Origin of the sequence: Streptomyces sp. NPDC058662 (assembly GCF_042716255.1) — a bacterium.
In the GTDB taxonomy this organism is placed as follows: domain Bacteria; phylum Actinomycetota; class Actinomycetes; order Streptomycetales; family Streptomycetaceae; genus Streptomyces.
On the sequence record NZ_JBHXRU010000017.1, the window covers coordinates 8690 to 64513 of the forward strand.

The window sequence follows — 55824 nt, forward strand, 5'->3', positions numbered from 1 at the left end:
CCGGGCCGCAACGGACCCGGGGTCCCGCGAGGCCGTGCCTGCCCCGGGGCATGGGGCCGCGCCGGACCAGGGACGGTTCGCCGAGGCGGCGCCCGCGCGGGCCGCAGCGGACCCGAGGTTCCACGAGGCCGCGCCCGCCTCGCGGTACGCGGCGGCCGGAGCGGACCAGGGGCTGGCCGAGTCGGCGCCCGCCCGGGCCGCCACGGACCCGCGTTCCCGCGAGGCCGCGCCCGCCTCGGGGCACGCGACGGCCGGACCGGACCCGAGGTCCGGCGAAGTCGCGCCCGTCCCTGCGTACGCGACGGCCGGTGCGGACCGGGGACTGGCCGAGTCGGCGCCCGTGCCGGTCGCAGCGGACCCGCGTTCCCGCGAGGCCGCGCCCGCCGCTGCGTACGCGGCGGCCGGAGCGGACCGGGGACGGTCCGACGAGTCGGGGCACGCGCGGGGCGGAACCGGCCGGGGGGTCGATGCGGCTCCCGGGCCGGTGGTCCCGGAGACGGGGCGCGCCGGGGTCGGAACCGCGCATGCACGCGTCGCGGCCGACGGTAGTGACCCCGTCGGGCCGGCGATCCCGCACCCGCAGGACGAGGCCGGCCACGCCGACGCGGCCGCCCTCCGCCTGAGCGCCCCCGGGGCCCTGCACTCCGGCGTACCCGGCCCGGGGGTGGCCGAGGTCGTCGCCCAGGCGGTGTCCCGAGGGATGGACCACCGGGAGGTGAGGGAAGAGGACGACACCCAGGACATCCCCCGTGTCCAGCCGCACCACCTCACCCCCGAGCTCCCGCGGGACCTTTCGCGGGGTCCCGCGCAAGTTCCCGCGCACGCTTTCCCGCAGGGACCCCGGCAGTCCGCCGCGCGAGGCACCGGCCAGGACCCCGCGCAGACCCTCCCGACGGACACGGGCCGAAACCCCGCACCCGAATCCCCCGAAGGACAGCAGCTCAGCCACCCCCAGGACCCCGCGCCGACCCTCCGGCAGGAGACCCCGCAGGGCCCCGGCCCCAGCCTGCGGCAGGAAGCCCGACAGAACCCTGCGTCAACCCTCCGGCAGGAGACCCCGCAGGACCCCACGCCGAGCCTCCGTCAGGAAGCCGCGCAGGGTCCCGGCCCGGACCCGCGGCACGAAGCCCCGCAGGGCTCCACGCCGACCCCGCGGCACGAAGCCCCCCAGGGCTCCGCGCCGACCCCCCGGCAGGAGACGCCACCGAGCCACCCGCAGGGGCCCCGGCAGGAGATTCCGCCGGTTCCCGTGCCGACCCTCCGTCAGGAGACCCCGCGTGGGGGTGCCGCCACCGATGTGCCGGTGCACCTTCCGTTCCGGGGGGCGACCGCGCAACCGGCCCGGCCCGCCCCCACCCCGGCGCAGCGCCAAGCCCACCGGCAGGCACCCGCGCCGGCGAGCCGCCGCGTCCCCGGTCGCCGCGTCCCGCGCGGGGACGACCGGCTCCGGGAGCACCGCGGCCCGGTGCTCCCGGGCTGGGTCGGCGTCGGCGTCGGCGGGCTCGCCCTCGCCGGCTGCGCCGCCGTGCTGTGGCGCGCCGGGGTCGTCCCGGCCGCCCTCGTCGCGGCCTTCGGCGCTACCCCCCGCGCGTACCAGGGGCTGCGCGCCACCCACTGGCCCCCGCTCGCCTTCCTCGGCGTCGTCGCCCTCCTCGCCCTCGGCGGACTCGGCCGCTCCCGTACCGGCCACGCCTGGGTGTTGACCCTCTTCGGCCGGTACCGCGGCACGGTCCGGCGTACCGGCCTGACCTGGATCAGCCCCCTCCTGCTGCGCCGGCGGGTCGACGTCCGGCTGCGGCACTGGCGCAGCGAGCCGATGCCCGCCGTGGACTCCGGGGGCCTCGCCCTCCAGGTCGTCGTCCAGGTGGTCTGGCAGGTCAAGGACACGGCCCGGGCCACCCTGGCCGTCGAGGACCACACGGAGTACCTCGCGGAGCAGGTCGAGTCGGCCATGGCCCGGGTCCTGTCCCAGCTCCCCGCCGACGCCTTCCACGAGGATGCCCCGACCCTGCGCGACGCGGAGGCCGTGGGCGACGCGCTGACCCGGATGCTGGCGGCGGAGACCGAGGCCGTCGGGATCGAGGTGTTCTCGGCCCAGCCGATCCGGATCGAGTACGCCGCCGAGGTGGCCGAGGCGATGCGCCGCCGCCGGGTCGCGGCGATCGACGCCAAGCACCGCGACACCGTGCTGAGTTCGGTCGTGGACGCGGTCGACGACACCGTGCACCGGCTGACCTCGCGCGGGCTCGTCGAGCTCGACGACTACGAGCGCAAGGCCCTGGTGAAGGACCTCACGGTGGCCTTCTACACGGGGCGCTCCGAGTAGCGCGACCGGTCCGAGGACGGACCGCGACCGGTCCGCGACCGGTCAGCAAGCGGTCGCGGGGCTCCGGGATCGGACGCCGCGGTCACCGCCTGGCGGCGGCGGGGCGCCGGCACGTGGGCGTGACAGGGGAACGGGTGGCCGGAATTGACCGGACCACCCGTTCTTCCGTTGGTATGGACATGGCCAACTCTCGTCAATAACCTGGTACTTGGTCTAGACCTACGTCGATGCCCCGCGTCGGCGTTCCATCCCCGCGTGCACGCCTCCCGCCGGAGCCCCCCCCACATCCAAGGAGCATCATGCGTCACTTCAGCCTCCCCAGCATCCGCCTGCCCGGACGGTCCGAAGGGCGGTCCGGGCGGCCCGGACGCGCCGGAGCCGTCACGCTCGGCCTCGGTCTCGTCGCCGGAATGACCCTGCTCGGCGCCCCCAACGCCAGCAGCCACGGCTACACCGACACCCCCATCAGCCGCGCGAAGCTCTGTGCCAACAAGACCGTCGCCAACTGCGGGGCGATCCAGTGGGAGCCGCAGAGCGTCGAGGGCCGCAAGGGCTTCCCGGCCCTCGGCCCGTCCGACGGCACGATATGCGCGGGCGGCCTCCCCCAGTTCGCCGAGCTCGACAACCAGCGCGGCGGCACCTGGCCGGCCACGTCGGTGGCCGGCGGCCAGAGCTACACCTTCCGCTGGCAGTTCACCGCCAACCACGCCACCACCGACTTCAAGTACTACGTCACCAAGAACGGCTGGGACCCCACCCGCCCCCTGACCCGTTCCGCGCTCGAATCCCAGCCCTTCCTCACCGTCGCCTACAACGGCGCCCGCCCCTCCATGACCACCAGCCACCAGGGCGCCATGCCGAGCGGCAAGTCGGGCCGCCACATGATCCTCGCGGTGTGGACCGTCCATGACACCCCCATGGCGTTCTACTCCTGCTCCGACGTTCAGTTCTGACACTACGTCAGCTACCCTCCGGCGGCATGCGGACGACGACTGGACCCGTGACCGTCGCGGAGCTCGTGGCACGCCAGTGGGGCGACCACCGGCCCGGGCTGATGTACCGGGACAGCGGGCGGGCCGAGGGCGCCGACGGGCGCGGGGCGGACGCGGCGATGCGTGCCGCGCCCGCCTCACCCGCCGCGCCCGCCGTCCTGACCCTCAGCCGCCACCGGACCGCCCAGGAAGCGGCCGCGCGCGCCGCGCTGCTCGTCGACCTCATGCCGCCGGGGGCCGAGCCGCACCTCGGGGTGCTGCTCGACAACACCCCCGAGTTCCCGTTCTGGCTCGGCGCGGCGGCCCTCTCCGGGGCCGCCGTCGCCGGCATCAACCCCACGCGGCGCGGCCCCGAGCTCGCCCGGGACATCCTGCACACCGAGTGCCGGATCCTGGTGACCGAGCGCGCCCACCTGCCCCTGCTCGACGGGATCGAGCTGCCCGGTGTCCGCGTCCTCGTGACCGACACCGAGGAGTACGCGGACCTCCTCGCCCCCTACGCGGCCGCCGCACCGGGCGAGGCGGTCCTGCGCCCGCCCGGACCGGCCGACCGGCTGCTCCTCTACTTCACCTCCGGCTCCACCGGCGCCCCGAAGGCCGCGATCTGCACCCAGGGCCGGCTCGCCGCCGCCGGAAGCTCCCTGGCGCGCCACTTCTCGGTCACCCCGGCCGACGTCCACTACATCTGCATGCCCCTCTTCCACGGCAACGCCGTCATCGCCGACTGGCTCCCGGCGCTCGCCGCCCACGCCCCCGTGGCGCTGCGCCGCCGATTCTCGGCCTCCGGGTTCCTGGACGACGTACGGGCGTACGGGGCCACGTACTTCACCTACGTCGGGCGGGCGGTCCAGTACCTGCTGGCCACACCGCCGCGTCCGGACGACCGGGAGCACACCCTGCGCCTCGGCTTCGGCACCGAGGCCGGGGCGGTGGACTCGGCCCGCTTCGGCGAGCGGTTCGGAGTCCGACTGGTGGAGGGGTACGGGGCCACCGAGGGCGGCGCCTCCGTCCAGCGGACCCCCGACACCCCGCCGGGCGCCCTCGGCCGGGCCGGCGCCGGGGACGACCTCGCCGTCATCGACCCCGGTACGGGCCGGGAGTGCCCCCCGGCCGCTTTGGACGGCAGCGGGCGGCTGCTGAACGGCGCCGCGGCGATCGGCGAGCTCGTCAACCGGGGCCGCAGCCTGTTCGAGGGCTACTGGCGCAACCCCGACGCGGAGGCCGCCCGCACCCGGGACGGCTTCTTCTGGACGGGGGACCTCTTCTTCCGGGACACGGCCGGCTTCCTCTACTTCGCGGGACGTACGGACGACCGGCTGCGGGTCGACAGCGAGAACCTGGCCGCCGCGGTGATCGAGAACATCCTGGCCCGCTGGGCGCCGGCGGCGGCGGTCGCGGTGTACGCGGTGCCGGACGAGGTGGCGGGGGACCAGGTGATGGCAGCCGTGGCCCTGCGGGAGGGCGCGGCGTTCGACGCGGAGGCGTTCGCGGCGTTCCTCGCCGACCAGCCCGACCTGGGCACGAAGATGGCCCCGCGCTATGTGCGGGTGGTGCCGTCGATGCCGGTCACCGCCACCAACAAGGTCCACCGGGCCGCCCTGCGCCGGGCCGGCTTCCGGTGCCCGGACCCGGTGTGGCACCGGCCGCCCGCCGCCGCCGCGTACGAGCCGCTGACTCCCGCCGCCCTCACCCGGCTGCTCGCCTCCTACGCGGACCGGTCCCGCACCCACCTCCTGGAGATGTAGGCGTCCGCGGCCGCATCCGGGCCCGCCGGGCGCACGGGGCGCGGGGCGTCGGTAATGGTTTTGAGCACCCCGGAGGAGCAGGTAGTATTTTCGATGTCAGCAGGCGCCGCTAGCTCAGTTGGTTAGAGCAGCTGACTCTTAATCAGCGGGTCCGGGGTTCGAGTCCCTGGCGGCGCACCTGTCCTTCGGGCGGTTTCCGGTTCACACCGGGAACCGCCCGAAGTGTTGTGGCGGGCCCCCCGCCGCCGCCGTCGCTCAGAGTGTGAGCGACAGCAGCAGCGGTGCGGCCTTGCGGTTCAGCGTGTCCGCCGCGGCCCGCAGCCGGTGCGCGTGCTCGACCGGCATAGACAGGGCCAGGCAGCCGACCGATGCCCCGGCCGTGATCGGGACCGCCGCGCAGACCGTGCCCACCGCGTACTCCTGGAGGTCCAGGACCGGCACGGTGGCCGGCTGGGAGTCCAGCTTGGAGAAGAGGATCCGTTCGTTCACGATCGTCTTCGACGTGAGCCGGGCGATCTTGTGCCGGGCGAGGTGGTCGCGCCGCCCGTTGAGGTCGAGCTGGGTGAGCAGGCACTTGCCGACCGCGCTGGCGTGCGCGGCCGAGCGGAAGTCGACCCACTCGTGCACCTTCGGGGTGCGCGGACTGTCCGCGAACTGCGTGATCCGCACTTCGCCGTCCACGTACCGGCTGATGTAGACCGCCGCGCCGACCGAGTCCCGCAGCCGGTCGAGGGTCTCCTGGAGCTTGTCCGTCAGGGCCTGCTGCCGGTTGATACCGGAACCGAGCAGGACCAGGGAGTCCCCTATGGCATAGGCGCCGTCCGACACCTGTAGTACATATCCCTCCCGGCGCAGCATGAGCAGCATCGGAGCGAGATGGACCGCGGGCAGGCCGGTCTCACGCGCGATCTGGATGTCGGTCACACCTCCCGTGTGCCGTGCGATCGTTTCGAGTACGCGTAGTGCGTACTGCACCGAGTGGAACGGCGCGGTCGGCTCGGGCTTCAGCGCCACGGTCTCCCCCTAGCAGGTTGTTACCGCTTGCCCTACCACGATAGCCATCAAGGGGCCCATGTGGAGCGCCTGTTGAGGAGATTGATGGCTCAATCATGTCGCTCTGCCTGGATCTACCCCGGTGGCATATGCCAAGGTCATGAACCGTGTCCCGGCCGCCGGGAATGACCCGACGCCGCCGGAGGTTCGAGACCTTCGTACCGACGCCGTGCGGATGTCGTACGGCGCGGAGCGAGACGGGAGCGACGATGAGTGACAGCGGGGACGCGAATCGGCACCACGACGGCTCGGACGGCGGAACCGGCGGTACCGGCGGCAGGGACGGCGGCCCGGCCGCAGGCCCCGGCGCTCCCACTTCCCCCGGCGGCGGCAACGGGATCCGCGGCGCCGTCCTGGGCCGCGCGCCCGCGGTGCTCTCGGTCCTGGACCTGGTCACCGTGGGAAGCGGCAACACCGCGAGCGACGCCCTCGCCACCAGCGTGGCCATAGCCCGTCTCGCCGAGGCCCGCGGCTTCCACCGGCACTGGGTCGCCGAGCACCACTCGATGCCCGCGGTCGTCAGCTCCTCCCCGGCCGTGATCCTCGCCTACCTGGCCGCGCACACCTCGCGCATCCGGCTCGGCTCGGGCGGGGTCATGCTGCCCAACCACGCCCCGCTCGTCGTCGCCGAGCAGTTCGGCATCCTGGAGGCCGCCGCCCCGGGGCGTGTCGACCTCGGCCTCGGCCGGGCTCCCGGCACCGACGGACGCACGGCCGCCGCCCTGCGCGGTCCCGGACGGCTCGACGAGGGCGCGGACGATTTCCCGCGGCGCCTCGCGGAGCTCACCGCCTTCCTCGACGACGACTTCCCCGACGGGCACCCGTACGCGCGGGTGCACGCCGTACCGGGCCCCGTCCAGGGCCCGACGGCCCGGCCCTCGCTGTGGCTGCTCGGCTCCTCCGGCTACAGCGCCCAGATGGCCGGCGAGCTGGGGCTGCCCTTCGCCTACGCCCACCACTTCTCGGCCGCCGGCACCGTGCCCGCCCTCGACCTCTACCGGCGCAGCTTCCGGCCCTCGGCCGTCCTGGACGCCCCGTACAGCATCATCGGGGTCGCCGCGGTGGCCGCCGACACGCACGAGGAGGCCCGTACCCAGGTCCTCACGGGCGCGCTCTACATGATGATGGTGCAGACCGGCCGGGCCGGGCTGGTCCCGACGCCCGCGGAGGCCCGCGCGTTCCCGTTCTCGGGTCCGGGACAGCGCGAGTTCGTCGAGAGCCGGCTCGCGGACACCGTGTACGGCACGCCCGACGAGGTGACCAAGGGCCTCGACGCGCTGGCCGGGCTGACGGGCGCGGACGAGCTGATGCTGACCGCCAACATCCACGGCAACGCGGCCCGGTTGCGCTCGTACGAGCTCGTAGCAGATGCGTACGGTCTGCCCGGGCCGGCCCCGGCGGCCGGTTGACCGCACCAGAACGCAGTTCGGCTGGTTTGTTGCCAAAACCTTGCGAGAGGGTGTCTCAAGGCAGCCTTAAACCGCTCGTCACCCGGGGTGGCGGGCGGTTTCTGATGTGCACTCAAGTCTCTGACTAGGGGATTTACCCCGTTGGTGGTCTAGTCCTTCTTTGGTCCAAACCATTGACTCGGGCGTGTGGTGATCGCTATCTCTTTCACCACCTGATCGGTTGTTCTCCCCTCCCACCCCCACGGAGACGGTTCATGCACATCCGTAAACCCCTCATCGCGGCAGCCGCCACGGCCGCGCTGGCAGCCGGAGCGCTGGCTTCCTTCGCGGGACTCGGCACGGCCCAGGCCGCCGACGCCTCGGCGACCGCGGCCGCCGGCGGCGTCCGCATCGCCTACTACGACCAGTGGAGCGTGTACGGGAACGCCTTCTATCCCAAGCACCTCGACACCCGCGGCATCGCGGGCAAGCTGGACGTCATCAACTACTCGTTCGGCAACATCCACCCCACCGACCTCACCTGCTTCGAGGCGAACAAGGCGGCGGGCGACGACAACAACCCCAACGCCGGTGACGGCGCGGGCGACTCGTACGCCGACTACCAGAAGTCCTTCAGCGCGGCGGACAGCGTGGACGGCGTCGCCGACAAGTGGGACCAGCCGATCGTGGGCGTCTTCAACCAGTTCAAGGAACTGAAGGCGAAGTACCCGCACCTGAAGATCAACATCTCGCTGGGCGGCTGGACGTACTCCAAGTTCTTCCACGACGCGGCCAAGACCGACGCCTCCCGCAAGAAGCTCGTCGCCTCCTGCATCAAGCAGTACATCAAGGGCGACCTCCCGGTGGAGGGCGGCTTCGGCGGCCCCGGCACCGCGGCCGGCATCTTCGACGGCATCGACATCGACTGGGAGTACCCCGGCTCCGCCGGCGGCCACCTGGGCAACCACTACGGCCCCGAGGACAAGCAGAACTTCACCCTGCTGCTCGCGGAGTTCCGCAAGCAGCTCGATGCCGAGGGCGCGGCCAACGGCGGCAAGAAGTACCTGCTGACCGCGGCGCTCCCGGCGGGCCAGGACAAGATCAAGTACATCGAGACGGACAAGATCGGCGCGTACCTCGACTACGCGAACATCATGACGTACGACATGCACGGCGCCTGGGACGGCGACGGGCCGACGTACCACCAGTCCCCGCTGTACCCGTCGGCGGCCGACCCGACCGACCCGATCGCGCCGGGCACCCAGAAGTACAGCATCGACAACGCGATCGACTCCTGGATCGACGGCAACCCGGCCTACGGGATCGCGGGCGGCTTCCCCGCCAACAAGCTGACCCTGGGCTACGAGTTCTACTACCGCGGCTGGAAGGGCGTGCCGGCCGGCAGCGCCAACGGCCTCGCGCAGAGCGCGACCGGCGGCTCCGGCGCCCGCCCCCTCAGTCAGCAGGCGGGCATCGCGCACTACAAGGAGCTCGGCGGGATCGTCGACAACCCGTCGACCACCTTCTGGGACGACCAGTCGAAGTCCTCGTACTTCTACAAGGACGGCGAGTTCTTCACCGGCCTGAACCAGAAGTCCATCCAGGCCCGGGTCGACTACGGCAAGCAGCGCGGCCTGGCCGGCGCGATGATGTACTCCCTGCTCGGCCTGGACAACAACACCACGCTGCTGAACCAGATCTCGACGGCCCTCGGCAGCACCACGCAGCCGCCGGTCACCACGCCTCCGACGACCACTCCGCCGACCACGACCCCGCCCACCACGACCCCGCCGACCACGCAGCCCCCGACCGGCTGCGGCTCGCTCCCGGCGTACGTCGCGGGCACGGTCTACAACGGCGGCAACGAGGTCTCCCACAACGGCCGCAAGTACAAGGCCCAGTGGTGGACGCAGAACGAGACGCCGGGCACCACCGGTGAATGGGGTGTCTGGAAGGACCTCGGCGCCTGCTGATCTCCCCCCACCCCGCGCCGAGCGGTACCTCCGCCCCGCACCCCGCATCCCGGGTGCGGGGCGGAGGTGTGTCACATGGTTGCCGGATTTCCCGCACCGATGCGTATCTGCATCGCTACGCTCGGCCACAGGTTGATTCCGGCTCCGCATCGCTCGGGGGTATCCCATGGTCCAAGCCCGCGACATCGATCCCAGCGCCTCGCCTCTGGACTACTACAGCTACGAACTGCGCAGGCTCAGGGAGGACGCGGGGCTGAAACAGGCCCAGTTGGGATCCATCATCTTCTGCACGGGTTCCCTGATCGGCATGATCGAGAACGGCAAGAGGGTCCCCACCCGCGACTTCTCGGAACGGGTGGACGCGGCGCTGGGTACCGGTGGGGTGTTCTCCCGACTGGTGGGGCTGGTGCTACGAAGCCAGTTGCCGAGCTGGTTCCAAGCGTTTGCCGAGATGGAAGCCAGGGCCACGCACATCTCCTCGTTCCAGCCGCAGTTGGTGTACGGCCTATTGCAGACGGAGGACTACGCCCGAGCGGTGCTTCGGGCAGGGTGGGGCGAGAAGCTCGAAGAGGCGGTCGCCGCGAGGCTGGAGCAGCAGCGGATCCTCAGCAGGGAGGGCCCGCCTCTCAGCTGGGTGGTCCTGGACGAGGCGGTGCTGCACCGGCCCTTTGGTGGGAGGGAAATAATGCGGGCTCAAATGAACCGGTTGCTGGAGTTTCAGGACCGTCGCGAGTTGCGCATCCAGATCCTGCCGTTCAGTGCCGGGCAACATCCCGCCACAGTAGGGGCGTTCACGGTCCTCCGGTTCGAGGGGGACCCGGACATCGTCTACGCCGAGAGCTACGGTTCGGCACATGTGACAGCGAATCCTGAGACGGCGAGTGACTGCGCGCATCGCTACGATCATCTTCAGGCCGCGGCACTCTCCGTGGAGGAATCGGCGGCGTTGATCGCCCGCGTACGAGAGGAACGTTATGGGGACCATTGACAACCTGACGGGCGCGCTGTGGCGTAAGTCCAGCTACAGCGGCGGGACCGGCGGCGAGTGCGTCGAGTGCGCCCCCCTCGGCGGTGCCACCTGGCAGAAGTCCTCGTACAGCGGCTCCAATGGCGGCGAGTGCGTCGAAGTAGCCACCCGGCCCCACCTCGTCGCCGTCCGGGACTCCAAGCGGCCCGACGCCCCCGCCTTCGCGGTGGCGCCGGAGGCGTTCACGGCCTTCGTGCGCAGTCTCTGACCGGATGCCGGAGCGGCAGCCCCCGGCGGGGCTGCCGCACGGCCTACGCCGAACCGCCGACCCCCGGGCGGGCGCCGATCATCTCCGCGATGCGTTCCGGGGCCACCGCCCGGGAGTAGAGCCAGCCCTGCCCCGTGTCGCAGCCGACGCGCTGCAGCCGGGCCGCCTGCCCGGCGGTCTCCACGCACTCCGCGGTCACCGTCAGGCCGAGCCGGTGCGCGAGTTGGACCAGGGCCTCGACGATGGTCTCGTCCGCCGGGTTCGGGTGGGCCCCCTCCTCGTAGCGGAAGCCGCGGACGAAGGACCCGTCCAGCTTGAGGACCGAGACCGGCAGCCGGCTCAGGTAGGCGAGGTTCGAGTAGCCGGTGCCGAAGTCGTCGATCGCGATCCGCACCCCCATGTCGCTCAAGGCCTGGAGGGCCTGGAGCGGGCGGCCCGCCGAGCCCATCACCGCCGACTCCGTCAGCTCCAGCTGGAGCAGCTGGGGCGCGAGGCCCGTCTCGGCGAGGATCTCCGCGACGTCGCCCACCAGATCGGAGTCCCATACCTGGCGCACCGCGACGTTCACCGAGACGAAGACCGGGGAGTCGCTCGGCTGCTCGATCTGCCAGCGCCGCGCCTGCCGGCACGCGGTCCGCAGGACCCACCGCCCCAACTGGACGATGGAGCCGTCCTCCTCCGCGATTCCGATGAACCGATTCGGCGCCAAGGTGCCGAACTGCGGGTGGTTCCAGCGCACCAGGGCCTCCACCCCGCGCAGCGCGCCGCTCCCCAGGTCCACCAGCGGCTGGTACTCCAGCTCGAACTCGCCGCGCTCCACCGCCGGTCGCAAGGTGGAGGACAGGGCCTGCCGGGTCATGCGGTGCGCGTTGCGCTCCGGGTCGAAGAGCGTCCAGCGGGCCTTGCCGTCGGCCTTCGCCCAGTACAGGGTCGTGTCGGCGGCCTGCATCAGCCCCGTCGCCGAGGTCCCTTCCGTCGCCCGTTCCACGACGCCGATCGACGCGGAGACCGACAGCCGCTGCCCGGCCAGGTCGAACGGCTCCTGCACGGCGGCCAGGACGCTCCGCGCCAGGTCCACGAGCTGCTCCGTACCGGTGGAGTCCTCGACGAGCACGGCGAACTCGTCCCCGCCGAGGCGCGCCACGAGATGCCCGCCCGTACGCCCGTAGCCCGACTGGTCGGCGCACTGGGTCAGCCGGGCCGCGACGGCCGCCAGCAACCGGTCGCCGACCCGGTGGCCGAGGGTGTCGTTGACCGCCTTGAAGCCGTCCAGGTCCAGGTAGCAGAGTCCGATCCGGCCGGTGCCGCCGCCGTGGTCGTACGAGGAGGCCTCCAGCGCGGTCGAGAGCCGCTCGAAGAACAGGGCCCGGTTGGGGAGCCGGGTGACGGGGTCGTGCATCTGCAGGTGGCGCAGCCGGGCCTGGAGGTCGCGCCGGTCGCTGATGTCGGCCACGGACAGCAGGACGTCCCCGGACCCGGGCACCGGTCCCAGCGTGACCTCGGTCCACAGCGAGTGCCCGTCGGGGTGCTTGAGGCGGCGGGTGCAGCGCAGCCGGGCCTGGCGGCCGCGCAGCACCTCCTGGTACGCGGCCCAGGTGCGGGCCTCGGCCGCCAGGTCGACCAGGTCGGCCGCGCACCGGTGGGTGAGCGCGTGCGGCTCGGTGCCCAGCAGTCCGGCGAAGGCCTGGTTGGCGGCGACGACGTAGCCGTCGCGGTCGACGACGGCCATGGCGAGGTGGGCCGCGTTGAAGGCGGCCCGGTAGTCGCGCGCTTCGGATGCGGACGCGGAGCGGGGCAGGGGCCCCGGTACGGCCCGCGCCGACGCCGCCGCAGGCACCGCCGGGTGACGCTCCGTGAGGGCCGAGCGGATGCTGTCGGCCGCCGAACCGGTTCCTTCTGGGGTTCCGCTCACCGTTGGCTCCCGCAGTGTTCGTGAGTGTCCGTGCAGGAAAGTGTGCCGATCATAGAGGCTGCCGGGAGGCCCTATCCAGCGGCGTCGCCGTGCGGGGCCGGGGAGTTCGGCGTGATGACGCTTCGGGGGCCGCAGCCCGGTCGATCGTTTCTGCGCGGCTATGAGCACGCTGAGTCATCTGCTGATCTGGCGTGATCGGATGTGACGTTCTGTAGAGAGGGGCGTGAAGTCCGAGGGTCACCGGCTTGCGCTATTGCTCACTCGTGTGGGGCAGCGGAACAGGGCGTTAGTAAGACAATCGCCTCAAGGTGGACGAGAGGGTACGAATCCACCACCGGAGGTCCATGTGCCGCGACAGCAGACACCCGGGGGAGTGGACCTCTCCCGCGCCCGGAGCACGGCAGCGGCGGTCACGTCCCTGACGGCGCTCGCCGCCATGTCGCTCGTCGCCGGTCCCGCCGTGGCCGACTCCGGAGCCGGACCCTGCGCGCTGACCCGGACGGCGGCGCACCACTCCCTGGGGCTGGACAGCTGGAACCGCGCGTACCCCAAACCCGAGCGCACCCTCGACGCGGTCATGGTCTTCCTCTCCTTCCCCGACCACCGGCCGGCCTTCGGGACGGAGGAGATCGCCGCCGACTACTTCCCCGCGACCAGCGAGTTCTTCGAGCGGGCCTCCTACGGGCGGTTCCACCTGGTCCCGCACCCGCAGCAGCGCTGGGTCCCGATGCCCCGCCCGTCCACCGCGTACGGGATACAGCGCGACTGGGCGCCCGAGGACCGCGCGGCCTACCTGCGGGACGCGGTCGCGGCCGCCGACGCCGAGGTGGACTTCGGCGCGTACGACGTCGTCTACTTCGTCGCCGACCCGGACGCGCCCGGCGTGGACTCCGACGCCACGAAGGTCGTCAACTTCGACCGCCCGATCCGCGCGGACGGCGGCCAGCTGCGGCGGATCGTGACGGTCTTCGAACGGCATCCGCCGGACCGGAACGTGCTGGCGCACGAGACCGGACACGTCTTCGACCTGCCCGACCTCTACCACCGGCCGACGGACGGCAAGGGGGACTGGGACACGCACGTCGGGGACTGGGACGTCATGGGCAGTCAGTTCGGGATGGCGCCGGACCTGTTCGCCTGGCACAAGTGGAAGCTGGGCTGGCTGGACGCCTCCCAGGTGGACTGCGTGCAGTCGGGTTCCTCGCTGCACACCCTCCAGCCCCTGGCCGAGGCTCCCCCGCGGGGCGGTACGGGGGGCACCCGGCTCGCGGTGGTCCGTACCGGGCCGGGCAGCGCGATCGCGGTGGAGGCCCGGGGGTCGGCGGGCAACGACGGGGACACCTGCACGGAAGGGGTGCTGGTCTACCGGGTGCGCAACGAGGCGGCGTCGGGCGGGGGCCCGATCGAGGTGCTGGACGGGCATCCGCAGACGGAGGCGTGCTGGGACCGCTCGGTGTACCCGCCGCTGGCGGACGCACCGCTGGAGGTCGGCGAGACGTTCACCGTGCCGGGGGAGCGGATCACGATCGAGGTGGCGGACCGGACCAGGTCCGGCGCGTACACGGTGAAGATCACCACCTAGTGCCGCGGGCGCGGCCCGCGGCCGTGGCCGTGGCCGTGGCCGGAGCACGAAGAAGGCCCCCACTCGCGTGGGGGCCTTCTTCCGTCGGTGCGCCGCCAGGGACTCGAACCCCGGACCCGCTGATTAAGAGTCAGCTGCTCTAACCAACTGAGCTAGCGGCGCGTGCTGACGTCGTAGACATTAGCACCCGGATCGGCGGAAGGAAAAATCGATATCCCCAGGTCCGTGGTGGGGGGCGTCGGCGGCGCGGGCGGCGCGGACGAAGGCCCAGAGCAGCGCCTCGGGCCCGGGCAGCCAGGGCGTACGGGTGTCGGGGGCCACGAGCCAGCGGGAGGGGCCGGGGGTGGCGGCGAGGGGCGGCACGGTGACGGCGTCGCCGCGGCCGTGGCACAGCGGCGCCGGGGCGACGCCGGAGCCGCCCCACTCCTCCCAGGCCAGCAGTACGGGGAGCCGCTGGGCGGTGCCCCGGGCGACGAAGAGGAGCATGCGGCCGCGATGGACGGCCACCGGGCCGCAGCCGGGGCCCTCGGCCCAGAGCAGGTCCATGACGCGGCGGCCGAGGACGAGCGGGACATTGACGACGTCGAAGGCGGTCCCGCAGGGCAGCACGGCGGGCGCGCCCGGCCGGGCCTCCCACAGCGCGAGGGTGGTCCCCGGCCGCGCGGAGGCCGAGGCGAGCCAGGCGGCGCCCTGCGCGGTGACGTGGGTGGCGGGCGCGGTCCGCTGATCGGGGGCGTGGCAGCCGGGAACCGTCGTCAGGGTCGTCATGCACCCAGGTGTACCGCCCGTGACGGAACGGCTGCCCGGAGTTACGGGAAACGGGGACAGGGCGGCGGATGCTGGGGTATCTTGCGCCGCGCATATGCCACCCCGCCGCGCTCGGCCCCCTCGCCCCACCCCCGCGGGCCGCGCCCGAGGGGGTGGGGCGGGGCGGGGGCTACGGGGCGTCGTTGAGGGGGAGGGTCTGGCCGAACTCGATCATTTTCACGGCGTAGTCCTCGGTCCAGTCCGCCTCGGCGGCGATCGCGGCCGGCGAGAGTCGGTCGAAGCGGCGGCGGTCCGCCAGCTGGGCCGCCGCCAGGGCCTGGAACTCCACCGCCCGCTCCTGCGCCGCCCGGAACGCCAAAGTCAGTTCCGTCGCCCGCGCCAGCAGCTCGCGCGGGTCCTCGATCGACTCCAGGTCGAAGAAGTGCTCCGGGTCCGTGGCGGCCTCCGAGGGCTCGAAGAGCAGCGGCGCCGGCCGCAGCCTCCGCTCGGTCCGCTCGGGGTCTGCCATCCGTGTCCTCCTGCTGCGTGCGAAATCCTTCCGGGCCACCGTCCATTGTCCAACCTCGCGCAAGCCCGCACCGGGCCACGGGGAACGCCCGTACGGATGGCGGGGCCTGCGGGGACGGCGGGAAGGACGGGGCGGGGGAGTCGGACAGGCGAGCGGGCGGCGCCCCCCCCGGCGGGTCACGGGCGCCAGGGCACCCGGTGTTCCGCCAGGTGCGCGAGGACCGAGTGGTTGGCCTCCCAGCCGTCCGGGAACTTCACCGTCACGCCCAGCTGCACCGGTTCCGTCGAGGGGTGCTCGTCCAGCAGCTCCGCAATGCCCGCCCGGGCCACCACCACGCACGCGTGCCGGTGCCGGGAGGCCAGCACGCACAGCCGGCCCGTCTCCAGGTGGAAGGCCGTGGCGTCGGGACGCCCCGACAGCGGGTGCAGCACCACCGTGAGGTCGTACTCGCGGCCCTGGAGGCGGTTCGCGGTGTCCACCGTGACCCCTGTGACACCGAGGGCGGCCAGGGCCGCGCGCACCGCCGCCGCCTGGTCGCGGTGCGCCGTGCCGACGGCGATCCGGTCCGCCGTGAGCGGGGCCGGCGCCTCGGAGCGCTCGTCGGAGGTCACCGCGCCCCGGTCCAGGGCGCGCCGGACCACCAGGGCCACCGCCCGGACCGCCTCCGGATCGGTGCGCGGGGTGTGCCGGGCGGGCAGCTCCAGCAGGCCCCAGCCCGAGAGGGCGGCCTCGTCCAGCACCCGGTCCGGGCCCGACCCGTCCGAGGCGACCCCGTACGAGAGCCGCCGCTCGCCCGGGCCGGTGCCGCTGCGGAACTGCGTGTACGGGTAGAAGGCCCGGGACACCAGCGGCGCGGCGGTGGCCGGCAGGCGCCAGGACACGGGCAGCCGGTGCTGCGGCAGCCGCGGGTTGTGCGCGAGCAGGGTGCTCACCGCCGAGGCGGAGGGGTCGTAGGACAGGCCCGCCCACTGCTCCGCGCCCACCACGCTGAACGGGTCCAGCTGTCCCGGGTCGCCGACGAACAGCGCCCGGTCGAAGAGCCCGGCCACGGCCAGCAGCGCGTCCGAGCGCATCTGGTACGCCTCGTCGACGATGGCGTGCTCCCAGGGCTCCACGTCCTTGACGAAGGCCCACTTGGCGGCCGTGGAGATGGTGATCGGCAGCTCGGCGAGATCCCCCGGCTTGGCCGAGAGGGTGACCGAGGGCAGCTCGCGCAGCGCCGGGTCGTAGGCGTCCCCGTCGCTGCTGTGCAGGCGGCCCACGCGGAGCTGCGGATCCTTGTCGGCCAGCCGCAGCACCAGGTCGTCGACCTGCGCGTTCGTCTGCGCCACCACCATCAGGCGGCGCCCGGCCGCGGCCAGCTCCCGGGCGGCGCGGACCACGAGCGTGGACTTGCCGGCTCCGGGCGGGGAGTCGACGACCACACCCCGCTCGGTCCCGTGCAGGGTGTCGTGGAGGATGGCGGCGGTCGCCCGGGCGGCCGCCGTGCCCGGGTCGAAGGGCGCGGTCGCGGTCACAGCAGGTCCTCGTCGGTCACGGCGTCGGGTCGCGGGGCGGTGGCGGCGGCCGACGAGCCGGGCGGGCCGCCGTGCGTCCAAGGGGTCTGCTCCGGGTCGGGCAGCTTGGGGCCGCCGCGCGCGTCGTGCTCGAAGAGCGTCCAGCACACCCGGTCGCCCTTCACCGGCACCGAGCCCGGCTCCGGGTCCCGGCTCCGGCCCATCTTGTCCAGCAGCCGCAGCACGAGCCGCCCGTCCTCGTCCCACCGTACGAACTTCGCCGACTGCGGGCGCCCGTCCAGCGAGCGGTACACCTTCCCGGCGCCGTCCGCGAGCTGGGGCCGGTCCTCCGTCGCCACCGTCACCAGCGGGCGGGGACTGGGCCGCTTGGAGTCGGTCCACTCCATCACGACCTCGGTGACCTCGCCGGCGAAGGCCTCACCCGCGAGCCGCCGGCCCGCCATGACGAGCGGGTCGTCCAGCGCCTCCTGCGCGTCCAGGCGCACCTGCTCCGTCTCCCGCGTCGCCAGCTTCTGCGCCGCCGTGACCGCGTCGTCGCGGCGCGGCTGCGGCGGCTCGCCCGCCCGGACCCGGTCGCGGTGGCCCGTGTAGGACCAGCGGTCGCGGGTCCAGCGCTCCTCCGCCCGCTCGCCCGGCGGCAGGGCGCGCAGCAGGTCGACCGCCTCCCACGTCTGCCGCCAGGCGGTCTCCATCTGGGTCACGACCAGCCGGTGGACATCGCGTTCCGCCTGCCGCACCGCGTGGTCGTCCGCCCCGGGCCGGGCCGCCAGGGCCGAGCGCGCCGCGTCGTAGCGGGCGATGGCGGGGGCCAGCAGCTTGTTGTCGAACGCCGGATCGGTGGCCGGGCCGGCCGGCGGGCAGAGCAGCTGCCCGGCCGCGTCCCGGCCCAGCTCCGCCCGCTGCGCGGCCTCCGCGCCCGACACGCCCTCCGGCGGGTCGATCCAGCCCAGCAGGGCGCCGAGGTGCTGGTCCTCCAGGTTGCTCTGGCCGGTGGCCCAGTGCCGGGACAGCAGGTCGGTGGCCGACACCAGCATCGAGGAGCCGGGGACCCGGGACCGCTCCGCGAGGTGGGTGAACCAGCGGCCCAGCATCGGCACCCGGGCGGGGGCCGGGTACGGGTTCTCCGGCTCCTCCTCGGCGGTGCGGCGGAACCGCATGGAGCGGCCGAGCAGCCGTACGTACTCGATGCCCGCCCGGCTGGGCACGATCAGCTGCGGGGCGTCCGTGCACAGCTCGGTCTCCACCTTGACCCGCTTGCCGGTCTCGGGGTCCGTCTCGCTGCGCTCGGCCGGCTCCACGGTGTCCGCGTACCCCTCGACGTACGCGAGGACGTGCACGGCCAGGTCCGCCAGGAACGCCCAACGGAGATCCCGGTCGCGCGGCTGCGGTATCACGAAGACCCGCGGATCGTGCCGGTCGGTGCCGACCATCGCGCCGAGCGGGGCGCCGGCCTCGCCCGCCGTGGTGAGCGGCACGAAGACCATCGGCGTCCCGGCCAGGTGCCGGTGCCGGACGGTGGCGAGCGGCTGGGCGCGACCCGCGCGGACGGCCTCAAGCCGGGCCAGGGTGTTCAGCAGGGGCATGCGGGGGTCTCCGGGGCGCGGTGCGGCGGGCGGGCGGCTGCGAGCTCCAGGGCCTCGGCCCGCAGCCGGGCCGCGTGGTGCAGCGCGGCCGCGGTGGGATCGCCGTCGGGGCTTGCCGCGGGTGCGGGCAGGGTCCCGGCAGCCGCCGCCAGGGCCTGCTCGACGGTGGTCAGCGCGCCGAGCTCGCCCCGTACGGAACGGCCCAGCGCGGTCACCTCGCCGGCCTCGCGGGCCCGGTCGCGGCAGTGGAAGGCCAGCTCGCAGGCGGCCAGGCACTCGGGGGCGTACGCAGCGTCCACCGCCGCGACCGCCCGGGCCAGCTCGTCGGCGGGGCGGTCGGGGTCGAAGCTGAGGCCTTCGGGCAGGGCCGCGGCCAGGTCCTCGACCCGGGTCAGCCGCTCCAGCTGCCGCCGGGTCACGGCGCGCTCGCGGCGGACGTCCACGGGCGAGGCGGCGGGCAGGTTGGAGAAGTCCTTGGGGCAGACCAGCAGGACGGTGTGCCCGACCTCCGCGCCGGACAGCTTCCCGGCGGTGCGCTCCAGGGCCAGGACGTAGACGGCGGCCTGGCGGGCGGCGGCGCCGACCTTCGCGGCGTCGGCGGTCCCGTCGATCATCGGGAAGGACTTGATCTCCACGACGGTCCAGCGGCCGTCGGGGTGCACCACGACGGCGTCCGGCTCCAGGTACGCGGGGGAGCCCGCCACCTCCAGCGCCAGCATCGGGTGGTCCAGCAGGGTCCAGGCGCCCGCCTCGCGCCCCGCCGCGGTCGCCTCGCGCAGGGCCAGCGCCGTGCGGGCGGCGCGGCCCTCGGGCCCGGCGGCGGTGAGGTCGGGGACGCGGGCGTCGGCGCCCGGCGCGCCGGACCCGGCGCCGAGGTGCTCGTGGACCAGCCGCAGCAGCTCGGCGCCGCCGTCGCCCTTGACCTTCGCCTCGAAGGAGTTGCCGCGGACGATGGCGAACTGGGACTGCCCGAAGGAGGCGGGCGAGCCCAGCGCCGAGGCGAGCACGGTCTTGTTCACGCCGGCGCCGTCGAGCAGGGCGCGTCTGCCGCACCCGGGGTTGGCGGCGAGCGCCGCGAGCGCCCGGGCGTCGAGCGGTCGCGGCGGCACGGCGGGGCCGCGCAGGTACGCCAGCCGCTGCCGCAGGGTCGTGGCCGACGGAGTGCTCCGGGCAGGGAGGCCGGGCGGGTAGGAGCTCACCCGCGGAAGTGTCCCATCCGCCACTGACAATCGTGGACTTACCGAGGAAACCGGAGGCGGGAAGGGGTGGGGAGCGGCCGGGGCGGGCCGGGTGCCCAGGGGCCGGTGCGGCGTCGGGGCATGCGCGTGATGGATGATGGAGCGGCGAAAGAATCACCGTAAAAACGTATGAACTCTTACGTATCGGGAGAACCCACATGGCCCCCCGCATCCTCCTGGCCCGCCACGGCCAGACGGCGTGGTCCCTGCTCGGCAAGCACACCGGACGCACGGACGTGCCCCTGCTGGAGGAGGGCCGGCGGGGCGCGAAGCTGCTCGGCGAGCGGCTGGCCCGCGACCCGTGGCGGAACCTGCCCGGCACGGAGGTCCGCACCAGTCCGCTGGTGCGCGCCGGCGAGAGCTGCGACCTGGCCGGCTTCGGGGTCCGCGCGCAGCCGTGGGACGCGCTGATGGAGTGGGACTACGGCGACTACGAGGGCATGACCCCGGCCGAGATCCAGGCCGTCCGCCCCGGCTGGCTGATCTGGCGCGACGGCGTCCCGGGCGGCGAGTCCGTCGCCGAGGTCTCGGCGCGCGCCGACGAGGTCGTGGCGTGGGCGCGGTCGGCGGAGCGCGATGTGCTGGTGTTCGCGCACGGGCACATCCTGCGGACCCTGGCGGCCCGCTGGCTCGGCTTCGACGCCTCGTTCGGGGCCCGGATCCGGCTGGAGCCGACCTCGCTGTCGGTGCTGGGATGGGCGTACGGGGCGCCGGCGCTGGAGCGCTGGAACGACACGGGCCACCTGGACGCGTAGCGGTCGGGGACCGCGTCGGCGGGGTCCCGCGGCGGGGCCTCACACCTCCGCGAGGTCCGCGTGGCGGGCCAGGAACGCGTGCACACGGGGCGAGCGCTGGTGCGGGACCAGGCCGCGGGCGGTCCCGGCGAGCGTCGAGCGGACCCGGGTGGACTGCACCTCGTCGAGCAGGTCCAGCACCCGGGCCCCGGCCCAGGCCGCCTCGTCGGGGGCGCCCGCCCGGGCCAGGTCGCCGGCCAGTTCGGCGGTGTAGAGGGCCACGTTCCGCGCGAAGTGCGGGTCCTGGAGGTCGGCGGCGCGGCGGGCGTGCCGCGCCGCGCGGGCGTGCTCCCCGAGCGCCGACCAGCACCGCGCCTCCAGCGACTCCAGCTCGGCCTCGCCGAAGAAGGACATCCACTCGGGGTCGGCGGCCGCCCCGCCCTTGGCGAAGTCGGTGTGGGCGCGCGCCAGCGCCTCCTCGCAGGCCCTGCGGTCGGCCAGCCCCGCCCAGCCCCCCGCCTCCCGGAGCGCGAGCAGCGACAGCAGCCGTGGGGATCCGAGGGAGCGGGCGGCGCGCCCGCCCGCCTGGGCCGCGCGCACCGCTTCGCGGGAGCGGCCGCAGTCCCGGGCGAGGAAGGACATGTTGCTGAAGGCGTGCGCCTCCAGGCCCGGATTCCCCGACACCCGGGCCGTGGCCAGCGCCTCGGCGTAGTGGGAGCGGGCGTCGTCGAAGCGGCCGGAGTCGTGGGCCAGCCAACCGACGGAGACCGCCAGTTCCCCGGCGCCCGCGTGCAGCCGGTCCTCGGTGGACTGCCGGGTGGCCCCCGCGTCGAGCAGGGCATAGGCGGTGCGCAGCGGTTCGGCCGCCTTGCGGTACAGGGCGTCGGCCCCGTGCCGGTCGTCCAGCAGCCGGATCTGCCGTACGGACTCCTCGACGGCCTCGGCCTCGGCCTCACCGGCGCGGGAGGGCGTCCGGCGGGTGTCGCCGGGCAGGGCCAGGCCGAGCGTCGCGACCGCCACGGTCGCGGAGCCGCCCGCCATGAACGCGCGACGCAGCACGTCGCTCTCCTTGGGGCTGGTACCGGCGCCGGTACCGCTACCGGTACCGGCGGGCGAACGGGGGGTGGGGGAGGGCTCGCGCTGGGCCGCGCGTCCCCGCACCGCCTCCCGCGGCGGGAAGCCCAGGTCGGCCAGGGTCCGGCCGGGGAACATGCGCAGGAAGACCCGCTCGTACGCGTAGTTGGGGCACCGGATCTCGCCGGACTCGACCCGGCCGATGTAGCGGGCGTCGCAGGAAACCGTTTCTCCGATCTCCCTGCCCGCCCGGCGTACCAGCGCCGCGAACTCGGCCGGTGAGTGCTGCCCGCGCAGGCGGCGGAACGTGGAGTTGGGTGAGTGGGGGGACGCCGCCATGGACGTGGCCTCTCTGGCAAGGAACGCACCGCCGGTGCCGTGGGGGTGTGAGTGGAGCGGGCCCGGCGCGCATGAACGTACCGCCGACGGCAGGGCGTTCACACGCTGTTTGGCTACAAAACGGATATCTCACCCGCGATCTGCCATGAACTGCCATCCTTTGCGGCGTCTTCTCGCCGCACCCGTTGACGTTTCCGCGCGTTGAACCCGTGCGGAGTGGGAGGAGACTCCCCGCTCCCGGGTCGCACGCTGATCGAGGAGGGGTTCCCTTGGTGGAGGCCGGCATGGACAGCACTGGAACGAACATCGCGCCCGGGCCCGGTGTCGCCCCCGTCGAGGCTCCCGACCTGGTGACCGTTCCCACCCGGCAGGGACTGGAGGCGGTGGACATCATCCGCCGGGCGGCCAGCCGGGCCGGCGGGGTCGGCCCCGTGCTGCACGACGGTTCCTGCGACACCCTCGGCTTCCTCGTCCCGCCCGGTACCGCCGACGCCTGGGACCTGCCGGGCAGCGCGTGCACCCAGACCAACGGCCGGGGCATGCGCTTCGGCGACGTCGCGGCCCCCGCCCCGAGCGGCACCGGCTGGCTGCTCCCGCCGGAGGCCGTGGAACCGGTCACCGACCCCGAGGTACTGCGCGCCGCGCTCGGCGAGGCCGCCCGGCTGATCGAGGCGGCGGACAACTGCCGCTGACCCGGCCCGAGCCGCTGACCGGGCACAATGGGACGGTGGCGGGCAAGGACAGAGGCAAGGGCAGAGGCCGGGGCGAGCAGCGCGGACGCGGCGGCGCCGAGACGGTCGCCGGGCAGGTCGACGGCGGCCAAGCGGAGCTGCGGCCCGACCGGGAGCGGGCGGACGCCTGGACCCTGCTGATCGACGGCGCCCCGCAGTCGCACGTCGACCTCGCCGACCCCGCCCACCTGGACTTCGCGTACCAGCGGCGGATCGGCCACCTGATCGACCTCGTCGCGCCCGTCCGGCAGCCGCTGAACGTGGTGCACCTGGGTGGCGGCGCCTTCACCCTCGCCCGCTACACGGCCGCCTCCCGCCCCCGCTCGACCCAGCAGGTCGTGGAGATCGACGCCGCGCTGGTCGCCTTCGTACGGGAGCACCTGCCGCTGGACCCGCAGGCGCGGGTCCGGGTCCGGGCCGTGGACGCCCGCGCGGGCCTGGCCAAGGTGCCGGACGGCTGGGCCGACCTGGTCGTGGCCGACGTGTTCAGCGGGGCGCGGACCCCGGCGCACCTGACCAGCACCGAGTTCCTCGACGACGTACGCCGTGCCCTGTCGCCCTCCGGGTGGTACGTGGCCAACCTCGCCGACGGACCGCCGCTCACCCACCTGCGGGGCCAGATCGCGACGGCGGCCTCTCGGTTCGCGGAGCTGGCGGTGGCCGCCGACCCGGTGGTGTGGCGGGGGAAACGCTTCGGCAACGCGGTGCTCGTGGCCGCCGACCGGGAGCTGCCCGTGGCGGAGTTCACCCGCCGGGTGGCGAGCGACCCGCATCCCGGCCGGGTCGAGCACGGCCGGGCCCTGGCGGACTTCGCGGGCGGTGCGGCGCCGGTCGCCGACGCGGCGGCGGTGGCGTCGCCGCAGCCGCCGCCCTCGGTGTTCCACTGACGCCGGCCGCGGCACTAGGGGTCGACGACCTCCACCCGCGGCGGGCCGTCGTGCCAGGTGCAGAACACCGACACCTCCCGGCCGTCGCGGGTGAAGGTGACCCGGATCCAGAAGTCCACCTTCCAGACCTGCATCCGCCAGCCGGCCGCCGGGGTCGCGGAGACCAGCTCGGCCGAGGACGCGCCCAGGGAGAAGACGACCCGGCCCCCCGACACGGGATAGGCCCGCACGTCGTCCGCGTCCTGCCGGTACGTGCGCGAGCCGCCCGGCGGCTTCGGGGCCGACGCCCCGGGGGAGGGTTCCGCGGAGGAGGGACCGGCCGGGGGCGACGCGGACGGTTGCGGTGACGCGGGTTCGGACGGGGACGGAGAGAGGGGCGGCGACGGGGACGGCGACTGCGCCGGCCGGGCGCTCTGCGTCGAGGAGACCAGGGGTTCCGTACCCAGGGGTACCGCGAGCGGCGGATCGTAGGCGGTACCCGACATGACGGTGTACACGCCCCACCACGACAGGGTCACCGCCGCCCCGGTCGCCAGGGTCCAGGCCATGGCATGTACAAGTCCTCGTCGCATGCGAGGACATACTGCACCACCCGCCCCAAGAGCGGCCCGACACCTCCCGCGGTCGTCCCGATGGACTACCGTGCGGCCATGGCAAGTGTGCTCGTGGTCGAGGACGACCAGTTCGTACGATCCGCCCTCATCCGGCACCTGACCGAGGCCTCGCACACCGTGCGCAGCGTCGGCACCGCCCTTGAGGCCCTGCGCGAAGTCGCCCACCACCGTTTCGACGTGGTCATCCTCGACCTCGGACTGCCCGACCTCGACGGGGCCGAGGCGCTCAAGATGCTGCGCGGCATCACCGACGTGCCCGTCATCATCGCGACCGCGCGCGACGACGAGGCGGAGATCGTCCGGCTGCTGAACGACGGCGCCGACGACTACCTCACCAAGCCGTTCTCGGTGGAGCACCTCTCCGCCCGGATGGCCGCCGTCCTGCGCCGCTCCCAGGCGGCCGCCGCCGATCCGCCCTCGCGCGTCCTGCGCGTCGGCGGCCTGGCCATCGACCCGCTGCGCCGCCAGGCCGAACTGGACGGGACGGTCCTCGACCTGACCCGGCGGGAGTTCGACCTGCTGGCCTTCCTCGCCGGGCGGCCCGGAGTGGTCGTCGCCCGGCGCGAGCTGCTCGCGGAGGTGTGGCAGCAGTCGTACGGGGACGACCAGACCATCGACGTGCACCTGTCCTGGCTGCGCCGCAAGCTCGGCGAGACCGCCGCCAGCCCGCGCTACCTGCACACGCTGCGGGGTGTGGGCGTCAAGCTGGAGCCTCCGGAATGAGGTGGGCGCTGGTCAAGGTGTGCCTCGCGGTCACCACCATGGTGGTCGTGGCCTTCGCCGTACCGCTGGGGCTCGTGGTCCAGCGCATGGCCAGCGACCGGGCGTTCTCCAACGCCGAACGGCAGGCCGCCACCATCGGGCCGACCCTGTCCATCACCACCGATCCGGCGCAGCTGCGCAAGGCCGTCGAGTCCACGCAGATGGGCGCCGCCCGCCGGATGTCCGTCCACGTGCCCGCGGTCGGCGACCGCGGGCCGGTGGACATCGGCGAGGGCCGGGCGGGCGAGCGCGCGGTGGCCGAGACCCGCAGGATCGGGCGGGCCACGACGGCCTCGGTGCCGGGGGGCGGCTCGGCGCTGCTCCAACCGACCGCCCTCGGCTCCGGGGACATCGCGGTCGTGGAGGTCTTCGTGCCCGAGAGCGAGGTCAGCAACGGGGTCGCGACCGCCTGGCTGGTGCTCGCCGGCGTCGGCCTGGCGCTGATCGTGGGCTCGGTCGGGGTCGCCGACCGGCTCGGCGCCCGGCTCGTGCGGCCCGCCGAGCGGCTCGCGGACGCCGCGCACCAGCTCGGCGAGGGCCGGCTCGGCGCACGGGTGCCCGAGGAGGGCCCCAAGGAACTCCGGTCGGCGGCCGTCGCGTTCAACGCGATGGCGGACCAGGTCGTGGAACTCCTCGCCAACGAGCGGGAACTGGCCGCCGACCTGTCGCACCGGCTGCGGACCCCGCTGACGGTGCTGCGGCTCAACACGGCCTCGCTCGGGGCGGGTCCGGCCGTCGAGCAGACCCGGGCGGCGGTGGAACAGCTGGAGCGCGAGGTCGACACCATCATCCGGACCGCCCGCGAGCAGCGCCCGGCCACCGGCCTGGTCGGGGCCGGCGCGGGCTGCGACGCCTCGGAGGTGATCCGCGACCGGATGGACTTCTGGTCGGCGCTGGCGGAGGACCAGGGCCGCGAGGTGCGGCTCGCCGGAGTGGACCGTCCGGTACGCATCCCCGTGGCCCGGCCCGAACTGGCCGCCGCGCTCGACGCGATGCTCGGCAACGTCTTCCGGCACACCCCGGAGGGCACCCCCTTCGCGGTGGACGTCCACGACGCCTCGGACGCGGTGATCGTGCTCGTCTCGGACGCGGGACCGGGCATCGCCGACCCGGACGCCGCCCTGCGCCGGGGCAACGACGGCGGGCGCGACGGGTCCACCGGGCTGGGCCTGGACATCGTGCGCAGGGTCGCGGAGTCGACCGGCGGCGACGTGCGGCTGGGCCGCTCGGTACTCGGCGGGACCGAGATCCGGGTCTGGATCGCCCTGGACGGGCGGAGCCGGGGCGGCGCCGGCGGCGGGCGGGCGGTCCGCGGCCGCCGCAAGCGGCGCGGGGCCTGACCTGGCACGGAGCCGGGGCCTGACCCGGGACGGAGCCGGGGCCTGGCCCGGGACGGAGCCGGGCCGGCACCGGGGCGGCAACCGATGTAACCGGCCGCCGGCGGGGGCGCGCCTCGTGGGCGAGGTGTCCGTGGATCTGTACGGTCCGCCGCATGGACACCCTCATCTTCGGCGGCCTCCTCGCCACGCTGATCGCCATGTACCGGGAGTCGTCCCGGGCCGTCGTGCTCGGCGCGTGGTGGGTCGTGCTGCTCGCCGTGATCCTGCTGACGGCGCACCACATCACCAGCGGCCTCGCCCTCACCCTGAGCTACTGACGGTGGCCGCGATGCACAGCCTCCTGCCGGAGGCCCCGCCCGCCGGCGGGCTGCTGGGGCGGGTGCAGTACTGGTTCGCCTGCGTGTTCGTCATCGGCTGGACCGGGGTCGTCTGCGGCGGCCTCTTCTACCAGTTCGGGCTGTGGGAGTACCCGTGCCCGCTCTGCGTCGTGCAGCGGATGTTCATGCTGCTGGCCGCGATGGGGGCCGCGTACATCATCCGCACGGCGATCTCCCGCGGCGCCGTCAGCGGCCGCGACTACATGACGGGATGGGGCCTGTCCCTGGTCGCGCTGATCGGCGGCTCCTTCGCCTCCTGGCGCCAGACGATGCTGCACGTCCTGCCGGGGGACAAGGGGTACGGGAGCGAGGTCCTCGGCCTGCACCTCTACGTATGGGCGTGGATCCTCTTCCAGGCCTCCGTGGTCGTGGTCGGGATCGTCCTGGCCTTCGCCCACACCACGGCGGACCACTCCGTCCCCGCGACCGGCCCGGGACCGCTGCGGGCGGTGGGGACCTTCGCGCTGGCGTTCCTGGGGCTGATCCTCGCCGTCAACCTGCTGGCCGTCTTCCTGCTGGAGGGCTTCCACTGGTTCCTGCCCGACGACCCGACCCGCTACCGGTTCTTCCACGACGTGGGTGTCCTCGGCTGACCGGGAGGGGACGGCCCCGCCCGCGGTACGGCTGCTGCGCCCCCGCCCCGGACGGGGGCGCAGATGTTGCCGCGGGTACGGGCCGCGCGGAGGGTGGGCGTGACGGAAGGAGTCACGCATGAGGGTCATGCTCCGCGCGCACATGGACACGGCGGCCACCAACGACGGCATCAAGACCGGGTCCCTGCCCCAGGTGATCAAGAAGCTGATGGACACCGTCCAGCCGGAGGCGGCCTACTTCGGCCTGCACGAGGGCGTGCGGTCCTGCTGGATGGTGTTCGACCTCCAGGACAGCGCGCAGCTGCCGCCGCTGGTGGAGGACCTGTTCCTGCAGTTCAACGCCGAGATCGAGGTCGCTCCGGTCATGAACGCCGAGGACCTGGCGAAGGGGCTGGCCGGGATGAAGTCCTCGTAGCCGCGGGCGCGGCGGGCTGGCGTCAGAAGGCCCCCGTCCGGGCGAGCCGGGCGTACCAGTGGGCGCTGGAGCGCGGCGTGCGGGCCTGGGTCTCGTAGTCGACGTGGACGATGCCGAAGCGCTTGCTGTACCCGTAGGACCACTCGAAGTTGTCCAGCAGCGACCAGAGGAAGTACCCCTGCACCGGCGCGCCGTCCGCCACCGCGCGGTGCAGCGCGGCCAGATGGGCCTCCAGGTACGCGATGCGCTGCGGGTCGTGCAGGTCGGGGGCGTACGCGGCGCCGTTCTCGGTGACGAGCAGCGGCAGGCCGGGCGCCTCCTCGGTGAAGCGCATCAGCAGGTCGTACAGACCGCTCGCGTCGATCGACCAGCCCATGTCCGTGCGCTCGCCCGGCGGCTGGTGGAAGGCGACCCCGTCCGCCGCCGGCCAGGGGGAGTGCTCGGTGGCGCCGTGGCCGTCGGCGCGCGGGCCCCCGGCGGCGCCCTCCGGGGCAGCCGAGACCACCGCCGGGGTGTAGTAGTTCACGCCGAGGTAGTCCAGCGGCTGGTGGATCAGGGCCTCGTCGCCGGGGCGGACGAAGGACCAGTCCGTCACGGACTCGGTGTCCGCCATCAGGTCCTGCGGGTACGCCCCGTGCAGTAGCGGCCCGGTGAAGACCCGGTTGGCGAGGGCGTCGATGCGCCGCCGTGCGTCGAGGTCGGCCGCCGAACCGGTCAGCGGCCGTACCGCGCTCGGATTGAGCGCGATGCCGACCTGCGCCGAGGACGGCAGCGCCGCGGCGGCCAGCCCGTGCGCCAGGTTCAGATGGTGGGCCGCGCGCAGGGAGTCGGCGGGCGAGGTCCGGCCGGGGGCGTGCACCCCGGAGGCGTAGCCCAGGAAGGCGCTGCACCAGGGCTCGTTCAGGGTGGTCCACAGCTCCACCCGGTCGCCCAGCACCGCGGAGACCTGCTGGGCGTACGCGGCGAAGGCGTACGCCGTCTCGCGCTCGGGCCAGCCGCCCGCGCTCTCCAGCTCCTGCGGCAGGTCCCAGTGGTACAGGGTCACGCAGGGCCGGATCCCGTGCGCGAGCAGCTCGTCCACGAGCGCGTCGTAGAAGCCGATCCCGCCCGAGAGGACGCGCGGCCAGGACACGGAGAAGCGGTAGGCGCCGATGCCCAGCCCGGCCATCAGCGCGACGTCCTCGCGCCACAGCCGGTGGTGGTCCACGGCGACGTCGCCCGTGTGCCCTCCGTGCACCTTGCCCGGGGTCCGGCAGAAGGTGTCCCAGATGGACGGGCCGCGCAGCTCGGCCGCCCCCTCGATCTGGAAGGCCGCCGTGGCGGCACCCCACAGGAAGCCCTCCGGGAAGCGCAGTTCCGCGCTCCCTCCCGCCGCCGCGTCCGCCGTCGTGGACGTTGTCGTCTCTGTCATCCCTTGACCGCTCCCTGCATGATGCCGCCCACGATCTGGCGGCCGAAGACGAGGAACACCAACAGCAGCGGGAGCGTGCCCAGCAGCGCACCCGCCATGATCACCGACTGGTCGGGGATGTAGCCCCGGCCCAGTCCGGTCAGAGCCACCTGCACCGTCGGGCTGCCGTTCTGGGTCAGCGCGACGATCGGCCAGAAGAAGTCGTTCCAGGCCATGACGAAGGTCAGCATGGCCAGCACCGCCATCGCGGGCCGGGCCGCCGGGAACACCACGTGCCACACGATCCGCAGCGAACTCGCCCCGTCCGTGCGCGCCGCCTCGACCAGCTCCATCGGCAGCGCCTGCGCCAGGTACTGCCGCATGAAGAACACGCCGAAGGCCGAGACCAGCGTCGGCAGGATCACCGCCTGCAGCCGGTCGGTCCACGACAGCTGCGCGATCAGCATGTACAGCGGCACCACGCTGAGCTGCGGCGGGATCAGCATCGTCCCGACCACCAGGGCCAGCAGCAGCCGGCGCCCCCGGAAGCGCAGCCGGGCGAAGGCGAAGCCGGCCAGGGTGGCGAAGACCACCGTGCCCGCCGCGACGGTGCCCGCCACGATCACGGTGTTCAGCAGGGCCGTGCCCATGTTGGCGTCGGTCCAGGCGATCCGGAGGTTGCGGCCCAGGTTCCCGCCGAACCAGAACGGCGGCGGGGTCTGGGCCAGCCGGGTGTTGCTGCGGGACGCCGCGATGGCCGTCCACACCAGCGGGAAGAGCGAGCCCGCGGTGAACACGGCGAGCACCACGTAGGTGAGCCTGCCCGCGCGCAGTGACCTCATCGGGAATCCCCCCGTCCGCGCAGCAGCCGTGCCGCGCCGCCGATCAGCAGCAGGATCAGGAACATCGCCCACGCGATGGCCGAGGCCCGGCCGAGGTGCAGGTTCACCCACCCCTGCTCGTACAGGTACAGCCCGAGCGTCTGGAACTGGTGGTCCGAACCCCCCGTCGCGCCCGCCCCGCCGTTGAACAGCAGCGGCTCGCCGAACAGCTGGGTCGCGCCGATCGTCGACACCACGCAGGTGAAGAAGATCGTCGGCCGCAGCGAGGGCACCGTCACGTGCAGGAACTGCTGCCAGCGCGAGGCGCCGTCCAGCGCCGCCGACTCGTAGAGCTCGGCCGGCACGGCCTGCATGGCCGCCAGGTAGATCAGCGCGTTGTAGCCCGTCCACCGCCAGATGACGATCGTGGAGACCGCCAGCTGGGAGGCGAAGGAGCCGTTCTGCCAGTCCACCGCGTCGAAACCAACCGCTGACAGCGCCCAGTTGACCATCCCGTAGTCCCGGCCGAAGAGCAGCACGAAGACGAGCGTGGCCGCCGCGACCGAGGTGGCGTACGGGGTGAGCACGGCCACCCGGAAGAAGGCCGACGCACGCATCCGGTAGTTGAGCAGGTGGGCGAGCCCGAGCGCGATCAGCAGCTGCGGCACCGTGGACAGCAACCCGATCGTGAACGTGTTGCGCAGCGCGTTCCAGAAGAACTCGTCGCCCCACAGCCGGGTGAAGTTCCGCAGCCCCACCCACGTCATGTCGTCCGGGTCGGTCAGCTCCACCTGGTGCAGCGCCGCCCAGCCCGTGTAGAGCAGCGGGAACAGCCCGAAGGCCGCGAAGAAGAGGAAGAAGGGCGCCACGAAGGCGTACGGGCTCCAGCGCAGGTCCCACCGGTAGCGGCGCGAGCGCCACACCTGGCGCCGGCCCGCTGCCTTGTCCCCGGGCCCCTCCCCCTCCTCCCCCCGCACGGGGCGGGAGGAGGAGGGGGAGGGGGAGGACGCGGGGAGTACGGCGGTCTCGTCGCTCATCCCCGCAGCACCCGTCCCGCGCCGTACCGGGCCGTCGGACGGCTCACTGGTCGAGGGCGTTGTCGATGGCCTTCACCGCGGCGTCCCAGCCCTCCTGCGGGCTGCGGCCCTTCTGGTCGACCTGCAGCATCCCGATGTCCGCCAGGTTCTGCGCGATCACCAGGTCCTTCGGGCCGATCACCGTCACCGGCACACCCTCCGCCGCCCGCGCGAAGATCTCGCCGATCGGGGCGCCGCCGAAGTACGCGTGCTGCGCACCGGACACGGCCGGGAGCCCGTACGCGGCGCTCGCGCTCGGGAAGCTGCCCCGCTTCTCGAACAGCTTGGCCTGCTGGGCCGGCGCGGTCAGCCAGGCGGCCAGCTTGGCCGCCTCCTCGGCGTTCTTGCCCGCCTTGGGGACCACCAGGAAGGAGCCGCCCCAGTTGCTCGGCTTGGGCGCCTGCGCGACATCCCACTTGTCCTTGCCCGCCGGGCCCGCCTTGTCCTGGATGTAGCCGAGCATCCAGGCCGGGCAGGAGACGGTGGCGAAGGCCCCGTTGGCGAATCCCTGGTCCCAGGACGGGGTGAACTGCTGGAGCTTGGCGCTCAGGCCGTCGGTGGCGAACCGCGCGGCGAGGTCGAAGGCCCCGCGCACCGCCGGGTTGGTCTTGTAGGCGACCTTGCCCTGCTCGTCGTAGAACCGCTGGGCGCTGCTGCCGGTCACCGCCGCCATCACGCCCGAGGCGGAGTCGACGAAGGCCTTGCCCTCGCCGGCCTTCGCCTTGTAGGTCCGGCCCGCCTCCAGGTACTTGTTCCAGTCCCCGGCCCAGAGCGCGCCGACGGCCGCCCGGTCGGTGGGCAGTCCGGCCGCCTCGAAGAGGTCCTTGCGGTAGCAGATGCCCTGCGGGCCGATGTCGGTGCCGAGGGCCACCGTGGCCCCGCCCTTCGCCGTGCCCTGCGCCCACTTCCACGGCAGGTACGCGGCCTTGTCCACGCCGGGGGCCTTGCCCAGGTCCACCAGCTTGTCCGCCTGGGTGGCGGTTATCTCGGCGATGTTGTTGACCTCGACGGCCTGGATGTCGGCGAGGCCGCTGCCCGTGCCCAGGTGGGTGAGGAGCTGCGGGTAGTAGTTCTCGTTGCGCTCGATCGAGGTCTGCTCGATCCGGATGCCGGGGTTCTGCGCCATGTACTCGTCGTAGAGCCCGGCCTCCTGGAGGCCGAAGGCCCCGAACACCCCGACGGTGAGGGTGGTTCGCGCCTTGTCGCCGCTGGGGCCGGCGGCGCCGGTCTTCTCGGCCGGGTCCGCCGCGCATCCCGCGAGCAGCAGGGCCGCGGCTCCCGCGGCGGCGACCGCCGCGACGAGGCCTCTTCGGGTCCGGGTCCGGTTTCTGGCTGGGGCTCGCATGTGCATCCTCCCTGAAGGACGGAACGTGCCGGGTGTTCTGTGACACGATGTGGGAGCGCTCCCACAGCCGTCAAGAGGTAGATTCACAACCGGGAGGAAGCCATGAACGGGCACGGGCGCAGCGGGGGACGGCCGACGCTGGAGGAGGTCGCGGCGCGCGCGGGGGTCGGGCGCGGCACGGTCTCCCGGGTGATCAACGGGTCCTCCAAGGTCAGCGAGCACACGAGGGCCGCTGTCGAGGCGGCCGTCGCCGAGCTCGGGTACGTCCCCAACCGCGCGGCCCGGGCGCTGGCGGCCAACCGCACCGACGCCATCGCCCTCGTGATCCCCGAGCCCGAGGCCCGCTTCTTCGCGGAACCGTACTTCTCCGAAGTGGTCAGCGGGGTGGGGGCCGCCCTCGCCGAGACCGACGTCCAGCTCGTCCTGACGCTGGCCGGAAGCGACCGCGAGCGCCGCCGGCTGGCCCAGTACCTGTCCGGGCACCGCGTGGACGGGGTGCTGCTGGTCTCCGTCCACGCCGGGGACCCGCTGCCCGAGCTGCTGGCCGAGCTGGGCATCCCGACGGTGATCAGCGGCCGCCGTTCCGCCGCCGAGCCGCTGCCCAGCGTGGACTCCGACAACCTCGCGGGCGCGGCCGAGGCCGTACGGCACCTCCTGGAGCGGGGCAGGCGGGCGATCGCCACGATCACCGGGCCGCTGGACGTGTACGGGGCCCAGTGCCGCCTCGACGGGTACCGGCAGGCCCTGGCGGCCGCCGGGCACCCCCCCGACGAGGGGCTGGTCGCGGTCGGCGACTTCACCGAGACCGGCGGCCGTCGGGCCATGCGCGAGCTGCTGGCCCGGCGCCCCGGCCTGGACGCGGTCTTCGCGGCCTCGGACGTGATGGCGGCGGGTGCCCGCCGGGAGCTGCGCGCGGCCGGCCGGCGGATCCCGCAGGACGTGGCCCTGGTCGGCTTCGACGACTCGGTGGTGGCCCGGCACATGGACCCGCCGCTGACCAGCGTCCGCCAGCCGATCGAGGAGATGGGCCGGACCATGACCCGGCTGCTGCTGGCGCGGATCGGGGGGAAGGAGGGCGAGACGGCCGTCGTCCTGCCGAACCGGCTGGTGGTGCGGGAGTCCTCCTGACGGGAGGCCCGGCGAGCGGGTGCGAGCCGGCGGCGCGTGCACGCGAGAGGCCGGAGAGCGTGCACGCAGAAGGCCCCGGTCCGCTCTCGCGGGCCGGGGCCTCTTCGCAGGGTGAGTGACGGGACTTGAACCCGCGGCCACCTGGACCACAACCAGGTGCTCTACCAACTGAGCTACACCCACCATGTCCGGTCGGAGAACCGACCGGCCGAAGAAAAGGGTACAGGGTCCGGGAGGGTGCTCGCTCCCCCGATTCCCCGCACCCGCCTCCGGGGGGTCAGGCGCCCGGCACCACGTGCTTGGCGGCGATGGTCCGCGCGGTGTCCGAGTCGGGCCCGGGCTGGGGCACGAAGACGGCCTCGCGGTAGTAGCGCAGCTCGGCGATGGACTCCTTGATGTCCGCGAGCGCGCGGTGGTTGCCGTTCTTCGGGGGACTGTTGAAGTACGCCCGGGGGTACCAGCGGCGCGCCAGCTCCTTCACCGAGGACACGTCCACGATCCGGTAGTGCAGGTAACCCTCCAGCGCGGCCATGTCGCGCAGCAGGAAGCCGCGGTCGGTGCCGACCGAGTTCCCGCAGAGCGGCGCCTTGCGGGGTTCCTTCACGTGTTTCCGTACGTAGGCCAGGACCTGGGCCTCGGCATCCGCGAGGGTGGTCCCGCCGGCCAGCTCTTCGAGCAGTCCGGACGCGGTGTGCATCTCGCGCACCACGTCGGGCATGGTCTCCAGGGCGGCGTCCGGCGGGCGGATCACGATGTCCACGCCTTCGCCGAGCACGTTGAGCTCCGAGTCGGTGACCAGTGCGGCCACCTCGATAAGTGCGTCGTCCGTCAACGAGAGCCCGGTCATCTCGCAGTCGATCCACACCATGCGATCGTTCATGCGTCCCACCTTATGCGGTCCTCCGAGGACCCGGCCGCACAAGCGGAAGGTCCCCCATCGGTGGTGACCGGTGGAGGACCTTCCCTTTCCGTACCCGTTGTGAGGGTTACGCGTGTTCGCGCAGCACCCGGCCCGGGGCGTACAGCTCCGTCACCGTCGGGCCCGACGCGGCCAGGGCCGCCGCCGCCCGCTGGGGCTGCGGAGTGCGCTGGTGCGGAACCGGGCTCTCCGAGAGCTGCGACACCTGGGACACGTCGGCCTGCGGCCGCCGCGCCCGGTAGGCCGAGCGGTAGGCGGCCGGGGAGGACCCGAGCTGCCGCCGGAAGTGCCCGCGCAGCGCGACCGGCGAGCGGAACCCGCACCGCCCCGCGACCTCGTCGACCGAGTAGTCGGAGGTCTCCAGCAGCCGCTGGGCCTGCAGCACCCGCTGGGTGATCAGCCACTGCAGCGGCGCGCTGCCGGTGAGCGAGCGGAACCTCCGGTCGAAGGTGCGCCTGCTCATGTAGGCGCGGGCCGCCAGGGTCTCCACGTCGAACTGCTCGTGGAGGTGCTCCAGCGCCCAGGCGACGACCTCGGCCAGCGGGTCGGCGCCGATCTCCTCCGGCAGCGACCGGTCGAGATACCGCTCCTGGCCGCCGGTGCGGCGCGGCGGGACGACGAGCCGGCGGGCCAGGGCCCCTGCCGCCTCGCTGCCGTGGTCCGTGCGCACGATGTGCAGGCAGAGGTCGATTCCGGCCGCCGTGCCCGCGGACGTGAGCACGTCGCCGTCGTCGACGAACAGTTCGCGCGGATCGACGTGGACGGACGGGTAGCGCTTGGCCAGCGTCGGCGCGTACATCCAGTGCGTCGTCGCGGGCCGGCCGTCCAGCAGACCGGCGGCGGCGAGCACGAAGGCCCCCGTGCACAGTCCGACGATCCGGGCCCCCTCCTCGTGCGCCAGACGCAGCGCGTCGAGCGCCTCCGGCGGTGGGGGAGAGGTGATGGAACGCCATGCGGGCACGACGACCGTGCCTGCCCGGGCGATCGCCTCCAACCCGTACGGCGCGGTCAGTTCGAGTCCGCCGGTGGTCCTGAGCGGACCGTCCTCACCGGCGCACACGAGCAATCGGTAGCGTGGAACTCCCGCGTCCTGCCGGTCAATGCCGAACACGGAAAGTGGAATGGAGCTCTCGAAGATCGGTCCGCCGCTGAAGAGCAGCACCGCGACGATCTCCCTGCGGCGACGCCCCGCGAGCTTCCGGCCGGCGTCCGCGACGACGGCGGTGGAATCCTGGCTCATGGCGCTAAGCCCCCCTTGGGTGTCGCGACTCCTTGGTCTGGTCGCACCTGCACGTTTCCCCTCGGCCTTGCACGTGGATCCCCCGCCGTAAATACATGATCGAATCTACTGCGTCCCGTGGTTGCGGCGTGACAAGTTCAGCACGCAGAGCTATGTCGACTTGGCAACTTGGCGAAAAGCATTCGATCAGGAAGCGTTCCACTCCGCTACCGGCCGGGGAAGCCCGGCGTCCGGCCATGGCCAGTACCTACGGGGTCAAAGCCGCCCCTGGTGGGGAGGGTCCCCGGTGGTGGGGAGAGTGGCCGGACATTCCGACAAGGCGGTGATCCTGCCGGGAAGTTGGCTGAAAACATGCGGGTGTGGGCGTACGAATAAGTCAGTCTTGCGGGGAGCGGGTCTCGAAGGCGTTGCACTCCCCGTGGGCCGGGCCCCCGGGTCCGGCGCCGAACGCGCCCCTGCTCCCGCCCCCGGCCGGGCCCCCGGCGGGGCCCCCGAGCACGGCCCCGCCCCGCGAGTGCCGGCGGCGGTGCCCGGCGGGCGGCCGGTCCCCCGCCCGGACCGGGGCGGCGGCCCGCTCCGCCCGCCGCGCCCGTTCCGAGTGCCGCAGCATCGCCGTGCACGCCGCGGTGACGACGACCAGGCCCAGCGTCGCCACGGCCGCCCCGCCGTACGAGGTCCCGTAGACGACGAGGACCACGGGGACGAGCAGGCAGCTGAAGGCGGCCCACCGCACGACGTCACCCGCGGGGTCGTGCCCCGGGTGCGCGCAGGAGTGCACGGACGGGTGAAGAGGGGAGCGGGGCGGGGACGCGAACGGTGGCGAGGGATCGGTTCGGTGGACGGGCTGCGTCGGCTGAGCGGGCTGGACGGGGTGAACCGGATGGCCGGGCACGGCGTGCTCCCTGCGGGCTCTTCCTGGACGGTCGGACGCCTGTCCAACGCCGCGCGGGGCGGCTCGGTCACTGCGCGCACGGGTGGCGCCCGCCCGCTTCGTCACTGCCTGTAGGGGACAGCGGACATTGCCAAGGCGCTCCTGCTCCGGCATGCTCCCTGGGACGCTCTCCAAGGGCGGCAAGCCCTGTGCAGGACTGGGGTGTCGCCGTACCCTGGGGGTAAGGACTCGGGAAAGATGCTTCCCGGACAGAGCTAAGTCACCCAGCGTCGCCGAATTTCGCCCTGTTGCTTCCTCCAAGGACCTCTTCGCCGAGACACCATGGCCGGTCACGAATTCTCCGAACCCGCGGACCGCAAGCGCAAACGCCTCGCCGCCGACCCCGCGTCGGACGCCGAGCTGCGCGCGGCGGAACAGACGCGCCTGCCCTGCGACCCGGCCTTCCGGCACGGGGTCGTGGTGGGCTTCGACGGGTCCACGTCCAGTGAGCGCGCCCTGGCGTACGCGATCGGCATGGCGCGGCGCTCCGGCTCCGGTCTGATCATCGTCCATGTCGCCAACCGGTTGCCCACCACCGTGTGGGCCGGCTGTGAGCCGCCCGTCTTCGTGGATGTGCCGGACCACCGCACCGAGGTGCTCGGCTTCGAGCTCGCGTGCGCGGAGTACTTGGCGGAAGTGCCCTGGATCCTGGTCGAGCGCGGTGGTGACATCTGCCATGAGCTGGAGGAGGTCGGCCGGGAGTATTCGGCCGACGCCATCGTGGTCGGCTCCACGCACGGGATCGTCGGGCGGATCTTCGGCTCCGTGGCCGGTCGGCTGGCCAAGCGCGCTCAGCGACCGGTTGTTGTCATTCCGTGACCGGGTGTAAGTCGATTGTGCGGTTGTGCACCCCTGTAAAGGGTAGATAAATGCTGCTGGGACACAGCAAACAACTGCAGATCGAAGGGAGCCCGCCGTGGACAATGGTGTCTCTGCGGGAAGCACGGCCTCGACTTCGACCCTCGGGCACATCGCCCTGGGTCTCACCCTTCTCGCATTCGGTATCGGCCACACCGGAGTGATCGACGGCGTGACCGCGGCCGGTTCCGTGTCGCTCGCGACCTACGTCGGCGGTCTGGCCCTGTTCGTCCTCGGAGTCCTCGAATTCCGCGGCGGCAACGGCTTCAACGGCACGGCGTTCGCGGGGCTCGGTGCCTTCTGGTTCACCTGGGCCGCGGGAGCCGACGGAAAGGTCTCCGCGGACGCCGCGGGAGCGTTCCTCGTCCTGTTCGCCCTGCTCGGCGTCACCCTCACGGTGGGCGCCGCGAGCGGACTCTTCGGGCAGGGCGTGTACGGCCTGTTCACCCTCTCCCTGCTGCTCCTGGCGATAGGCGCCTTCGCCGGCAACGGCACGCTGGGCAGGGTGGCCGGCTGGGTCGCAGCGGTCGCCGGGCTGCTGGCCTGGTACGGAGCCACCGCCGTACTGGCCCACTGGCCGATGGCGTTCGGCAGCTCCTCCCGCCGCGGCGCGGTCGCCACGGGCTGACCCCCGGCACGGCAGGCACACGGGTACGGCCCCCGGGGAATCCCCCGGGGGCCGTACGCATGCGGGGCGGGTGCGGCTACTCGACCGTGACCGACTTCGCCAGGTTGCGGGGCTTGTCGATGTCCCGGCCCAGGGCCAGGGCGGTGTGGTACGCCAGGAGCTGGAGCGGGATGCCCATCAGGATCGGGTCCAGCTCGTCCTCGTTCTTCGGGACGACGATGGTGTGGTCCGCCTTCTCCTGCTCGCGGTGGGCGACCGCGAGGATGCGGCCGCTGCGGGCCTTGATCTCCTCCAGCGCCGCGCGGTTCTTCTCCAGCAGGTCGTCGTCCGGGACGATCGCGATCGTCGGCATCGCCGGCTCGATCAGGGCGAGCGGGCCGTGCTTGAGCTCGGAGGCCGGGTAGGCCTCGGCGTGGATGTAGGAGATCTCTTTGAGCTTGAGCGAGGCCTCAAGGGCCACCGGGTAACCGCGAACACGGCCGATGAACATCATCGACTTGGCCTCGGCGTACTCGGCCGCGAGCTTCTTGATGTCCTCCTCGCCCTCCAGGATCTCCTGGATCTGCGCGGGCAGCCGGCGCAGGCCCTCGATGATCCGCTTGCCGTCGGTGACCGACAGGTCGCGGATGCGGCCCAGGTGCACGGCCAGCAGGGCGAAGGCCACGACCGTGTTGGTGAAGCACTTGGTGGAGACGACGCATACCTCCGGGCCGGCGTGCACGTACACGCCGCCGTCGGCCTCGCGGGCGATGGCGGAGCCGACCACGTTGACCACGCCGAGGACGCGGGCGCCCTTGCGCTTGAGCTCCTGCACGGCCGCGAGCACGTCGTACGTCTCACCGGACTGCGAGACCGCGATGTACAGGGTGTCGGGGTCCACGACCGGGTTGCGGTAGCGGAACTCGGAGGCCGGCTCGGCGTCCGCCGGGATGCGGGCCATGCCCTCGATGAGGCCGGCGCCGATGAGGCCGGCGTGGTACGAGGTGCCGCAGCCCAGGATCTTGACCCGGCGGATGCCGCGCGCCTCGCGCGGGTCCAGGTTCAGGCCGCCCAGGTGCACGGTGTTGAAGCGGTCGTCGATCCGGCCGCGCAGCACGCGGTCGACCGCGTCGGGCTGCTCGGAGATCTCCTTGTGCATGTACGTGTCGTGGCCGCCCATGTCGTACGAGGCGGCCTCCCACTCCACGGTCTCCGGCGTCGCCGTCGTGGTCGCGCCGCTGGTGGTGTAGGTGCGGAAGTCGTCGGCCTTGAGGGTGGCCATCTCGCCGTCGTCGAGAGTGACGACCTGGCGGGTGTGGGCGACCAGCGCGGCGACGTCCGAGGCGACGAACATCTCCTTCTCGCCGATGCCCAGGACGACCGGCGAGCCGTTGCGGGCGACGACGATGCGGTCGGCGAAGTCGGCGTGCATGACGGCGATGCCGTAGGTGCCCTCGATCGCCTTGACGGCCTCGCGGACCTTCTCCTCCAGGGAGTCGGCCTCGGAGCGGGCGATCAGGTGGACGATGACCTCGGTGTCGGTCTCCGAGACGAAGACGACGCCCTCGGCCGACAGCTTGGCGCGCAGCTCGTCGGCGTTGTCGACGATGCCGTTGTGGACGACGGCGACCTTGTTCTCGGTGTCGAGGTGCGGGTGCGAGTTGATGTCGCTCGGGGCGCCGTGCGTGGCCCAGCGGGTGTGGGCGATGCCGGTGGTGCCGGCGAAGCGCTTGGGGACGCGGGACTCCAGCTCGCGGACCCGGCCCTTGGCCTTGACCACCTTCAGAGCGGTGGCCTTCGGGCTGTTCACGACGATGCCCGCGGAGTCGTACCCGCGGTACTCCAGTCGCTGCAGGCCTTCCAGCAGCAGCGGTGCCACGTCACGCTTGCCGATGTAACCGACGATTCCGCACATACGGTTCTGCCCCTCCTGAAGTTCGGTTCGTGCCTGTGCTCGATGCGCGGCCCCGCCGGCGGGTTCTCCCCGGTCCCGGGCCGCTGCCCTGTCGCCGCCCCGCCGCGGGTCAGCCGTAGACGATGCGTCGCAGCTGCCGGAGCGAGAGCTCCGGGGGTGCCACGGCGCGGTGCGGCAGTTCGGCGGCGATCCGTTCGAAGATCTCCGCGTTCACCGCTCCACCGGACTGCAGTTCCCGGTGGCGGCGGCGGACGAACTCCTCGGTCGTCTCGTCGAAGTAGGCGAGCACGTCGAGTACCACCCGGGCGGCCTCGCCGCGCTGCAGCGCGGTGCTGCGCACCAGGTGGTCGACGAGGTCGTCATGCGACGGGCGGCGATCGAGCACCCGTAGATACTGGCGGGAGACGGCGGTGAAAGCAAAGATCCTGCCCGATTCCGGGCAGGATCCTCCTGGTCTGGACCAGAGGAATGGAGTGATCCGGTTAGAAACTGCGCAAAACGGCCTGCTTGGCGGTCGTGAACTCCTCCGCCGTGAGGACGCCCGCCTGGTGCAGGTCGCCCAGCTCGCGCAGCCGGCGCAGCAGGGCGTCGTGGTCCGCGGCGGGCTCCCGCGCGGCGCGCACCGCCTCCACCGCCGGGACGGACGCCGGCGCGAGGACGGCCCCGGCGGCGGCGCCGGGCCCCGCCGACCGGGCCGCCGAGGGGTGCGGCATCCGTACCGCCACGGCCGCCGCGACCAGCGCCATCAGCGGGTCCTTCTTGAAGCCGAACAACTCCACCGCGTACGGGTCGTACTTGGGCGCCGGAGCGGGCGGCGCGCCCGCCAGGGCGAAGCGGATCCACCCGTTCTCCAGCCCCGCCGCCGGGAACCACTCCACCGTGCCCAGGTCGGCGACCCGGAAGCCGCGCGGCCCGCCGGAGCTCTTGGCGTCCTCCGTCTTCCAGTTCCACTCCAGCGTGACCCGGTCCCCGTCGAAGCCCACCGTCCCGTCCCCCGCCCCCACCGTGATCGGCACCGACGGCCCGGACAGCAGGTACTCCGACACCGGGCCGCTCCCCACCTGCTCCAGCAGCAGGGCGCGCCGCACCTCGTCCACGACGTACTCCGCCACCCCCGCCCGGTCCGGCTCCACGGTCAGCCGGTACGGGTCGGAGGCCTCCGGCAGGCGTCCGCCGGTCACCTGGAGCAGCGGGTCCGCGCCCTCACGCAGCCGCAGCCTCAACCGGCCCGCCCTGCGGCCCGGTTCGAAGCTGATCCCGGCCAGGGCGCGCAGCGGCACGGTGACTTCGCCGAGGTTCTGGCGCAGGAGCCCCACCCCCTTGTCGCGGCCGGGCACGATACGCACCACGTCCCCGTCGAAGGTCCAGGTGCCGTCCTTCTGGATGATTTCCGCCATCCGGGCATTCTCGCACCGGCCGCGGCGGCCCCCTTGGCCTATACCTGAGCGCATGAGAGTCCTGCGACGCACGCTCGGCGCCCTCCTCGCCCTCGGCCTGGCCCCGGCCCTGCTCACGGCCTGCGCCGCCGCCCGCGGCGACGACGCCAGACCCGGCGACGACCCGCCCGCCGCCCTCGCCCCCTTCGACCGGCTGCTGCCCGCGCCCGTCTCGGCGCGCGCCGAGGGCCCCGGCTACACGCTGGGGCCGGGCACGGTCATCCGTACCGGCCCGGGACCCGGGGAGGAGGTCCGCAGGGTCGGTGAACTCCTCGCCGAGCAGCTGCGCGGCCCGAGCGGGCTGCCGCTGCCGGTGGTCGACGGGGCGCAGGGGGACGGCATCCGGCTGCGCATCGACAGGGACAGCGAGGGGGTCGGCGACGAGGGGTACCGGCTGGAGTCCCGCCCCGGTGGCATCACCCTCACCGCGCGGACGCCGGCCGGCCTCTTCCACGCGGGGCAGACCCTGCGGCAGTTGCTCCCGCGGTCCGGACCGGGCGCGGTGCCCGGGGGGACGGTCACCGACCGGCCCCGCTTCGCGTACCGGGGGGCGATGATCGACATCGCGCGGCACCACTTCACGGTGGAGCAGGTGATGCGGTACGTCGACCAGCTCGCCCAGTACAAGGTCAACGCCCTGCACGTGCACCTGACCGACGACCAGGGATGGCGCCTGGCCGTCGACTCCTGGCCGAGGCTGGCCGAGTACGGCGGCGGCACCGAGGTCGGCGGCGGCCCGGGCGGGTACTGGACGAAGGACGACTACCGGCGGCTCGTCGCCCACGCGGCGGAGCGGTACGTGGACGTGGTCCCGGAGATCGACATGCCGGGGCACGTGAACGCCGCCCTGGCCTCCTACCCGGAGCTGACCTGCGACGGGAAGGCGCCCGAGCGGTACACCGGGATCAAGGTGGGCTTCAGCTCCCTGTGCGTCGGCAAGGAGCGGACCTACGAGTTCGTCGACGACGTGCTCGGGGAGCTCGCCGCCCTCACGCCGGGCCGCTACCTGCACATCGGCGGCGACGAGGCGCACCAGACGCCCGCGGCGGACTACGCGGCCTTCATGGACCGGGCGCAGGCGGTGGTGGGACGGCACGGCAAGACGGTGGTGGCCTGGCACCAGCTGGCGTCCGCCCGTCCGGCGCCCGGAGCGGTGATCCAGTACTGGGGGCACGACCGGACCCCGGCCGCCGAGAAGGCGGCCGTGAGCGCGGCGGCCGCGGCGGGCCACCGGTTGATCCTGTCGCCGGCGGACCGGCTCTACCTGGACATGAAGTACGACGCGGCGACGAAGCCCGGGCTGGCCTGGGCGGGCTACGTCCCGGTGAAGCGGGCCTACTCCTGGGACCCGGGCGCCTACCTGGCCGGAGTACCGGAATCCGCCGTGCTGGGTGTGGAGGCGCCGCTGTGGACGGAGACCGTCGCCACGCGCGGGGACTGGGAGCTGATGGCCTTCCCCCGGGTGCTGGGGCTGGCGGAGCTGGGGTGGTCGCCGGCCGGCGCGCTCGACTGGGCCTCGTACAGCAGGCGCCTCGCGGCGCAGGGGCCTCGGCTCGACGCGCAGGGGATCGCCTACCACAAGGCGCCGGACGTGCCGTGGTCCTAGCGCACCGGTGAGCCCGCCGGCCCGCCGGGCGGGCCGGCGGCGCGCGTGACGGCGCGTCCGCGAAGAGGGCCGGTCAGGGCTTCGCGGACACGCCGTCACACCGGGGTGGACGGGCGCGCTCCCGAGGGGCCGTGTGCGGAAGGCGCGCCCGTCCGGTCCTTCACCGCCGGGCGTGGGCCGCGACGGGGTTGCGCAGGGTGCCGATCAGCTGGAGCGCGGCGGACGGGTCGGCGAGGTCGACCATCTGCTTGTTGTTGCGCAGCTGGAGGCGGTTCAGGCAGGACAGCTGGAACTCCTCGGCGAAGAGGTCGTACCGCTCGAAGCGCTCCGCGAGCTGCGGCATCGAGTCCTGGTACTCCTGGCCGCACTCCGCGACCGCCCGCCAGAAGGTGTCCTCCTCGCAGATGCCCTCCGACGCCAGGATCGAGCCGAGGAAGCGGAAGAAGCAGTCGAAGACGTCCGTGAAGATCGACAGCAGCTTCATGTCCTCCGGGACGTCCGCCCGGACCCGCTCGACCGCCGGCGGCAGGACCGCGTGGGGGTCCATGACGACGATCTCCTCGGCGATGTCCTTGAAGATCGCCCGCTTCACCACGCCGCCCTCGATGACGAGGATGGTGTTCTCGCCGTGCGGCATGTACGCGAGGTCGTACTGGTAGAAGCAGTGCAGCAGCGGGACCAGGTAGGCGCGCAGGTACGAGCGCAGCCACTCGGCGGGGGTCAGGCCCGACTCGGCGATCAGCGCGCCCACGAAGGACTTGCCCTCGGCGTCCACGTGCAGGAGGGACGCCATCGTGGCGAGGCGCTCGTCCCCCTCGATGGAGTTGACCGGCGACTCGCGCCACAGCGCCGCCAGCATCTTGCGGTACGGGGAGTACCGGTCGGTCGCCCGCTCGTACTGGCGGTGGTGGTAGCCGATCGCCGCACGCTCGCGGATGATCGAGAAGTCCACCGACCGCAGCACCTCGTCGCCCTCGATCAGCTGGTGCAGCCAGTCGTTGATGGCCGGGGTGGCTTCCATGTAGGCGGCGGACAGGCCGCGCAAGAAGCCCATGTTGAGGACCGAGATGGCCGTCTTCACGTAGTGCTTGCGCGGAGCGCTGCGGTTGAAGAACGTACGGATCGACTGCTGCGCGAGGTACGCGTCCGGGCCCTCGCCCAGCAGGACCAGGCGCTGGTTGGCGATCTCGGCGGAGAAGGTGACCGCGGTCTTGTTCCACCACTGCCAGGGGTGCACCGGGAAGAGGTGGAAGTCCGCGAGGTCCAGGCCCAGCGCGGCCATCCGCCCGGCGAAGGCGGCGAGGGTCTCCTCGCCCAGCTCCTCGCGCATGAAGGAGTCGTGGTCCAGGCCCGCGCCGGCGGTGAAGGTGGACACGTCCTTGCGGGCCGCCACCCATACGAGGTGGACGGGGCTCGCGGTCTCGGGGGCGTACGACAGGTAGTCGTGCACACCGAATCCGAGGCGGCCGTTGTTCGCGACGAAGCACGGGTGGCCCTCGGTCATCCCCGTCTCGATGTCCTGGAAGGAGGACTTCGCGAGGACGGCGGAGGAGACCTGCGGCTTGGTGTACTTGAAGCCCGAGCCGGCGAGGGTGGAGGAGATCTCCTCCAGGTAGACCGGCAGGACCTCGGGGCTCAGGCCGAGGGACTCGCGCATCTCGATGTGGAAGTCGAGCGCGTCCAGCGGGAGCTCGGCGCCGTCGCGGTGGCGGGTGATGGAGGCCTCGTCCACCGCCCAGTGGTCCAGGGCGTGCAGAACGGCCTCGAAGCGGTACTCGACCGAGGAGTCGTCGCTGAGTACCGCGTAGCGGCCGGAGCCCAGCGGCTTCGGGGTCAGCAGCCGCTCGTGGGAGAACTCCGCGAGGGCCTTGCGGACCAGGGCGCGGTTGGCGCGGGCCCACAGCTCGGGCGTGAGGTGGGAGACGGCGTCGGTGAGGCTCATATGGAGACCCCCAGGGCGGTGGTGGCGGCGGTGAACTGCTCGCGGGTGCAGAAGCTGAGCAGGGCGACCTTCTCCGGCTTCTGGACCGGGGCGTCCGGCACGAAGCCGACGACCTCGTTCAGGGCGTGCACGGCGGTGTTGCGGACGTCCGGCTCGACCACGACGCGCTCGGCCGAGGGGTCGGCGAAGACGGCCGCCATGACGGTGGTGATGACCGCGCGGGTGAAGCCGTGCAGCCGCTCGTCGCTCGGCGCGACGAGGAAGTGCATGCCGACGTCGCCCGGCCGGGCGTCGTAGAGGCCGACCAGCTCCAGCCGGGAGGGGTCGTAGGTCTCCATGAGGAAGGCGGGCCGGCCCTCGTGCAGGCCGATGTAGGCCTGGTGGTGCTCGGCCGCGGCGATCTTCATGTACTCGCGCTCGACGTCCGGCAGCGACATGCCCTGCATCAGCCAGAACTCGGCCTTGGGGTGCGTCACCCAGCTGTGCAGGAGCTCGCCGTCCTTGAACGGGTCGAGCGGTCGGACGGAGAAGGTCCCCAGCGCCGCGTCGGTGCGGCTGTAGAGGATCTCCGTGGTGGTGGTGCTCATGCGTGCGTGCCTTCCGGGGCGGCGAACTGCTGGAACGCGATGGACTTCTCGACCTTGTAGTACTCGCGGCCGAGCAGCTCACTGACGATGAACGCGTTGCGGTACGCGGCCATGCCCAGGTCGGGGGAGGTGAGGGAGTGGTTGTGGGTCGTGCCGTTCTGGAGGAAGACGGCCCGGCCGGCGGTGTCGACGGTGTAGTTGCGGGCGGCGTCCAGCCGGCCGCGGCCGTCGAAGTTCAGGCGGTCGCGCACGGGCGCCAGGAACTCGGGCACGGTGTACTTGTAGCCGGTGGCCAGCACCAGGCCCTCGGTGCTGAGCGTGAAGTCCCGCTCCTGCTCCTCCTGGCGCAGCCCCAGGGTGTAGGTGCCCGTGGTGGTGTCGTACGCCGTGGTGTTCAGCGAGGTGTTCGTGAGCAGCGTGGTGGGGACGGCGCCCGGCATGGTGATCTTCTTCTGGTAGAGCAGGTCGAAGATCGCGTTGATCAGATCGCCGTCGATGCCCTTGAAGAGGTTCTTCTGCTGGGTCTCCAGCCGGTAGCGGGTGTCCTCGGGGAGGGCGTGGAAGTAGTCCACGTACTCGGGGGAGGTCATCTCCAGCGTCAGCTTCGTGTACTCCAGCGGGAAGAACCGCGGCGAGCGGGTGATCCAGTTGAGCTGGTAGCCGTACACGTCGATCTCCGCGAGGAGGTCGTAGTAGATCTCGGCGGCGCTCTGCCCGGAGCCGACCAGGGTGATCGACTTCTTCTTCTGGAGCTCGGCCTTGTTCTGCATGTAGGCCGAGTTGTGCGTGAAGTCGCCGCCGAGGTTCGCGCAGGCCTCGGGGACGAACGGCGGGGTGCCGGTGCCCAGGACCAGGCGGCGTGCGCGGTGGGTCTCGCCCTTGTCCGTGCGGACCTCGTACAGGCCGGCGGCCTCGTCGTAGGTGACCTCGGTGACGGAGGTCGAGTACAGCACGTTGTCGAGGCGGTCGGCGGCCCAGCGGCAGTAGTCGTTGTACTCGGCCCGCAGCGGGTAGAAGTTCTCCCGGATGTAGAAGGAGTACAGCCGGTCCTTGTCCTTCAGGTAGTTCAGGAAGGAGAAGGGGGAGGTCGGGTCCGCGAGGGTGACCAGGTCCGACATGAACGGGGTCTGCAGGTGGGCGCCGTCCAGGAACATCCCGGCGTGCCACTCGAAGTGCGGCTTCGACTCGATGAAGAGTCCGTCGAGCTCGTCGATCGGCGCGGTCAGGCAGGCGAGCCCCAGGTTGAAGGGCCCCAGGCCGATACCGATGAAGTCGAGGGGCCGACGGGGTTCACGAGGCGTGGACAAGGGATTCTCCCAGGTACTGCTCGGCGTGGGACGCGAGGAGGTCGAGGACGGCCGCGATGTCGGCCGTCGTGGTCTGCGGGTTGAGCAGGGTGAACTTCAGGTACTGCTTGCCGTCGACCTTGGTGCCCGCCACGACGGCCTCGCCGGAGGCGAACAGGGCCTTGCGGGCGTGCAGGTTGGCCTCGTCGACGACGTCCTGGCGCACCTCGCCCTCGGGGGAGTAGCGGAAGACCAGGGTGGAGATCTGCGGCTTGACGACGACCTCGAAGCGGGGGTCGGCCGCGATGATGTCCCAGCCGGCGGCGGCGAGGTCGATGACCTCGTCGAACAGCGAGCCGATGCCGTCGGCGCCCATGACGCGCAGGGTCATCCAGAGCTTGAGGGCGTCGAACCGGCGCGTGGTCTGGATCGACTTGTCGACCTGGTTGGGGATCCGCTCCTCGGCCATCCGCCGCGGGTTGAGGTAGTCCGCGTGGTACGTGGCGTGCTTGAGGGTGTCGCGGTCGCGGACCAGCATCGCGCTGGAGCTCACCGGCTGGAAGAACGACTTGTGGTAGTCGACCGTGACCGAGTCGGCGTGCTCGATGCCGTCGAGGAGGTGCCGGCGGGTGGGGGAGACCAGCAGTCCGCAGCCGTACGCGGCGTCCACGTGCATCCACGCGGAGTGCTCGGAGGTCAGGCGGGCGATCTCGGGGAGCGGGTCGATGGACCCGAAGTCGGTGGTGCCGGCGGTGGCGACGACGGCCATCGGGAAGAGGCCTTCGCGGGCGCAGTCCTCAAGCTCAAGGGCGAGGACCGAGGTGTCCATCCGGCGGTTGCGGTCCACGGGCACGGAGATCACGGCCTCGTAGCCGAGTCCGAGCATGGCGGCCGACTTCTTCACGCTGAAGTGGCTGGCCTCGGAGGTGAAGATGCGGAGCTTGGGCAGGACTTCGGACTTGGCGAGCTCGCGGCCCTCGTTCAGGGCGCGCTGCATGACGATCCGGCAGGCCTCGTCGCGGGCCAGGAGCAGGGCGTGGAAGTTGGACTGGCTGCCGCCCGAGGTGAAGATGCCGTCCGCGGCGGGGCCGAGGCCGATGCGCTGGGCCGTCCAGTCGATGAGGCGGCGCTCGATGAGCGTGCCGCCGATGGACTGGTCCCAGGTGTCGAGCGAGGAGTTGACGGCCGACAGGACCGCCTCGGCGAGGACCGCCGGGATGACGACCGGGCAGTTGAGGTGGCCGAGGTAGCGCGGGTGGTGGAAGTACACCGCGTCCCGGAGGTAGACCTCTTCCAGTTCGTCGAGGACGGCGGCCGGGTCCTCCAGCGGACGGTCCAGGTCGATCCCGTTGATGACGGGGGCGAGTTCGTCGACGGATATGCCCGTGTGGGGGCGCTCCGTGGTGGCCAGTTTGGCGGCCACGCGCTCGACTCCCTCGGTGACGGTACGCCGGTAGATGTCCGCGGTCGTCTCGTTGAGCAGATGCGAACGCATCAACTTTCCTCCGGCAGGGAAGAGGGGGGTGGGCGGTGTTGTGCTTAGGCTAGCCTAACCTAACTTACAAGCCAAATGCCGTTGGGCCCCGGCCGGAAGCCGGGGCCCAACGGTGAATTCCTTGCGAACGGCGGGAGTTGGCGGCGCGCGCCGATCCCGTCGCGGCTACAACTCGGACGCGGGGTCCTCGCTGGCCGCCTGGCCTGCGTACGCCTCGGCCAGCAGCTCCTCCTCGCTGGCCCCCAGCCGCCAGTACCCCGTGAAGCGCACCGCGCGCCGGTCGACGGAGCGTTCCTGCACGAAGTGGCGGCGCACGGCGCGAACGGTGCCGGCCTCGCCCGCCAGCCACACGTACGGGCTCCGCGCGGCGGCCGGACCGTCCGCCCGCAGTGCCTCCAGGACCTGCTCGGTGCGCTCGCGCCCCGCGCTCCCGCGCACGATCCAGGTGATGTCCGCCCCGGCGGGGGCGGCCAGGTCCAAGCGGTCGTCCGCGTGCGGGACCTCGAACCAGGCCCGCACCCGGGTCCCGGCGGACAGCCGGTCCAGGATCGCGGCCGCGGCGGGCAGCGCGGTCTCGTCGGCGTACATCCAGACCGCGTCGGTGGCGGCCGGCGGCTGGAACCGTACGGACTTGTTCTCCGCGACGGCCGGGCCGATCGCGAGGATCCGGTGGCCGACGACGGCTCGGCCGGCCCAGCGGGACGCGGGCGAGCCCTCCCCGTGCAGGACGAAGTCGATGTCGACCTCGTCCGCGCCCTCGGGCGTACGGCGCTGCTCGCGCACGGTGTACGAGCGCATGACCGGTCGGTCCGCGTCCGGCATCGCGCGCCAGGCCCCGAACCAGGTGTCCTCGTCCGTGGACGGGAGCTCGGTGTGCTCCCGTCCGGCCGGCGGCAGGAACAGCGACAGGCTCTGGTCGAAGCCGCCCGAGCGGAAGTCCGCGAGGGACTCCCCGCCGAACGTGACGCGCAGGAACGAGTGGCCGAGGCGGCGCGTGCGCAGCACCTCCAGTGCGAAGAACCGGAAGTGGGCGACGGCCGGGGCGTCGGGCGCGGTGGCGGTCATGCGGAGAATCCCCCCTGGGAGTCGCTCCGGCGCCCGAGGGCGCCGGGACTCAACTGGACTAGCTGACCTTCTTGGCGCCCTGGATGGACTTCGCGAGGTCCTCCAGGAGCTGGGCGCACTTCTCGTACGAGTAGATCGGCTCGGTCACGCGCGGGGTGATCTGGCCGGCCTTGACCGCCGGCAGCTCGGCCCACGTGGCCTTCGCCTTCAGGTCCTCCGGCTGCAGGGTGCCCGTGCGGTTGTCGAGCAGGACGACATCGGCCTTGTACTTGCCGGCGTTCTCCCAGCTCAGGCTCTCGAAGAAGCCGCCCTCGTCGAGCTTCTCCGGGGTGATGAACTCGACGCCGAGGGACTCGAAGTACTTGAGGTCCGCGGAGGTCTTCGGGGTGGAGACGTAGAACAGGTCGGCGGAGCCGGAGCCGACGAGCACCTTGATGCCCGGGTTGGCCTTGGTGGCCTCGCGGAGCTTGGCGGCGGCGGCCTCGAAGCGGGCCTTCGCGTCCACGGTCTTCTTGGCGTTCAGGTCGGCGCCCAGGGCCTTGGCGAGGTCCGCGGTGCGGGCCAGGGCCTTGTCGAGGGTGGCGTCGCCGCCCACGGAGATGGCGGCGGCCGGGGCCAGCTGCTGGATCTTGTCCTTGGAGGCCTCGGGCACGTACCAGAGGGTGCCGTCCCAGGTGTTGGTGACGAGCAGGTCGGGCTGGAGGGCCGCGTACTTCTCGACGTTGAACTCGTCGTAGACGTTGCCGAGGATCTCGACCTTGGAGATGTCCATCGAGCCGGCCTGGACGTCGGGCTTGCCGTCGGCGGTCTTCGTCGGGCCGAAGACGCCCTTGACCTGGATGCCGTAGTCGTACAGCGCGGCCGCGGTGCCGGTGAAGGCCACGATGTTCTTCGGCGTGGACTTGGTGCTGACGTCCTTGCCGAGGTCGTCCTTGAAGGTCCACGGACCCGAGGCCGCGCCGCCCTTGTCCTTGTCGTCGCCCTTCGCCGCGTCGCCGCCGCCGCACGCGGTGAGCGCCGCGACGAGGCCGAGGGCGCCGCCGGCGGCTATGAGGCCACGGCGGGTCAGGAGGGAGGATCGGGACTTGGGCATGTCGATGTCCGCTTTCGTACGTGCAGGGCGGCCACGGGGCCGTTCGGAGGGAAGGTTAGCCTAACCTTGGCCTGAAACGGTAAGGGGGGCCCGGTTTTTTTTCGGGCCCCCCTCAGCTCACGCACGCGTGCGCAAGTCCGCGCCTCAGGCGGAGAATCCCAGCTCACGGGCGATCAGCATGCGCTGCACCTCGCTGGTGCCCTCACCGATCTCCAGGATCTTGGAATCCCGCCACATTCGCGCCACCGGGTACTCGTTCATGAACCCGTAGCCGCCGTGGATCTGCGTGGCCTCACGGGCGTTGTCCACGGCCACCGTGGAGGAGTACAGCTTCGCGATCGCCGCCTCCTTCTTGAACGGCTCGCCCGCCACCAGCCGGGAGGCCGCGTCGCGCCAGCCGATCCGGGCCATGTGCGCGCGCATCTCCATGTCCGCCAGCTTGAACTGGACGGCCTGGTTGTCGCCGATCGCCTTGCCGAACGCGTGCCGCTCCCGGGCGTACTTCACCGACTCGTCCACGCAGCCCTGCGCCAGGCCGGTGGCGAGCGCGGAGATGGCGATCCGGCCCTCGTCCAGGATGCGCAGGAACTGCGCGTACCCGCGGCCCTCCTCGCCCACCAGGTTGGCCAGCGGCACCCGGACGCCGTCGAAGGACAGCTCACGGGTGTCCGAGGCGTTCCAACCGACCTTGGAGTAGGGCGCGGCCACCGTGAAGCCGGGGGTGCCGGACGGGACGATGATCGAGGAGATCTCCGGACGGCCGTCCGCCTTGCGGCCCGTCACGGCCGTGACGGTGACCAGACCGGTGATGTCCGTACCGGAGTTGGTGATGAAGCACTTCGAACCGTTGATGACCCACTCGTCGCCCTCGCGGACCGCGGTGGTGCGGGTGCCGCCCGCGTCGCTGCCGGCGCCCGGCTCCGTCAGGCCGAAGGCGCCCAGGACCTCGCCGGAGCACATCTTCGGCAGCCACCGCCGCTTCTGCTCCTCGGAGCCGAAGAGGTAGAGGGGCATGGCGCCGAGGGAGACCCCCGCCTCCAGGGTGATGGCGACCGAGGAGTCGACGCGGGCCAGCTCCTCCAGGGCGATGCCGAGCGCGAGGTAGTCGCCGCCCATGCCGCCGTACTCCTCGGGGAAGGGCAGGCCGAACAGGCCCATGCGGCCCATCTCGGCGACGATCTCGTAGGGGAACTCGTGCCGCTCGTACAGGTCGCCGATCTTCGGCGCGACCACGTCGTGCGCGAACGCCTCGACGGTACGGCGGAGTTCCTCGTGCTCGGGGGTGAGCCGGTGGTCGAGGGGCATGTCTGTCACTGCTCCTTGTGGGAGAGGGCGCGGACGGTACGGGAGGGGCTGGGGCGTCCCAGCTGTTCGGCCATCCACACGCTTGTGGCGGTGAGGGCGGCCAGATCGACCCCGGTCTCGATGCCGAGGCCGTCGAGCATCCACACCAGGTCCTCGGTGGCGAGGTTGCCGGTGGCGCTCTTGGCGTACGGGCAGCCGCCGAGGCCCCCGGCGGAGGCGTCGACCGTGGTCACGCCGCACTGGAGCGCGGCGAGGGTGTTGGACAGGGCCTGGCCGTAGGTGTCGTGGAAGTGCACGCCGATCCGGTCGGTCGCGATCCCGGCCCCGTTGAGCGCGGCGAGCAGCTCCTGGACGTGGCCGGGAGTGGCGACGCCGATCGTGTCCCCGAGGCTCAGCTCGTCGCAGCCGAGGTCGAGCAGCGCCCGGGCCACGGAGACGACCTGGCGGACCGGGACGGGGCCCTCCCAGGGATCGCCGAAGCACATCGACAGGTACCCGCGCACGTGGACCGGCCGCTCGGCGGACGCCTTCGCCCGCGCCACGACGGGCTCGAACATGGCGAGGGACTCGGCGACGGTGCGGTTGAGGTTGCGCGCGGCGAAGGTCTCGGTCGCCGACCCGAAGACCGCGATACGGGTGGCCCCGAGGTCGAGCGCGCGGTCGAGGCCGCGCTCGTTGGGCACGAGGACCGGCAGCGCCGCCCGCACGTCGGCGAGCAGCGGGAAGAGCTGCTCCGCGTCCGCGAGCTGGGGCACCCACTTGGGGTGCACGAAGCTGGTGGCCTCGATGGTGGTGAGGCCGGCCGCGGCGAGCCGGTGCACGAACTCGGCCTTGACGGCGGTGGGGACGGTGGTCGCCTCGTTCTGCAGCCCGTCCCGGGCGCCGACCTCGTGGATGCGCACCCGGGCCGGGAGTCCGGGCGCCGGGACGGTCATGGGCAGGCCGCTCATGCGCCCTCCTCCTCCGCTTCCGGGGTGACGACGGCCAGGACCTGGTCCATGGCGACGGTGGTGCCGGGGGTCACGTCGAGCTCGGTGACCGTGCCGGCGTGCGGGGCGGAGATGACGTGCTCCATCTTCATGGCCTCGACGACGAGCAGGCCCTGGCCGGCGGCGACGCGGTCGCCGACGGCGACCTTGACGACGGTGACGGTGCCCGGCATGGGGGCGGCGAGGGTATCGGCGCCGCCGCGGGCGCCGCCGCCGAGGTTCGCCTCGACGGGGTCGTGGCGCTGCACGTGCCAGCTGTCGCCGTCGCGGCCGAGCCAGGTCCCCTCGGGTGAGGCGGCGTGGCTGAACCGGTGCGTGACCCCGTCGAGTTCCACGGTGACGGTGTCGGCGGTGCGGGCCACGATGCGGGCGCGGGCCGGCGCCGTGTCGCCCTGCCCGGGACCCCGCGTCTCGAACTCCGGCGCGGCGGGATCCGCCCCGGCCGGCCGTGTCTCGATCCGTACCGGCTCCTGGCCGGGGAGGCGCAGCCAGTGGACCGTCCAGGCCGGGGTACCGCCCAGGCGCCAGCCGTTCGGGATGTCGAACGGGTCGATCCAGCCCGTCCGGGGCCCGGTGGCGGCCGCCCGCGCCAGCAGGACCGCGGTGGCGTACACCTCGTCCGGGACTCCCTCCGGCAGGAGGGTCGGCAGGTCGCGCTCGACCAGGCCCGTGTCCAGGTCGCCCGACACCACGTCGGGGTGGGCCAGCAGCCTCCGCAGGAAGCCGGCGTTGGTCTGCACGCCGAGGATCACGGTGTCGGCCAGCGCCCCCCGCAGCACCCGCAGGGCACTGGCCCGGTCGGGCCCGTACGCGATGACCTTGGACAGCATCGGGTCGTAGGCGGAGCCCACGGGGACCCCCGCCGTCAGCCCGGAGTCGGTGCGCACCGCCCCGCCCGACGGCTCGGACAGGGCCAGCACGGTGCCGCCGGAGGGCAGGAACCCCCGCGCCGGGTCCTCGGCGCAGACGCGGGCCTCGATGGCGTGGCCGGTCAGCCGGACGTCCGCCTGGGTGAAGCCGAGGGGAGCGCCGGAGGCCACCCGCAGCTGCTGCTCGACCAGGTCCAGCCCGGTGACGAGCTCGGTCACCGGGTGCTCGACCTGGAGCCGGGTGTTCATCTCCATGAAGTAGTAGGAGGACGGGTCCCCGCCCGGGACGATGAACTCCACCGTGCCCGCGCCGACGTAGCCGCAGGAACGGGCGGCCTCCACGGCCGCCGCCCCCATCGAGGCCCGCAAGTCCGGCGTCAGCAGGACGCTCGGCGCCTCCTCGATCACCTTCTGGTGGCGCCGCTGGAGCGAGCACTCCCGCTCGCCCAGGTGGACCACGTTGCCGTGGGCGTCCGCCAGGACCTGGATCTCGATGTGCCGGGGCCGGTCCACCCACCGCTCCACGAGCAGGGTGTCGTCGCCGAAGGAGGACCGTGCCTCGCGGCGGGCCGCCGCGATCTCCTCGCCGAGCACCGCCTCGTCGCGGACCAGGCGCATGCCCTTGCCGCCGCCGCCCGCGGAGGGCTTCAGCAGCACCGGCATGCCGATCTTCACGGCGGCGTCGGTCAGTTCGGCGTCGGTCAGACCGCTGCCGGAGGAGCCGGGGACGACGGGCACGCCCGCCGCCTCGACCGTCTCCTTGGCCCGGATCTTGTCGCCCATCAGGGAGATGGCGCTCGCGGGCGGCCCGATGAAGGCCAGCCCGGCCTCGGCGCAGGCCCGCGCGAAGGCGGCGTTCTCGGCGAGGAAGCCGTAGCCGGGGTGGACGGCCTCGGCCCCGGTGCGGCGGGCCGCGTCGAGCAGCCGCTCCACCGACAGGTAGCTCTCGGCGGCCGCGGCGGGGCCGATCCGGACGGCCGTGTCGGCCTCCCGTACGTGCCGGGCGTCCGCGTCCGCGTCGCTGAAGACGGCCACGGACCGCACCCCGAGCTGCCGCAGGGTGCGGATGACGCGTACGGCGATCTCGCCGCGGTTGGCGACCAGAACAGTGCTGAACATCAGTGAGGTCCTCACGTCACACGTCACATGCGGAAGATGCCGAAGCCCGAGTCGCCCAGCGGGGCGTTCGCGCACGCGGTCAGGGCCAGTCCCAGCACCTGCCGGGTCTCCATCGGGTCGATGACCCCGTCGTCCCACAGCCGGGCGGTGGCGTAGTACGCGCTGCCCTGCTCCTCGTACTGCGCGCGGACGGGGGCCTTGAAGGCCTCCTCGTCCTCGGCCGGCCACTCCTGGCCCGCGCCCTCGATCTGGTCCCGCTTGACGGTCGCCAGTACCGAGGCGGCCTGCTCACCGCCCATCACGGAGATCTTGGCGTTCGGCCACATCCACAGGAAGCGGGGCGAGTAGGCGCGCCCGCACATCGAGTAGTTGCCCGCGCCGTACGAGCCTCCGACCACCACCGTCAGCTTGGGGACCCGGGTGCAGGCCACCGCCGTCACCATCTTGGCGCCGTGCTTGGCGATGCCGCCGGCCTCGTAGTCGCGGCCGACCATGAAGCCCGAGATGTTCTGGAGGAACAGCAGGGGGATGCCGCGCTGGTCGCACAGCTCGATGAAGTGGGCGCCCTTCTGGGCGGATTCGGAGAAGAGGATGCCGTTGTTGGCGACGATCCCGACCGGGTGCCCGTGGATCCGGGCGAAGCCGGTGACCAGGGTCTGCCCGAACTCCGCCTTGAACTCCTGGAAGCGGGACCCGTCCACGATCCGCGCGATGATCTCGCGGGCGTCGTACGGGGTCCTGGAGTCGACCGGGACCGCGCCGTACAGGCCGCTCGGGTCCACCGCGGGCGCCGCCGGGGCCTCCACGGCCCAGGGCGGGGCCGCCCGCCGCGGCAGGGTCGCCACGATGTTCCGTACGATCCGCAGCGCGTGCGCGTCGTCCTGCGCCAGGTGGTCGGTCACGCCGGAGGTCCGCGAGTGCACCTCGCCGCCGCCGAGCTCCTCGGCCGTCACCACCTCACCGGTCGCGGCCTTCACCAGCGGGGGCCCGCCGAGGAAGATCGTGCCCTGGCCGCGCACGATGACGGCCTCGTCGCTCATGGCGGGCACGTACGCGCCGCCCGCCGTGCACGAGCCGAGGACGGCGGCGATCTGCGGGATGCCCGCGCCCGACATG

At 72.9% G+C, this 55824-nt stretch carries 49 protein-coding genes and 3 tRNA genes (1 of these 52 running past the window's edge); 21 read left to right on the forward strand and 31 right to left on the reverse strand.

All coding sequences use genetic code 11. From position 1 onward, the window contains the following. The first annotated feature begins 1303 nt into the window (after window positions 1-1303). From ACFWUQ_RS09285 to ACFWUQ_RS09300, 4 genes are all read left to right on the forward strand, one after another. On the forward strand, window positions 1304-2326 hold the full coding sequence (locus ACFWUQ_RS09285) for an SPFH domain-containing protein (RefSeq protein WP_384535067.1): 1023 nt from the start codon (window positions 1304-1306) through the stop codon (window positions 2324-2326). Between the two features lie 410 nt (window positions 2327-2736). Then, entirely contained in the window at window positions 2737-3279 is a 543-nt protein-coding gene (locus ACFWUQ_RS09290; protein WP_384535209.1) for a lytic polysaccharide monooxygenase, read from the forward strand. A 26-nt stretch (window positions 3280-3305) separates the two neighbouring features. Next, on the forward strand, window positions 3306-5063 hold the full coding sequence (locus ACFWUQ_RS09295; protein WP_384535069.1) for an AMP-binding protein: 1758 nt from the start codon (window positions 3306-3308) through the stop codon (window positions 5061-5063). 103 nt (window positions 5064-5166) lie between these two features. After that, window positions 5167-5240 (forward strand) — tRNA-Lys (locus ACFWUQ_RS09300). A 78-nt stretch (window positions 5241-5318) separates the two neighbouring features. On the opposite strand, the gene ACFWUQ_RS09305 is transcribed toward ACFWUQ_RS09300, so the two are convergent. Continuing rightward, window positions 5319-6077, reverse strand: a complete 759-nt coding sequence (locus tag ACFWUQ_RS09305; protein WP_384535072.1) for an IclR family transcriptional regulator — start codon at window positions 6075-6077, stop codon at window positions 5319-5321. A 248-nt stretch (window positions 6078-6325) separates the two neighbouring features. Between ACFWUQ_RS09305 and ACFWUQ_RS09310 the strand changes: the two genes are divergently transcribed. The 4 genes from ACFWUQ_RS09310 to ACFWUQ_RS09325 all read left to right on the forward strand — a co-directional run bounded on the left by ACFWUQ_RS09310 (window position 6326) and on the right by ACFWUQ_RS09325 (window position 10712). Further along, complete coding sequence (locus ACFWUQ_RS09310; RefSeq protein ID WP_384535074.1) at window positions 6326-7525, forward strand: LLM class flavin-dependent oxidoreductase; 1200 nt, start codon at window positions 6326-6328, stop codon at window positions 7523-7525. A 254-nt stretch (window positions 7526-7779) separates the two neighbouring features. After that, the gene (locus ACFWUQ_RS09315) at window positions 7780-9477 is read left to right on the forward strand and encodes a glycosyl hydrolase family 18 protein (RefSeq protein ID WP_384535077.1); all 1698 of its coding nucleotides are present in this window, start codon (window positions 7780-7782) and stop codon (window positions 9475-9477) included. 166 nt (window positions 9478-9643) lie between these two features. After that, window positions 9644-10465 (forward strand): helix-turn-helix transcriptional regulator, encoded by an 822-nt coding sequence (locus ACFWUQ_RS09320; protein WP_384535079.1) that lies wholly within the window; start codon window positions 9644-9646, stop codon window positions 10463-10465. Then, entirely contained in the window at window positions 10452-10712 is a 261-nt protein-coding gene (locus ACFWUQ_RS09325; RefSeq protein WP_384535082.1) for a DUF397 domain-containing protein, read from the forward strand. Before ACFWUQ_RS09320 ends, ACFWUQ_RS09325 begins: the two co-directional genes overlap by 14 nt. Before the next feature lie 43 nt (window positions 10713-10755). Here the strand turns inward: ACFWUQ_RS09325 and ACFWUQ_RS09330 are convergent, their stop codons facing one another. After that, window positions 10756-12624 (reverse strand): putative bifunctional diguanylate cyclase/phosphodiesterase, encoded by a 1869-nt coding sequence (locus tag ACFWUQ_RS09330; RefSeq protein ID WP_384535085.1) that lies wholly within the window; start codon window positions 12622-12624, stop codon window positions 10756-10758. A 346-nt stretch (window positions 12625-12970) separates the two neighbouring features. Here ACFWUQ_RS09330 and ACFWUQ_RS09335 point away from each other — a divergent pair, with 346 nt between their 5' ends. Continuing rightward, window positions 12971-14206, forward strand: a complete 1236-nt coding sequence (locus ACFWUQ_RS09335; protein ID WP_384535088.1) for a M6 family metalloprotease domain-containing protein — start codon at window positions 12971-12973, stop codon at window positions 14204-14206. An 88-nt stretch (window positions 14207-14294) separates the two neighbouring features. Here ACFWUQ_RS09335 and ACFWUQ_RS09340 read toward each other — a convergent pair. The 6 genes from ACFWUQ_RS09340 to ACFWUQ_RS09365 form a co-directional block, all read right to left on the reverse strand. Further along, window positions 14295-14368, reverse strand: a tRNA-Lys gene (locus tag ACFWUQ_RS09340). 18 nt (window positions 14369-14386) lie between these two features. After that, the gene (locus tag ACFWUQ_RS09345) at window positions 14387-14974 is read right to left on the reverse strand and encodes a bifunctional DNA primase/polymerase (RefSeq protein ID WP_384535090.1); all 588 of its coding nucleotides are present in this window, start codon (window positions 14972-14974) and stop codon (window positions 14387-14389) included. 169 nt (window positions 14975-15143) lie between these two features. Further along, on the reverse strand, window positions 15144-15482 hold the full coding sequence (locus tag ACFWUQ_RS09350) for a hypothetical protein (RefSeq protein ID WP_384535092.1): 339 nt from the start codon (window positions 15480-15482) through the stop codon (window positions 15144-15146). A 176-nt stretch (window positions 15483-15658) separates the two neighbouring features. Continuing rightward, complete coding sequence (locus ACFWUQ_RS09355) at window positions 15659-16999, reverse strand: AAA domain-containing protein (RefSeq protein ID WP_384535094.1); 1341 nt, start codon at window positions 16997-16999, stop codon at window positions 15659-15661. Continuing rightward, entirely contained in the window at window positions 16996-18582 is a 1587-nt protein-coding gene (locus ACFWUQ_RS09360) for a hypothetical protein (protein ID WP_384535097.1), read from the reverse strand. Before ACFWUQ_RS09360 ends, ACFWUQ_RS09355 begins: the two co-directional genes overlap by 4 nt. Then, window positions 18570-19781 carry a hypothetical protein gene (locus tag ACFWUQ_RS09365; RefSeq protein WP_384535099.1) on the reverse strand — a complete coding sequence of 404 codons (1212 nt, stop codon included), beginning with the start codon at window positions 19779-19781 and terminating at the stop codon, window positions 18570-18572. The genes ACFWUQ_RS09360 and ACFWUQ_RS09365 overlap by 13 nt, the downstream gene beginning before the upstream one ends. 197 nt (window positions 19782-19978) lie before the next feature. On the opposite strand from ACFWUQ_RS09365, the gene ACFWUQ_RS09370 reads away from it, so the two are divergent. Then, entirely contained in the window at window positions 19979-20575 is a 597-nt protein-coding gene (locus tag ACFWUQ_RS09370; protein ID WP_384535100.1) for a histidine phosphatase family protein, read from the forward strand. Window positions 20576-20614: 39 nt separating this feature from the next. On the opposite strand, the gene ACFWUQ_RS09375 is transcribed toward ACFWUQ_RS09370, so the two are convergent. Further along, on the reverse strand, window positions 20615-21967 hold the full coding sequence (locus tag ACFWUQ_RS09375) for a tetratricopeptide repeat protein (RefSeq protein WP_384535102.1): 1353 nt from the start codon (window positions 21965-21967) through the stop codon (window positions 20615-20617). A gap of 284 nt (window positions 21968-22251) precedes the next feature. Between ACFWUQ_RS09375 and ACFWUQ_RS09380 the strand changes: the two genes are divergently transcribed. Continuing rightward, window positions 22252-22659: a hypothetical protein gene (locus tag ACFWUQ_RS09380; RefSeq protein ID WP_384535104.1), complete on the forward strand. Its 408-nt coding sequence runs from the start codon at window positions 22252-22254 to the stop codon at window positions 22657-22659. Window positions 22660-22694: 35 nt separating this feature from the next. After that, the gene (locus tag ACFWUQ_RS09385) at window positions 22695-23585 is read left to right on the forward strand and encodes a spermidine synthase (RefSeq protein ID WP_384535105.1); all 891 of its coding nucleotides are present in this window, start codon (window positions 22695-22697) and stop codon (window positions 23583-23585) included. Between the two features lie 14 nt (window positions 23586-23599). Here the strand turns inward: ACFWUQ_RS09385 and ACFWUQ_RS09390 are convergent, their stop codons facing one another. Further along, window positions 23600-24157 (reverse strand): hypothetical protein, encoded by a 558-nt coding sequence (locus ACFWUQ_RS09390; protein WP_384535107.1) that lies wholly within the window; start codon window positions 24155-24157, stop codon window positions 23600-23602. Between the two features lie 78 nt (window positions 24158-24235). Between ACFWUQ_RS09390 and ACFWUQ_RS09395 the strand changes: the two genes are divergently transcribed. From ACFWUQ_RS09395 to ACFWUQ_RS09415, 5 genes are all read left to right on the forward strand, one after another. Continuing rightward, the gene (locus ACFWUQ_RS09395; protein WP_384535110.1) at window positions 24236-24922 is read left to right on the forward strand and encodes a response regulator transcription factor; all 687 of its coding nucleotides are present in this window, start codon (window positions 24236-24238) and stop codon (window positions 24920-24922) included. Beyond that, the gene (locus ACFWUQ_RS09400; protein WP_384535112.1) at window positions 24919-26301 is read left to right on the forward strand and encodes an ATP-binding protein; all 1383 of its coding nucleotides are present in this window, start codon (window positions 24919-24921) and stop codon (window positions 26299-26301) included. The genes ACFWUQ_RS09395 and ACFWUQ_RS09400 overlap by 4 nt, the downstream gene beginning before the upstream one ends. 152 nt (window positions 26302-26453) lie before the next feature. Next, the gene (locus ACFWUQ_RS09405; protein ID WP_384535114.1) at window positions 26454-26618 is read left to right on the forward strand and encodes a DUF5993 family protein; all 165 of its coding nucleotides are present in this window, start codon (window positions 26454-26456) and stop codon (window positions 26616-26618) included. Between the two features lie 11 nt (window positions 26619-26629). Continuing rightward, window positions 26630-27271 carry a disulfide bond formation protein B gene (locus ACFWUQ_RS09410; RefSeq protein ID WP_384535117.1) on the forward strand — a complete coding sequence of 214 codons (642 nt, stop codon included), beginning with the start codon at window positions 26630-26632 and terminating at the stop codon, window positions 27269-27271. Between the two features lie 118 nt (window positions 27272-27389). After that, on the forward strand, window positions 27390-27686 hold the full coding sequence (locus ACFWUQ_RS09415; RefSeq protein ID WP_384535119.1) for a hypothetical protein: 297 nt from the start codon (window positions 27390-27392) through the stop codon (window positions 27684-27686). A 22-nt stretch (window positions 27687-27708) separates the two neighbouring features. Here ACFWUQ_RS09415 and ACFWUQ_RS09420 read toward each other — a convergent pair whose 3' ends face one another. From ACFWUQ_RS09420 to ACFWUQ_RS09435, 4 genes are read right to left on the reverse strand one after another with little or no spacing between them, the layout of a single operon-like run. Continuing rightward, a complete protein-coding gene (locus ACFWUQ_RS09420) occupies window positions 27709-29097 on the reverse strand; it encodes a GH1 family beta-glucosidase (protein ID WP_384535121.1) in 1389 nt (462 codons plus the stop codon). After that, window positions 29094-29990, reverse strand: a complete 897-nt coding sequence (locus ACFWUQ_RS09425) for a carbohydrate ABC transporter permease (RefSeq protein WP_384535122.1) — start codon at window positions 29988-29990, stop codon at window positions 29094-29096. Before ACFWUQ_RS09425 ends, ACFWUQ_RS09420 begins: the two co-directional genes overlap by 4 nt. Further along, a complete protein-coding gene (locus ACFWUQ_RS09430) occupies window positions 29915-30934 on the reverse strand; it encodes a carbohydrate ABC transporter permease (RefSeq protein WP_384535125.1) in 1020 nt (339 codons plus the stop codon). Before ACFWUQ_RS09430 ends, ACFWUQ_RS09425 begins: the two co-directional genes overlap by 76 nt. A gap of 43 nt (window positions 30935-30977) precedes the next feature. Next, on the reverse strand, window positions 30978-32318 hold the full coding sequence (locus tag ACFWUQ_RS09435) for an ABC transporter substrate-binding protein (protein WP_384535127.1): 1341 nt from the start codon (window positions 32316-32318) through the stop codon (window positions 30978-30980). Between the two features lie 102 nt (window positions 32319-32420). On the opposite strand from ACFWUQ_RS09435, the gene ACFWUQ_RS09440 reads away from it, so the two are divergent. Continuing rightward, on the forward strand, window positions 32421-33446 hold the full coding sequence (locus ACFWUQ_RS09440; RefSeq protein WP_384535130.1) for a LacI family DNA-binding transcriptional regulator: 1026 nt from the start codon (window positions 32421-32423) through the stop codon (window positions 33444-33446). 110 nt (window positions 33447-33556) lie between these two features. On the opposite strand, the gene ACFWUQ_RS09445 is transcribed toward ACFWUQ_RS09440, so the two are convergent. The 4 genes from ACFWUQ_RS09445 to ACFWUQ_RS09460 all read right to left on the reverse strand — a co-directional run bounded on the left by ACFWUQ_RS09445 (window position 33557) and on the right by ACFWUQ_RS09460 (window position 36338). Beyond that, window positions 33557-33629 (reverse strand) — tRNA-His (locus ACFWUQ_RS09445). 94 nt (window positions 33630-33723) lie between these two features. Further along, the gene (gene orn, locus ACFWUQ_RS09450) at window positions 33724-34326 is read right to left on the reverse strand and encodes an oligoribonuclease (protein WP_384535132.1); all 603 of its coding nucleotides are present in this window, start codon (window positions 34324-34326) and stop codon (window positions 33724-33726) included. A 106-nt stretch (window positions 34327-34432) separates the two neighbouring features. Further along, entirely contained in the window at window positions 34433-35605 is a 1173-nt protein-coding gene (locus ACFWUQ_RS09455) for a helix-turn-helix domain-containing protein (RefSeq protein ID WP_384535134.1), read from the reverse strand. 376 nt (window positions 35606-35981) lie between these two features. After that, on the reverse strand, window positions 35982-36338 hold the full coding sequence (locus ACFWUQ_RS09460; RefSeq protein WP_384535137.1) for a hypothetical protein: 357 nt from the start codon (window positions 36336-36338) through the stop codon (window positions 35982-35984). Between the two features lie 480 nt (window positions 36339-36818). Here ACFWUQ_RS09460 and ACFWUQ_RS09465 point away from each other — a divergent pair, with 480 nt between their 5' ends. Both ACFWUQ_RS09465 and ACFWUQ_RS09470 read left to right on the forward strand, forming a co-directional pair. Next, a complete protein-coding gene (locus ACFWUQ_RS09465; protein WP_384535139.1) occupies window positions 36819-37355 on the forward strand; it encodes a universal stress protein in 537 nt (178 codons plus the stop codon). 97 nt (window positions 37356-37452) lie between these two features. Further along, window positions 37453-38022 carry an acetate uptake transporter gene (locus tag ACFWUQ_RS09470; RefSeq protein WP_384535142.1) on the forward strand — a complete coding sequence of 190 codons (570 nt, stop codon included), beginning with the start codon at window positions 37453-37455 and terminating at the stop codon, window positions 38020-38022. Window positions 38023-38098: 76 nt separating this feature from the next. Here ACFWUQ_RS09470 and glmS read toward each other — a convergent pair whose 3' ends face one another. The 3 genes from glmS to ACFWUQ_RS09485 all read right to left on the reverse strand — a co-directional run bounded on the left by glmS (window position 38099) and on the right by ACFWUQ_RS09485 (window position 41313). After that, window positions 38099-39916 (reverse strand): glutamine--fructose-6-phosphate transaminase (isomerizing), encoded by a 1818-nt coding sequence (glmS, locus tag ACFWUQ_RS09475; protein WP_384535145.1) that lies wholly within the window; start codon window positions 39914-39916, stop codon window positions 38099-38101. Between the two features lie 109 nt (window positions 39917-40025). Beyond that, window positions 40026-40301 (reverse strand): hypothetical protein, encoded by a 276-nt coding sequence (locus ACFWUQ_RS09480; RefSeq protein ID WP_030008735.1) that lies wholly within the window; start codon window positions 40299-40301, stop codon window positions 40026-40028. Window positions 40302-40398: 97 nt separating this feature from the next. Continuing rightward, window positions 40399-41313: a DUF4429 domain-containing protein gene (locus ACFWUQ_RS09485; protein WP_384535147.1), complete on the reverse strand. Its 915-nt coding sequence runs from the start codon at window positions 41311-41313 to the stop codon at window positions 40399-40401. A 52-nt stretch (window positions 41314-41365) separates the two neighbouring features. Here ACFWUQ_RS09485 and ACFWUQ_RS09490 point away from each other — a divergent pair, with 52 nt between their 5' ends. After that, window positions 41366-42958, forward strand: coding sequence for a beta-N-acetylhexosaminidase (locus ACFWUQ_RS09490; protein WP_384535150.1), 1593 nt, complete (start codon window positions 41366-41368; stop codon window positions 42956-42958). A 160-nt stretch (window positions 42959-43118) separates the two neighbouring features. Here the strand turns inward: ACFWUQ_RS09490 and ACFWUQ_RS09495 are convergent, their stop codons facing one another. The 10 genes from ACFWUQ_RS09495 to ACFWUQ_RS09540 all read right to left on the reverse strand — a co-directional run. Beyond that, window positions 43119-44900 (reverse strand): IucA/IucC family protein, encoded by a 1782-nt coding sequence (locus ACFWUQ_RS09495; RefSeq protein WP_384535152.1) that lies wholly within the window; start codon window positions 44898-44900, stop codon window positions 43119-43121. Further along, a complete protein-coding gene (locus ACFWUQ_RS09500; RefSeq protein ID WP_384535154.1) occupies window positions 44897-45487 on the reverse strand; it encodes a GNAT family N-acetyltransferase in 591 nt (196 codons plus the stop codon). Before ACFWUQ_RS09500 ends, ACFWUQ_RS09495 begins: the two co-directional genes overlap by 4 nt. Continuing rightward, a complete protein-coding gene (locus ACFWUQ_RS09505; protein ID WP_384535156.1) occupies window positions 45484-46794 on the reverse strand; it encodes a lysine N(6)-hydroxylase/L-ornithine N(5)-oxygenase family protein in 1311 nt (436 codons plus the stop codon). Before ACFWUQ_RS09505 ends, ACFWUQ_RS09500 begins: the two co-directional genes overlap by 4 nt. Beyond that, on the reverse strand, window positions 46778-48268 hold the full coding sequence (locus ACFWUQ_RS09510) for a pyridoxal phosphate-dependent decarboxylase family protein (protein WP_384535159.1): 1491 nt from the start codon (window positions 48266-48268) through the stop codon (window positions 46778-46780). The genes ACFWUQ_RS09505 and ACFWUQ_RS09510 overlap by 17 nt, the downstream gene beginning before the upstream one ends. A gap of 165 nt (window positions 48269-48433) precedes the next feature. Beyond that, window positions 48434-49333 (reverse strand): siderophore-interacting protein, encoded by a 900-nt coding sequence (locus tag ACFWUQ_RS09515; RefSeq protein WP_384535162.1) that lies wholly within the window; start codon window positions 49331-49333, stop codon window positions 48434-48436. Window positions 49334-49391: 58 nt separating this feature from the next. Further along, window positions 49392-50426 carry an ABC transporter substrate-binding protein gene (locus ACFWUQ_RS09520; protein ID WP_384535164.1) on the reverse strand — a complete coding sequence of 345 codons (1035 nt, stop codon included), beginning with the start codon at window positions 50424-50426 and terminating at the stop codon, window positions 49392-49394. Between the two features lie 144 nt (window positions 50427-50570). Further along, entirely contained in the window at window positions 50571-51731 is a 1161-nt protein-coding gene (locus tag ACFWUQ_RS09525) for an acyl-CoA dehydrogenase family protein (protein WP_384535211.1), read from the reverse strand. Between the two features lie 5 nt (window positions 51732-51736). Beyond that, complete coding sequence (locus tag ACFWUQ_RS09530; RefSeq protein WP_384535166.1) at window positions 51737-52681, reverse strand: hydroxymethylglutaryl-CoA lyase; 945 nt, start codon at window positions 52679-52681, stop codon at window positions 51737-51739. Then, window positions 52678-54708, reverse strand: a complete 2031-nt coding sequence (locus ACFWUQ_RS09535; protein ID WP_384535169.1) for a biotin carboxylase N-terminal domain-containing protein — start codon at window positions 54706-54708, stop codon at window positions 52678-52680. Before ACFWUQ_RS09535 ends, ACFWUQ_RS09530 begins: the two co-directional genes overlap by 4 nt. A 23-nt stretch (window positions 54709-54731) precedes the next feature. Then, a protein-coding gene (locus ACFWUQ_RS09540) for a carboxyl transferase domain-containing protein (protein ID WP_384535171.1) crosses the window boundary here: on the reverse strand, window positions 54732-55824 show its 3' portion. 524 nt of this gene lie beyond the right edge of the window; the window shows 1093 of its 1617 coding nt (coding positions 525-1617); the start codon falls outside the window, past its right edge; its stop codon occupies window positions 54732-54734.

What these genes read in the sequence shown, in the direction of transcription:
- ACFWUQ_RS09290 (WP_384535209.1), top strand. Translation starts at nt 2,737, where the DNA reads ATGACCCTGCTCGGCGCCCCCAACGCCAGCAGCCACGGCTACACCGAC.
- ACFWUQ_RS09295 (WP_384535069.1), top strand. Translation starts at nt 3,306, where the DNA reads ATGCGGACGACGACTGGACCCGTGACCGTCGCGGAGCTCGTGGCACGC.
- ACFWUQ_RS09310 (WP_384535074.1), top strand. Translation starts at nt 6,326, where the DNA reads ATGAGTGACAGCGGGGACGCGAATCGGCACCACGACGGCTCGGACGGC.
- ACFWUQ_RS09315 (WP_384535077.1), top strand. Translation starts at nt 7,780, where the DNA reads ATGCACATCCGTAAACCCCTCATCGCGGCAGCCGCCACGGCCGCGCTG.
- ACFWUQ_RS09320 (WP_384535079.1), top strand. Translation starts at nt 9,644, where the DNA reads ATGGTCCAAGCCCGCGACATCGATCCCAGCGCCTCGCCTCTGGACTAC.
- ACFWUQ_RS09325 (WP_384535082.1), top strand. Translation starts at nt 10,452, where the DNA reads ATGGGGACCATTGACAACCTGACGGGCGCGCTGTGGCGTAAGTCCAGC.
- ACFWUQ_RS09345 (WP_384535090.1), bottom strand. Translation starts at nt 14,974, where the DNA reads ATGACGACCCTGACGACGGTTCCCGGCTGCCACGCCCCCGATCAGCGG.
- ACFWUQ_RS09350 (WP_384535092.1), bottom strand. Translation starts at nt 15,482, where the DNA reads ATGGCAGACCCCGAGCGGACCGAGCGGAGGCTGCGGCCGGCGCCGCTG.
- ACFWUQ_RS09360 (WP_384535097.1), bottom strand. Translation starts at nt 18,582, where the DNA reads ATGCCCCTGCTGAACACCCTGGCCCGGCTTGAGGCCGTCCGCGCGGGT.
- ACFWUQ_RS09370 (WP_384535100.1), top strand. Translation starts at nt 19,979, where the DNA reads ATGGCCCCCCGCATCCTCCTGGCCCGCCACGGCCAGACGGCGTGGTCC.
- ACFWUQ_RS09375 (WP_384535102.1), bottom strand. Translation starts at nt 21,967, where the DNA reads ATGGCGGCGTCCCCCCACTCACCCAACTCCACGTTCCGCCGCCTGCGC.
- ACFWUQ_RS09380 (WP_384535104.1), top strand. Translation starts at nt 22,252, where the DNA reads ATGGACAGCACTGGAACGAACATCGCGCCCGGGCCCGGTGTCGCCCCC.
- ACFWUQ_RS09390 (WP_384535107.1), bottom strand. Translation starts at nt 24,157, where the DNA reads ATGCGACGAGGACTTGTACATGCCATGGCCTGGACCCTGGCGACCGGG.
- ACFWUQ_RS09395 (WP_384535110.1), top strand. Translation starts at nt 24,236, where the DNA reads ATGGCAAGTGTGCTCGTGGTCGAGGACGACCAGTTCGTACGATCCGCC.
- ACFWUQ_RS09400 (WP_384535112.1), top strand. Translation starts at nt 24,919, where the DNA reads ATGAGGTGGGCGCTGGTCAAGGTGTGCCTCGCGGTCACCACCATGGTG.
- ACFWUQ_RS09405 (WP_384535114.1), top strand. Translation starts at nt 26,454, where the DNA reads ATGGACACCCTCATCTTCGGCGGCCTCCTCGCCACGCTGATCGCCATG.
- ACFWUQ_RS09410 (WP_384535117.1), top strand. Translation starts at nt 26,630, where the DNA reads ATGCACAGCCTCCTGCCGGAGGCCCCGCCCGCCGGCGGGCTGCTGGGG.
- ACFWUQ_RS09415 (WP_384535119.1), top strand. Translation starts at nt 27,390, where the DNA reads ATGAGGGTCATGCTCCGCGCGCACATGGACACGGCGGCCACCAACGAC.
- ACFWUQ_RS09420 (WP_384535121.1), bottom strand. Translation starts at nt 29,097, where the DNA reads ATGACAGAGACGACAACGTCCACGACGGCGGACGCGGCGGCGGGAGGG.
- ACFWUQ_RS09430 (WP_384535125.1), bottom strand. Translation starts at nt 30,934, where the DNA reads ATGAGCGACGAGACCGCCGTACTCCCCGCGTCCTCCCCCTCCCCCTCC.
- ACFWUQ_RS09435 (WP_384535127.1), bottom strand. Translation starts at nt 32,318, where the DNA reads ATGCGAGCCCCAGCCAGAAACCGGACCCGGACCCGAAGAGGCCTCGTC.
- ACFWUQ_RS09440 (WP_384535130.1), top strand. Translation starts at nt 32,421, where the DNA reads ATGAACGGGCACGGGCGCAGCGGGGGACGGCCGACGCTGGAGGAGGTC.
- orn (WP_384535132.1), bottom strand. Translation starts at nt 34,326, where the DNA reads ATGAACGATCGCATGGTGTGGATCGACTGCGAGATGACCGGGCTCTCG.
- ACFWUQ_RS09455 (WP_384535134.1), bottom strand. Translation starts at nt 35,605, where the DNA reads ATGAGCCAGGATTCCACCGCCGTCGTCGCGGACGCCGGCCGGAAGCTC.
- ACFWUQ_RS09465 (WP_384535139.1), top strand. Translation starts at nt 36,819, where the DNA reads ATGGCCGGTCACGAATTCTCCGAACCCGCGGACCGCAAGCGCAAACGC.
- glmS (WP_384535145.1), bottom strand. Translation starts at nt 39,916, where the DNA reads ATGTGCGGAATCGTCGGTTACATCGGCAAGCGTGACGTGGCACCGCTG.
- ACFWUQ_RS09485 (WP_384535147.1), bottom strand. Translation starts at nt 41,313, where the DNA reads ATGGCGGAAATCATCCAGAAGGACGGCACCTGGACCTTCGACGGGGAC.
- ACFWUQ_RS09490 (WP_384535150.1), top strand. Translation starts at nt 41,366, where the DNA reads ATGAGAGTCCTGCGACGCACGCTCGGCGCCCTCCTCGCCCTCGGCCTG.
- ACFWUQ_RS09495 (WP_384535152.1), bottom strand. Translation starts at nt 44,900, where the DNA reads ATGAGCCTCACCGACGCCGTCTCCCACCTCACGCCCGAGCTGTGGGCC.
- ACFWUQ_RS09500 (WP_384535154.1), bottom strand. Translation starts at nt 45,487, where the DNA reads ATGAGCACCACCACCACGGAGATCCTCTACAGCCGCACCGACGCGGCG.
- ACFWUQ_RS09510 (WP_384535159.1), bottom strand. Translation starts at nt 48,268, where the DNA reads ATGCGTTCGCATCTGCTCAACGAGACGACCGCGGACATCTACCGGCGT.
- ACFWUQ_RS09515 (WP_384535162.1), bottom strand. Translation starts at nt 49,333, where the DNA reads ATGACCGCCACCGCGCCCGACGCCCCGGCCGTCGCCCACTTCCGGTTC.
- ACFWUQ_RS09520 (WP_384535164.1), bottom strand. Translation starts at nt 50,426, where the DNA reads ATGCCCAAGTCCCGATCCTCCCTCCTGACCCGCCGTGGCCTCATAGCC.
- ACFWUQ_RS09525 (WP_384535211.1), bottom strand. Translation starts at nt 51,731, where the DNA reads ATGCCCCTCGACCACCGGCTCACCCCCGAGCACGAGGAACTCCGCCGT.
- ACFWUQ_RS09530 (WP_384535166.1), bottom strand. Translation starts at nt 52,681, where the DNA reads ATGAGCGGCCTGCCCATGACCGTCCCGGCGCCCGGACTCCCGGCCCGG.
- ACFWUQ_RS09535 (WP_384535169.1), bottom strand. Translation starts at nt 54,708, where the DNA reads ATGTTCAGCACTGTTCTGGTCGCCAACCGCGGCGAGATCGCCGTACGC.